This is a genomic window from Flavobacterium zhoui (assembly GCF_042787235.1).
Classification (GTDB): Bacteria; Bacteroidota; Bacteroidia; order Flavobacteriales; family Flavobacteriaceae; genus Flavobacterium; species Flavobacterium zhoui.
Genome location: NZ_JBHZPY010000005.1, coordinates 57672 through 115342 on the forward strand (window position 1 = coordinate 57672; position 57671 = coordinate 115342).

Annotated in this window: 52 protein-coding genes (2 of these 52 cut by a window edge); 34 read left to right on the top strand and 18 right to left on the bottom strand. The window is 34.2% G+C overall.

The genetic code is table 11. From position 1 onward, the window contains the following. The 6 genes from ACFX5F_RS07445 to ACFX5F_RS07470 form a co-directional block, all read left to right on the top strand. Positions 1-2425, top strand: the 3' portion of a protein-coding gene (locus ACFX5F_RS07445; RefSeq protein ID WP_379851389.1) for an endonuclease. Its footprint begins 407 nt before the window's first position; the window shows 2425 of its 2832 coding nt (coding positions 408-2832); its start codon lies beyond the left edge, outside the window; its stop codon occupies positions 2423-2425. A gap of 111 nt (positions 2426-2536) precedes the next feature. Beyond that, the gene (gene purL, locus ACFX5F_RS07450) at positions 2537-6211 is read left to right on the top strand and encodes a phosphoribosylformylglycinamidine synthase (protein WP_379851391.1); all 3675 of its coding nucleotides are present in this window, start codon (positions 2537-2539) and stop codon (positions 6209-6211) included. Between the two features lie 219 nt (positions 6212-6430). Beyond that, a complete protein-coding gene (gene lgt, locus ACFX5F_RS07455) occupies positions 6431-7273 on the top strand; it encodes a prolipoprotein diacylglyceryl transferase (protein ID WP_379851393.1) in 843 nt (280 codons plus the stop codon). Between the two features lie 167 nt (positions 7274-7440). Beyond that, positions 7441-7653: a hypothetical protein gene (locus ACFX5F_RS07460; protein WP_379851395.1), complete on the top strand. Its 213-nt coding sequence runs from the start codon at positions 7441-7443 to the stop codon at positions 7651-7653. 30 nt (positions 7654-7683) lie between these two features. Continuing rightward, the gene (locus ACFX5F_RS07465; protein WP_379851397.1) at positions 7684-7965 is read left to right on the top strand and encodes a DinB family protein; all 282 of its coding nucleotides are present in this window, start codon (positions 7684-7686) and stop codon (positions 7963-7965) included. A 117-nt stretch (positions 7966-8082) separates the two neighbouring features. After that, positions 8083-9273, top strand: coding sequence for a BaiN/RdsA family NAD(P)/FAD-dependent oxidoreductase (locus tag ACFX5F_RS07470; protein ID WP_379851399.1), 1191 nt, complete (start codon positions 8083-8085; stop codon positions 9271-9273). 321 nt (positions 9274-9594) lie between these two features. On the opposite strand, the gene ACFX5F_RS07475 is transcribed toward ACFX5F_RS07470, so the two are convergent. Beyond that, on the bottom strand, positions 9595-11343 hold the full coding sequence (locus ACFX5F_RS07475; protein ID WP_379851401.1) for an adenylate/guanylate cyclase domain-containing protein: 1749 nt from the start codon (positions 11341-11343) through the stop codon (positions 9595-9597). Between the two features lie 86 nt (positions 11344-11429). Further along, entirely contained in the window at positions 11430-11828 is a 399-nt protein-coding gene (locus ACFX5F_RS07480) for a hypothetical protein (protein ID WP_379851403.1), read from the bottom strand. A 175-nt stretch (positions 11829-12003) separates the two neighbouring features. Here ACFX5F_RS07480 and ACFX5F_RS07485 point away from each other — a divergent pair, with 175 nt between their 5' ends. The 5 genes from ACFX5F_RS07485 to ACFX5F_RS07505 all read left to right on the top strand — a co-directional run bounded on the left by ACFX5F_RS07485 (position 12004) and on the right by ACFX5F_RS07505 (position 14385). Next, positions 12004-12894, top strand: coding sequence for a YitT family protein (locus tag ACFX5F_RS07485; protein ID WP_379851405.1), 891 nt, complete (start codon positions 12004-12006; stop codon positions 12892-12894). 77 nt (positions 12895-12971) lie between these two features. After that, positions 12972-13571, top strand: a complete 600-nt coding sequence (locus ACFX5F_RS07490) for an HD domain-containing protein (protein ID WP_379851407.1) — start codon at positions 12972-12974, stop codon at positions 13569-13571. Positions 13572-13650: 79 nt separating this feature from the next. Next, on the top strand, positions 13651-13794 hold the full coding sequence (locus tag ACFX5F_RS07495; RefSeq protein WP_379851409.1) for a hypothetical protein: 144 nt from the start codon (positions 13651-13653) through the stop codon (positions 13792-13794). Positions 13795-13944: 150 nt separating this feature from the next. After that, positions 13945-14151: a hypothetical protein gene (locus ACFX5F_RS07500; RefSeq protein ID WP_379851410.1), complete on the top strand. Its 207-nt coding sequence runs from the start codon at positions 13945-13947 to the stop codon at positions 14149-14151. A gap of 24 nt (positions 14152-14175) precedes the next feature. Further along, positions 14176-14385 carry a hypothetical protein gene (locus tag ACFX5F_RS07505; RefSeq protein WP_379851412.1) on the top strand — a complete coding sequence of 70 codons (210 nt, stop codon included), beginning with the start codon at positions 14176-14178 and terminating at the stop codon, positions 14383-14385. Between the two features lie 110 nt (positions 14386-14495). Here ACFX5F_RS07505 and ACFX5F_RS07510 read toward each other — a convergent pair whose 3' ends face one another. After that, positions 14496-15431: a nuclear transport factor 2-like protein gene (locus tag ACFX5F_RS07510; protein ID WP_379851414.1), complete on the bottom strand. Its 936-nt coding sequence runs from the start codon at positions 15429-15431 to the stop codon at positions 14496-14498. A 346-nt stretch (positions 15432-15777) separates the two neighbouring features. Here ACFX5F_RS07510 and ACFX5F_RS07515 point away from each other — a divergent pair, with 346 nt between their 5' ends. Together ACFX5F_RS07515 and ACFX5F_RS07520 are read left to right on the top strand one after the other, a co-directional pair. After that, a complete protein-coding gene (locus ACFX5F_RS07515; protein WP_379851416.1) occupies positions 15778-17553 on the top strand; it encodes an AMP-dependent synthetase/ligase in 1776 nt (591 codons plus the stop codon). 23 nt (positions 17554-17576) lie between these two features. Continuing rightward, a complete protein-coding gene (locus ACFX5F_RS07520; protein ID WP_379851418.1) occupies positions 17577-18629 on the top strand; it encodes a proline iminopeptidase-family hydrolase in 1053 nt (350 codons plus the stop codon). Between the two features lie 130 nt (positions 18630-18759). On the opposite strand, the gene ACFX5F_RS07525 is transcribed toward ACFX5F_RS07520, so the two are convergent. Continuing rightward, positions 18760-19383, bottom strand: coding sequence for a putative polyvalent protein kinase domain-containing protein (locus ACFX5F_RS07525; RefSeq protein WP_379851420.1), 624 nt, complete (start codon positions 19381-19383; stop codon positions 18760-18762). A gap of 684 nt (positions 19384-20067) precedes the next feature. Here ACFX5F_RS07525 and ACFX5F_RS07530 point away from each other — a divergent pair. The 4 genes from ACFX5F_RS07530 to ACFX5F_RS07545 all read left to right on the top strand — a co-directional run bounded on the left by ACFX5F_RS07530 (position 20068) and on the right by ACFX5F_RS07545 (position 26038). Then, a complete protein-coding gene (locus tag ACFX5F_RS07530) occupies positions 20068-20559 on the top strand; it encodes a MarR family winged helix-turn-helix transcriptional regulator (protein ID WP_379851422.1) in 492 nt (163 codons plus the stop codon). Continuing rightward, positions 20556-22973, top strand: coding sequence for a 3-hydroxyacyl-CoA dehydrogenase/enoyl-CoA hydratase family protein (locus ACFX5F_RS07535; RefSeq protein WP_379851424.1), 2418 nt, complete (start codon positions 20556-20558; stop codon positions 22971-22973). Before ACFX5F_RS07530 ends, ACFX5F_RS07535 begins: the two co-directional genes overlap by 4 nt. A 4-nt stretch (positions 22974-22977) precedes the next feature. Beyond that, positions 22978-24159 carry an acetyl-CoA C-acyltransferase gene (locus ACFX5F_RS07540; protein ID WP_104000525.1) on the top strand — a complete coding sequence of 394 codons (1182 nt, stop codon included), beginning with the start codon at positions 22978-22980 and terminating at the stop codon, positions 24157-24159. Between the two features lie 73 nt (positions 24160-24232). Next, complete coding sequence (locus tag ACFX5F_RS07545) at positions 24233-26038, top strand: acyl-CoA dehydrogenase FadE (RefSeq protein ID WP_379851426.1); 1806 nt, start codon at positions 24233-24235, stop codon at positions 26036-26038. An 89-nt stretch (positions 26039-26127) separates the two neighbouring features. On the opposite strand, the gene ACFX5F_RS07550 is transcribed toward ACFX5F_RS07545, so the two are convergent. The 3 genes from ACFX5F_RS07550 to ACFX5F_RS07560 all read right to left on the bottom strand — a co-directional run bounded on the left by ACFX5F_RS07550 (position 26128) and on the right by ACFX5F_RS07560 (position 28237). Then, complete coding sequence (locus ACFX5F_RS07550; protein ID WP_379851428.1) at positions 26128-26649, bottom strand: DUF4251 domain-containing protein; 522 nt, start codon at positions 26647-26649, stop codon at positions 26128-26130. An 89-nt stretch (positions 26650-26738) separates the two neighbouring features. Next, the gene (locus tag ACFX5F_RS07555) at positions 26739-27170 is read right to left on the bottom strand and encodes an META domain-containing protein (protein ID WP_379851430.1); all 432 of its coding nucleotides are present in this window, start codon (positions 27168-27170) and stop codon (positions 26739-26741) included. Positions 27171-27322: 152 nt separating this feature from the next. Continuing rightward, on the bottom strand, positions 27323-28237 hold the full coding sequence (locus ACFX5F_RS07560; protein WP_379851432.1) for a YihY/virulence factor BrkB family protein: 915 nt from the start codon (positions 28235-28237) through the stop codon (positions 27323-27325). A gap of 298 nt (positions 28238-28535) precedes the next feature. Between ACFX5F_RS07560 and ACFX5F_RS07565 the strand changes: the two genes are divergently transcribed. The 3 genes from ACFX5F_RS07565 to ACFX5F_RS07575 all read left to right on the top strand — a co-directional run bounded on the left by ACFX5F_RS07565 (position 28536) and on the right by ACFX5F_RS07575 (position 30937). After that, a complete protein-coding gene (locus tag ACFX5F_RS07565) occupies positions 28536-29063 on the top strand; it encodes a superoxide dismutase family protein (RefSeq protein ID WP_379851434.1) in 528 nt (175 codons plus the stop codon). 16 nt (positions 29064-29079) lie between these two features. Continuing rightward, positions 29080-29649 (top strand): YdeI/OmpD-associated family protein, encoded by a 570-nt coding sequence (locus ACFX5F_RS07570; protein ID WP_379851436.1) that lies wholly within the window; start codon positions 29080-29082, stop codon positions 29647-29649. 85 nt (positions 29650-29734) lie between these two features. Next, positions 29735-30937: an LETM1-related biofilm-associated protein gene (locus ACFX5F_RS07575; RefSeq protein ID WP_379851438.1), complete on the top strand. Its 1203-nt coding sequence runs from the start codon at positions 29735-29737 to the stop codon at positions 30935-30937. A 204-nt stretch (positions 30938-31141) separates the two neighbouring features. Here ACFX5F_RS07575 and can read toward each other — a convergent pair whose 3' ends face one another. The 4 genes from can to ACFX5F_RS07595 form a co-directional block, all read right to left on the bottom strand. Then, positions 31142-31777, bottom strand: coding sequence for a carbonate dehydratase (can, locus tag ACFX5F_RS07580; RefSeq protein WP_379851440.1), 636 nt, complete (start codon positions 31775-31777; stop codon positions 31142-31144). 90 nt (positions 31778-31867) lie between these two features. Next, entirely contained in the window at positions 31868-33523 is a 1656-nt protein-coding gene (locus tag ACFX5F_RS07585) for a SulP family inorganic anion transporter (RefSeq protein ID WP_379851442.1), read from the bottom strand. 86 nt (positions 33524-33609) lie between these two features. After that, entirely contained in the window at positions 33610-33828 is a 219-nt protein-coding gene (locus ACFX5F_RS07590; RefSeq protein WP_379851444.1) for a hypothetical protein, read from the bottom strand. A gap of 189 nt (positions 33829-34017) precedes the next feature. Beyond that, a complete protein-coding gene (locus tag ACFX5F_RS07595) occupies positions 34018-34497 on the bottom strand; it encodes a Dps family protein (RefSeq protein WP_379851446.1) in 480 nt (159 codons plus the stop codon). A 96-nt stretch (positions 34498-34593) separates the two neighbouring features. Here ACFX5F_RS07595 and ACFX5F_RS07600 point away from each other — a divergent pair, with 96 nt between their 5' ends. Next, positions 34594-35535: a LysR substrate-binding domain-containing protein gene (locus ACFX5F_RS07600; RefSeq protein ID WP_379851448.1), complete on the top strand. Its 942-nt coding sequence runs from the start codon at positions 34594-34596 to the stop codon at positions 35533-35535. 31 nt (positions 35536-35566) lie between these two features. Here the strand turns inward: ACFX5F_RS07600 and ACFX5F_RS07605 are convergent, their stop codons facing one another. Then, the gene (locus ACFX5F_RS07605; protein ID WP_073208151.1) at positions 35567-35764 is read right to left on the bottom strand and encodes a hypothetical protein; all 198 of its coding nucleotides are present in this window, start codon (positions 35762-35764) and stop codon (positions 35567-35569) included. Between the two features lie 134 nt (positions 35765-35898). Then, positions 35899-36561 (bottom strand): tRNA (5-methylaminomethyl-2-thiouridine)(34)-methyltransferase MnmC2, encoded by a 663-nt coding sequence (mnmC2, locus tag ACFX5F_RS07610; protein ID WP_379851450.1) that lies wholly within the window; start codon positions 36559-36561, stop codon positions 35899-35901. 305 nt (positions 36562-36866) lie between these two features. Between mnmC2 and ACFX5F_RS07615 the strand changes: the two genes are divergently transcribed. Further along, positions 36867-37934, top strand: a complete 1068-nt coding sequence (locus ACFX5F_RS07615; RefSeq protein ID WP_379851452.1) for a branched-chain amino acid aminotransferase — start codon at positions 36867-36869, stop codon at positions 37932-37934. A 131-nt stretch (positions 37935-38065) separates the two neighbouring features. Here the strand turns inward: ACFX5F_RS07615 and ACFX5F_RS07620 are convergent, their stop codons facing one another. Both ACFX5F_RS07620 and ACFX5F_RS07625 read right to left on the bottom strand, forming a co-directional pair. After that, positions 38066-38452, bottom strand: coding sequence for a pyrophosphohydrolase domain-containing protein (locus tag ACFX5F_RS07620; protein ID WP_379851454.1), 387 nt, complete (start codon positions 38450-38452; stop codon positions 38066-38068). Between the two features lie 338 nt (positions 38453-38790). Beyond that, positions 38791-40827: a dipeptidyl-peptidase 3 family protein gene (locus ACFX5F_RS07625; protein WP_379851456.1), complete on the bottom strand. Its 2037-nt coding sequence runs from the start codon at positions 40825-40827 to the stop codon at positions 38791-38793. Between the two features lie 314 nt (positions 40828-41141). Here ACFX5F_RS07625 and ACFX5F_RS07630 point away from each other — a divergent pair, with 314 nt between their 5' ends. From ACFX5F_RS07630 to ACFX5F_RS07645, 4 genes are all read left to right on the top strand, one after another. Further along, positions 41142-42419 (top strand): SRPBCC family protein, encoded by a 1278-nt coding sequence (locus tag ACFX5F_RS07630; protein ID WP_379851458.1) that lies wholly within the window; start codon positions 41142-41144, stop codon positions 42417-42419. Positions 42420-42481: 62 nt separating this feature from the next. Next, the gene (locus ACFX5F_RS07635) at positions 42482-43024 is read left to right on the top strand and encodes an RNA polymerase sigma factor (protein WP_379851608.1); all 543 of its coding nucleotides are present in this window, start codon (positions 42482-42484) and stop codon (positions 43022-43024) included. Positions 43025-43057: 33 nt separating this feature from the next. Beyond that, positions 43058-43471 (top strand): hypothetical protein, encoded by a 414-nt coding sequence (locus ACFX5F_RS07640; protein WP_379851460.1) that lies wholly within the window; start codon positions 43058-43060, stop codon positions 43469-43471. 30 nt (positions 43472-43501) lie between these two features. Continuing rightward, entirely contained in the window at positions 43502-43963 is a 462-nt protein-coding gene (locus tag ACFX5F_RS07645) for a sensor of ECF-type sigma factor (RefSeq protein ID WP_379851463.1), read from the top strand. Between the two features lie 61 nt (positions 43964-44024). On the opposite strand, the gene ACFX5F_RS07650 is transcribed toward ACFX5F_RS07645, so the two are convergent. Further along, positions 44025-45089 carry a sialidase family protein gene (locus ACFX5F_RS07650; RefSeq protein WP_379851465.1) on the bottom strand — a complete coding sequence of 355 codons (1065 nt, stop codon included), beginning with the start codon at positions 45087-45089 and terminating at the stop codon, positions 44025-44027. A gap of 114 nt (positions 45090-45203) precedes the next feature. Here ACFX5F_RS07650 and ACFX5F_RS07655 point away from each other — a divergent pair, with 114 nt between their 5' ends. The 3 genes from ACFX5F_RS07655 to ACFX5F_RS07665 all read left to right on the top strand — a co-directional run bounded on the left by ACFX5F_RS07655 (position 45204) and on the right by ACFX5F_RS07665 (position 50025). Beyond that, positions 45204-46544 (top strand): hypothetical protein, encoded by a 1341-nt coding sequence (locus ACFX5F_RS07655; RefSeq protein WP_379851467.1) that lies wholly within the window; start codon positions 45204-45206, stop codon positions 46542-46544. Between the two features lie 124 nt (positions 46545-46668). Then, positions 46669-48630: a KUP/HAK/KT family potassium transporter gene (locus ACFX5F_RS07660; protein ID WP_379851469.1), complete on the top strand. Its 1962-nt coding sequence runs from the start codon at positions 46669-46671 to the stop codon at positions 48628-48630. Positions 48631-48771: 141 nt separating this feature from the next. Next, positions 48772-50025: an RsmB/NOP family class I SAM-dependent RNA methyltransferase gene (locus tag ACFX5F_RS07665; RefSeq protein WP_379851471.1), complete on the top strand. Its 1254-nt coding sequence runs from the start codon at positions 48772-48774 to the stop codon at positions 50023-50025. 110 nt (positions 50026-50135) lie between these two features. Here ACFX5F_RS07665 and rho read toward each other — a convergent pair whose 3' ends face one another. Continuing rightward, positions 50136-51956, bottom strand: coding sequence for a transcription termination factor Rho (gene rho, locus ACFX5F_RS07670; RefSeq protein ID WP_379851473.1), 1821 nt, complete (start codon positions 51954-51956; stop codon positions 50136-50138). Between the two features lie 181 nt (positions 51957-52137). On the opposite strand from rho, the gene ACFX5F_RS07675 reads away from it, so the two are divergent. The 3 genes from ACFX5F_RS07675 to ACFX5F_RS07685 all read left to right on the top strand — a co-directional run bounded on the left by ACFX5F_RS07675 (position 52138) and on the right by ACFX5F_RS07685 (position 55245). Continuing rightward, positions 52138-52551: a DUF4293 domain-containing protein gene (locus tag ACFX5F_RS07675; protein WP_379851475.1), complete on the top strand. Its 414-nt coding sequence runs from the start codon at positions 52138-52140 to the stop codon at positions 52549-52551. A 158-nt stretch (positions 52552-52709) separates the two neighbouring features. Then, a complete protein-coding gene (locus ACFX5F_RS07680; RefSeq protein WP_379851477.1) occupies positions 52710-53372 on the top strand; it encodes a response regulator in 663 nt (220 codons plus the stop codon). 178 nt (positions 53373-53550) lie between these two features. After that, positions 53551-55245 carry a tetratricopeptide repeat-containing sensor histidine kinase gene (locus tag ACFX5F_RS07685; protein ID WP_379851479.1) on the top strand — a complete coding sequence of 565 codons (1695 nt, stop codon included), beginning with the start codon at positions 53551-53553 and terminating at the stop codon, positions 55243-55245. Positions 55246-55251: 6 nt separating this feature from the next. Here ACFX5F_RS07685 and ACFX5F_RS07690 read toward each other — a convergent pair whose 3' ends face one another. After that, a complete protein-coding gene (locus ACFX5F_RS07690; RefSeq protein WP_379851481.1) occupies positions 55252-55749 on the bottom strand; it encodes a metallophosphoesterase family protein in 498 nt (165 codons plus the stop codon). A 221-nt stretch (positions 55750-55970) separates the two neighbouring features. On the opposite strand from ACFX5F_RS07690, the gene truA reads away from it, so the two are divergent. Further along, complete coding sequence (truA, locus tag ACFX5F_RS07695; RefSeq protein ID WP_379851483.1) at positions 55971-56705, top strand: tRNA pseudouridine(38-40) synthase TruA; 735 nt, start codon at positions 55971-55973, stop codon at positions 56703-56705. A gap of 56 nt (positions 56706-56761) precedes the next feature. Further along, positions 56762-57671, top strand: the 5' portion of a protein-coding gene (locus ACFX5F_RS07700; protein WP_379851485.1) for an ABC transporter ATP-binding protein. The gene runs 845 nt beyond the window's last position; the window shows 910 of its 1755 coding nt (coding positions 1-910); it begins with the start codon at positions 56762-56764; its stop codon lies beyond the right edge, outside the window.

Consider the following 57671-nt stretch of genomic DNA (forward strand, 5'->3'; position numbering starts at 1 on the left):
AAAAGTAAACGGTCAAAGATCTAATTATCCTCACGGAATGGTTGCATCAGCGACTTGGACTTCTTTGAATGGCAGTAAACTTGGATCAAGTGCCGTATCAGGTTATACAGGTACAGTTTTCGAACCAATTGATGAATTTAAAGGTGACATTGCCAGAATGTACTTTTATTTTGCAACACGTTATGAAACTACGGTTTCAGGTTATACTTTTCCTATGTTTAACGGAACAAGCAATCAGGTATTTACAACTGCTTTTTTAAACATGCTTTTAGCCTGGAATACGCAAGACCCAGTAAATGCGCGAGAAATTGCTCGTAACAATGCTATTTACGGTACACAAAGCAATAGAAATCCTTACATAGATCATCCTGAATATGTACAAGCGATTTGGAATCCAACAGCCGACTCTCAAGCACCAACTGCTCCGACAAGTTTAGCGGTAACGGCTTCAACATCAAATTCAGTTTCATTAAGCTGGTTAGCCGCAACCGATAACATTGGGGTAACAGGATATGATGTGTACATGAATAATGCATTAAAAGCAACTGTAACGGGATTATCTACAACAATCACTGGACTTACAGCATCAACGGCTTATTCTTTTTATGTAAAAGCCAAAGATGCTGCCGCAAATACATCTGTTGCAAGCAATACAGCTAACGCTACAACTACTGGCGCGACTGACACCGTAGCGCCAACAGCACCAACTTCATTAATAGCTTCCGGAACTACGGACACTGCAACCAATTTAAGTTGGACTGCCTCTACCGATAATACTGGTGTTACCGGGTATGACGTGTACCAAGGAGCAACCCTAAAAGCAACGGCAACAGGCACAACTTATTCCGTGACAGGTTTAACAGCTGCCACAGCTTATACTTTTTCAATAAAAGCAAAAGATGCTGCCGGAAATATATCGGCTTCAAGCAATGTAGTTAGTGTAACGACTTCAGCGGCTGCGACAACATATTGTGCTTCTTCAGGAAACAGTACTGCAGATGAAAAAATCAGTAAAGTTGTTTTTGGAACCATAAACAATTCATCTGTTGGAACGGTTGGGTATGAAAATTTCGCTTCATTAACTGCAAATACGGCACGTGGAACAGCTTATACAATCACCATTACACCTATTTGGACGAGTACGGTATATAGTGAAGGATATGCAGTTTGGATTGATTACAACCAAAACGGTCTATTTACAGATGCTGGAGAATTAGTTTGGTCTAAAGCAGCCTCTACAACGACTCCAGTCTCAGGTGCTATCACTATACCAACAACGGCAACTTTAGGAACAACCAGAATGAGAGTTTCTTTGAAATACAATGCAATTCCAACAGCTTGTGAAGCGATTCCTTATGGACAAGTAGAAGATTATTCTGTAACCATTATTGCAGCAACGACTGATACGACTGCTCCAACAGCTCCAACTTCATTAACAGCTTCTGGAACTACCGCGACCGCTACCAATTTATCTTGGACAGCTTCAACGGATAATGTGGGAGTAACTGCCTATGATGTTTACCAAGGTGCTACTTTGAAAGCTACTGTAACCGCAACTACTTATGCTGTAACGGGATTGACTGCTTCAACAGCCTATACTTTTTCTGTAAAAGCTAAAGATGCCGCCGGAAATGTTTCTGCATCAAGTAATGTAGCGAGTATTACTACAGCTGCAGGTGGTTCAACTGCGACCGATTTATTGTTTTCTGAATATATTGAGGGTTCTTCCAATAACAAAGCATTGGAAATTTCGAATGCAACAGGAACTGCCGTTAACATGTCTATTTACAGTATTAAAAAACAAACAAATGGTGCCGGAGCGTGGAGTACAGGACTAGCCCTTGCAGGAACTTTAAACAACGGAAGTAAATTCACGATTGTAAACAGTTTGATTGCTCTAGGTTGTTATTCTACAGGTTCAGCAAATCTTTCTACATCAGCTGCTGAAATGGCTTTTAATGGAAATGATGCTGTAGGTTTATTTAAAAACGGAGTACTAATCGATATCATTGGAACTTTTAATGGAGGAGCGGCAGACTTTGCAATTGATGTAACTTTAAGAAGAAAATCAACTGTAACATCTCCAACTACAACATTCAGTATCACTGCGCAATGGGATTCGTATGCCGTTGACACTTGTAGTAATTTAGGAAGTCGTATTGCTACAAAATCAACTAAAACGACAGCAATTGTAGATCTTAGCGATTTTAAAATGTATCCAAATCCGTCTAATGGGAACTTTTCAATAGACAATTCGAATAAAGCCTTTTCAATTGAAATTTTTAATGTCCTAGGTCAAAAGGTTTTTGAAATTAAGAACGCAGACGGCTCAGCCTTATCTGTAACGAACCTTAACAAAGGAGTGTATCTGGTAAAAATAACGGATGACTCAAAATCCTTGATTAAGAAACTGATTATTAACTAGTTTTTGTTAAAGAATCCATAATTAGAAAGCGGCAAAATTGCCGCTTTTTTTTGTTCCAAATTTAATCTTAATTGACTAAATTTGCACCGCAATACAACAAACTATACAACAATGATCCATTTCTTTGAAAACCAAAGCAAAACTGTTTTTGCAGTACAGACGCAAAACGAAATTTCAGCTCAAGACATTTCAAAATTAAATTGGCTTTTTGCCGACTCAAATAAAATAGAAAAATCCGTACTGACGGGTTTTTTTGTTGGTCCTCGTGCCACTATGGTTACGCCTTGGAGCACGAACGCTGTAGAAATTACCCAAAACATGGGGATTGCGGGAATCATTCGAATCGAAGAATTTCACAAAGCTACTGCCGATTTCTCTGATTTTGACCCAATGCTTTCGCAAAAATACACCGAGCTAAATCAAGATATTTTTACTATCAACGTACTTCCGGAAGCAATTTTGGACATCGATGATATTGCCGCTTACAACAAAAAAGAAGGATTGTCTTTAAGTCCTGATGAAGTAGATTATTTAGATAATTTAGCCATCAAATTAGGACGAAAACTAACGGATTCCGAAATTTTCGGTTTCTCGCAAGCCAACTCAGAACACTGTCGTCACAAGATTTTCAACGGAAAATTTATAATTGACGGCGAAGAGAAAGAGTCTTCTTTATTCAAGATGATTAAGAAAACGTCTCAGGAAAACCCTAATGATATTGTTTCGGCTTACAAAGACAATGTGGCTTTTGTAAGAGGACCGAGAGTGCAGCAGTTTGCTCCAAAAAGCGCTGACAAACCGGATTTCTACGAAACAAAAGATTTTGATTCGGTTATTTCATTAAAGGCCGAAACGCACAATTTCCCAACAACCGTAGAGCCTTTCAACGGAGCTGCAACAGGTTCAGGAGGAGAAATTCGCGACCGTTTGGCTGGTGGACAAGGTTCGTTGCCATTAGCAGGAACGGCAGTTTACATGACTTCATATTCTCGTTTGGAAGAAAACAGAGCATGGGAAAATGCAGTTTCAGAAAGAAAATGGCTGTATCAAACACCAATGGATATTTTGATTAAAGCCTCTAATGGAGCTTCTGATTTTGGAAACAAATTCGGGCAGCCTTTAATTACAGGTTCTGTACTTACTTTCGAACACCAAGAAAACGCTTCGACAGGATCAGCACAAGCTAGAAAATTAGGTTACGATAAAGTAATCATGCAAGCCGGTGGAATTGGGTACGGAAAATTAGACCAAGCGATAAAACACAAACCACAAGAAGGCGATAAAATCGTTATTTTGGGTGGTGAAAATTATAGAATCGGGATGGGTGGCGCTGCGGTTTCCTCAGCAGACACTGGCGCTTTTGGTTCAGGAATTGAATTGAACGCCATACAACGTTCGAACCCGGAAATGCAAAAACGTGCTGCCAATGCCATTCGTGGTTTGGTAGAAAGTGATAATAATCCAATTGTTTCCATTCACGATCACGGCGCTGGAGGACACTTAAACTGTCTTTCGGAATTAGTGGAAGAAACTGGAGGTTTAATTGATTTAGACAAATTGCCTGTGGGCGATCCTACGCTTTCTGCAAAAGAAATCATCGGTAACGAATCTCAGGAAAGAATGGGATTAGTTATTGGCAAAGAAAATATCGATTTACTTCAAAAAATTGCTGATCGGGAACGTTCTCCAATGTATCAGGTGGGAGAAGTGACCGGCGATCATCGTTTTACTTTCGAATCAAAAACTACCGGTGCCAAACCAATGGATTTTGCTTTGGAAGACTTTTTTGGAAGTTCTCCAAAAGTAGTGATGACCGATAAAACTATCGAATACAACTATGCCGGTTTAGAATATTCTACAAAAAATATCGCCACTTATTTAGAGCAAGTACTTCAATTAGAAGCGGTTGCCTGTAAAGACTGGTTGACGAATAAAGTCGATCGTTGTGTAGGCGGAAAAGTGGCCAAGCAACAATGTGCGGGACCCTTGCAATTGCCATTGAACAATTGTGGTGTGATGGCGTTGGATTATTTAGGAAAAGAAGGAATTGCGACTTCAATAGGCCACGCTCCTATTTCGGCTTTGATTGATCCTGTGGCAGGAAGCAGAAATGCGATTGCCGAATCATTATCGAATATTGTTTGGGCACCAATTAAAGACGGATTGAAAGGTATTTCACTTTCAGCCAACTGGATGTGGGCATGTAAAAACGAAGGTGAAGACGCTCGTTTGTATGCTGCTGTTGAAGGTTGTTCCGATTTTGCAATCGAACTAGGAATCAATATTCCAACTGGAAAAGATTCGCTTTCCATGAAGCAAAAATACCCGAATGACGAAGTGATTGCGCCGGGAACGGTAATTATTTCGGCAGGTGGAAACTGTACGGATATCAGAAAAGTAGTGGAACCTGTTTTACAAAGAGACGGCGGTTCTATTTATTATATCAATTTGTCGCAAGACGAATATAAATTAGGAGGTTCATCTTTTGCACAAGTTCTGAACAAAATTGGAACCGAAACGCCAACAATAAAAGACGCGGCTTTCTTCAAAAAAGCGTTCAATACCATTCAGGAATTAATCTTGGAAGATAACATTCTTGCAGGACACGACATTGGAAGTGGTGGCTTGATCACGACTTTATTGGAAATGTGTTTTGCTGATGTGAATTTGGGAGCAAAAATAGATTTCTCTGTTTTTGAAGAAAAAGACATCATCAAATATCTTTTTGCAGAGAACATTGGAATTGTTTTTCAAGCTAAAATCGATGCCACTTTAGAAAGCAAGTTAAACCAAAACGGAGTTAGTTTCTACAAATTAGGAACTGCAACTAGTGAAGCGACTTTAGACTTTGGTCCTTGCAAATTAGACATACCTAAATACAGAGATATTTGGTTTAAAACTTCGTTTTTATTAGACCAAAAACAATCAAAGAACGGAACAGCACAACAGCGTTTCGACAATTATAAAAATCAAGCCTTACAGTATACTTTCCCAACTCATTTTGCAGGAAAAAAACCCGTAATCGACTCTTCTCAACCACGACCAAAAGCGGCAATTATCCGTGAAAAAGGAAGTAATTCGGAACGTGAAATGGCGAATGCGATGTACTTGGCCGGTTTTGATGTCAAAGACGTTCACATGACAGATTTGATTTCAGGGCGTGAAACTTTGGAAGACATTAAGTTCATTGGTGCTGTGGGAGGATTCTCAAATTCGGATGTATTGGGTTCAGCCAAAGGTTGGGCAGGAGCATTTTTATACAACGAAAAAGCAAAAACGGCTTTAGACAATTTCTTCAAACGCGAAGATACGTTGTCAGTTGGAATTTGTAACGGTTGCCAACTGTTTATGGAACTCGAAGTGATCAATCCGGAGCATGAAGTACACGGAAAAATGTTGCATAACGAAAGTCAAAAACATGAAAGTATTTTTACTTCGGTTACGGTTCAGGAAAATAATTCAGTGATGTTATCCAGTTTGGCTGGTGCTACGTTAGGCGTTTGGGTTTCGCACGGAGAAGGAAAATTCAACTTACCAATGGGCGAAGAAAATTATAATATTGTTTCTAAATATGCCTACGAAGGCTATCCTGCTAATCCAAACGGCTCTCATTTTGATGTTGCGATGCTTTGCGATAAAACAGGCCGTCACTTAGTAATGATGCCACACATTGAACGTTCTACTTTTCAATGGAACTGGCCGCATTACCCAAAAGATAGAGACGATGAAGTTTCGCCTTGGCATGAAGCTTTTGTCAATGCCAGAAAATGGATGAATAAAAAATAACTTTTTTGATTTATTATATTGAAAGCGTTCCTGAAAAGGAGCGCTTTTTTTATGGGAGTTAATTTAAAATGATTTTGATGATTTGTAATAAAAATATTATTTCTACATTTGAGACAATTTACCCAATTATGGGTGTATAGTCGCAACTTTGTAGCGAGTATATACAAGTTAATGGCTAGTTTGCCAAAAAAACCGCAGAAAATAGAAATTAATAAAAATATGATTGCATTATACATAAATTGGGATTTTGACTCTGAAATAATTAACATTTTTGGGTTTCCATTAAAATATTACGGACTTCTATTTGGTTGTGGTTTACTTTTAAGTACTTATATTCTAAAAGGAATTTATAAAAAAGAAAACTTAAAAGATAATGCACACGAAGCGTTGTTTGTATATGGAATAATTGGAATTTTTGTTGGGGCAAGACTTGGACATTGTTTATTTTATGACTTTGAATATTATTCGGAAAATATTTTAGAAATGTTTTTACCAATAAAAATAAATCAAATTGGAGAAGTAAAATTTATTGGTTATAGCGGATTAGCAAGCCACGGAGGAACAATTGGACTATTTATTTCACTTTATTTATATTCAAAAAAATATAAAATAAAATATCTTAAAATACTTGATTTAATTGCAATCGTTGCACCACTTGGAGCAACATTTATTAGACTTGCTAATTTAATGAACTCGGAAATGATTGGTAATCCGACTACAATGCCTTGGGCGTTTATTTTTAGAAAAGTTGACAATATACCAAGACATCCAGCGCAACTTTATGAAGCAATCGCTTATTTAATAATTTTCATTATAATTTTTACAGTTTACAAAACCAAAAACATAAAGTTAGGAAATGGATTTTTGTTTGGTTTGGCAATAACTTTAATTTTTACTATGAGAATTTTAATAGAGTTTGTAAAAATAAATCAAGTGGAATTTGAAGAAGGAATGAAATTAAATATGGGACAAATTTTGAGTATTCCATTTATTATAATCGGAATATATTTTATGGGGAAAAATTTAATAAAAAACGAAACTGAATATAAAACCAGCCACTAAGCGCCGTTTGGCAATATGGCGGGTTTAGGCTTAATTTGAAGTTGGTTTTGTACTTGGAAAAGTAGTCATTAACCGAAAGTTTAGGCTTTCATAATCCGCCACATCGCCAAGCGGCCAAACGTTAGCGAAAAATTTAAAAATATTCTCAAATCAAAAAAACAGAAAATATGGAACAGATAAAATGGTTTGACAGAAATTTCAATTTTGATACGAATCAAAATATTTTCCCTTCAATTCTGGAACGACTTTTAGGAACTCCATTGCGAGTTGAAGAAAAATTTAAATCAATCCAACCAACTATACTGACGTACAAAATTAATAATACATGGTCAATAAAAGAAAATGTAGGACACCTAATTGACCTTGAACCGCTTTGGTAAGGTAGATTTGAAGATATAAAAAACGGGCAATTGGAATTACGCCCTGCTGACTTACAAAATAGTAAAACTGACTTGGCGAACCATAATGACACGCCAATTGAAGAACTCCTTGATACTTTCAGAAAAGTAAGATATCAAACTATTATGTTACTTGAAAATATTGATGAACAAACCGTTTTTAAATCCGCTCTTCATCCAAGGCTTAAAACTCCAATGCGAACAATGGACTTATTTTTATTTGTAGCGGAACATGATGATCATCATTTGGCAAAAATTTCAGAAATAGTTAAAACAAAAAACGCAAAAAAATAAACTACTGCAACAGCGGTATCACCAGATTTGAGATTTCGGGTACTGCATTTTGGTATGCAATAATTAATAAAAATCCTATAACCCGTTTAATCCTTATACATAGCGTATTTTTGCAGGGTGAAGAAATCAGTTTCAATTATTGGAGGAGGACCTGCAGCACTTTTGCTTGCCGCATTTCTCGATCCGCAGCAATTTAATGTTACCATTTACGAGAAAAACAAAACGCTTGGAAGAAAGTTTCTTGTGGCTGGAAAAGGCGGATTTAACCTTACCCATTCTGAACCAATTGCGCAATTTATAGAACGCTACACTCCATCCCATTTTTTAAAGGAATCCCTACTCAATTTTGACAACCAAGATTTTCAAAAATGGATTGATCTCATGGGAATCCCGACGTACATCGGCAGTAGTAAACGTGTATATCCGGAAAGCGGAATTAAACCTATTGCAGTGCTTAACGCTATTCTTGATGTGCTCAAAAAGCGAAGAGTCGCCATTCAATATCAATATATTTGGACGGGCTGGAATAGCAACCAAGATCTTGTTTTCAATGATAATATAGAAATCAAATCGGATTATGTCATTTTTGCCCTGGGCGGAGGCAGCTGGAAAGTAACTGGCTCCGATGGAACCTGGCTTAATTTATTCAAAAAAAAAGGAATAGATGTCGTTCCTTTTAAAGCCTCAAATTGTGCTTATGGTGTAAACTGGCGTGATGATTTCATCGATTTATATGAAGGAAATCCGCTTAAAAATATAGCCATTAGCTGTGGCGATAAAACTCAAAAAGGCGAAGTGGTGATTACGCGTTTTGGTTTAGAAGGCAATGCCATTTATGCAATCAGCCCGCAAATCCGGGAGGAGCTTAATAGTCAGCAAAAGGCTAGCATTTTCTTAGATCTAAAACCAACATTAAGTCAGGATGATTTGCATCAAAAGATCAAAAAATCAAACTTAAAAAAGACAAGTGAAAAATTACAAAAAGAGCTTAAAATGAGTCCTGCACAAATTGGGCTTTTGAAAACCTATCTTTCAAAAGAAACCTACCTGAATACGGAACTTTTGGCACAAAGAATCAAAAAGCTCCGTATTGAAATCACAGGTTCTGCCCTATTGGACGAAGCCATATCCACCACTGGAGGGATTCAGTTGAATGCCTTGGATGAAAATTTTGAATTAAAAAAGATGAAGAATAACTATTGCATTGGGGAAATGATTGATCTGGATGCACCTACTGGCGGCTATCTTCTTCAATCTTGCTTTAGTATGGGTGTTTATCTTGCACGTCACCTGAATGTTATTTCTTAATAGTTTGGTTGATTCAGGTAGCTTTATATTTCATTAATTTTGAGTCTCATAAAAATAATTCTGTTTAGAAATACGGTTTTATAAACTAATCAATGGGTATCAAACTCGTGTACCATTTCGTTGGTCATAGACGGAAGGTTGGAAAACCTCTATGTATTTGATGCCATTTCGCCAACCTATCAAACTAGTAACACTACTACTAAACAGAATTTATAATATTACAAAGATAGGTTATCTCCCGTTTTGGGCTTTTACATAGTTTTTCAATTAATTTTCAAAATTTACAGTTTTTTGAAGACTTGTAATAATAAGTAAATTATTTTAAGTTAGCTCACATCGATTTATATAATCATTTACGAAGTACATTTTCATCATTCCTCTATTTTTCACTTCAATTTCTCCTCTATAATCACAATTAAAGGTCTCTTTAATCAACTCATAGGTATTTTGAGATATATTTATTTTGCCTGGCTCTGAATTAGATTCCATGCGGGAAGCTATGTTTACTGTGTCGCCCCAAATGTCATAGGCAAATTTTTTCGTCCCAACTACTCCCGCCACTACCGGCCCGGAATTAATCCCGATGCGAATTTCAAAACGGGTATGATTTAGTGGATTATTATTTTTTGAATCCGTAACAAATTGGGCAATTTCAAAAGCGGCATGAATCATTTTAAAAGCATGATCGTCTGTTGGAAAAGGTAATCCTCCTGCACACATATAACAATCCCCGACCGTTTTTATTTTTTCTAAATCATATTTCGCCATAATTTCATCAAATTTCGAAAAATAATAGTCAACACTTTCTACCAATTTCTCTGGTGATAACTTTTCCGCATAATGTGTAAATCCTTCGAAATCAGTAAATAATACGGTAACCGATTCGAACTTTTTGGCTAGTACTTTCCCATTTTGTTTTAACTCATGCGCTGTTTCCTCAGGAAGAATATTAAGCAATAAGTGGTCTGACCGATTCTTTTCTTCTTCAATAATAACATTAGTTTTCTTTATGAATTTATAGCGTCTGTACATTCCGAAGGCCAATAAAAAAACAAGTGCAGATGAAACAGCAGATGAAATTGCCATAATCTGCCGGTTTTTCTTTCCCTGGTTTAGCAAATCGACTTCAGACTGTTTCTGGGAAACTTCATAATCCGTTCGCAAATCAGCCATTTGCTGAACAGATTTGAGATTAGTAACACTATCCCTATAAGCAATATGATTTTTATAATATTTAAAGGATTCAGTAGTATTACCGGCTTTTTGATAGAGCTCAGAAAGTTTGAGATTTGAGTTACTGATTTGATCTTTCAACCCATATCTTTGGGCTAGTTCTAGACTTCTTTGCGCATAATTGAGTGCTGTAGTCCAATCATTCTGTTTTAAATAAATATCTGACATGTAGGTCAGATAATCTGAAATTGCATAGTAATCCTTTAGTTCTTCCAGCATTTTTATGGATTGACTAATATAATTCTTTGCCAATACATCCTTTCCCTGCTCTGCGTATACCATTCCTATATTTCCCAAGTTATAAGCTGTACCACTTAAATAATCAGCCTTTTTGAAAATTTCTCCTGATTCTTTAAAATAACGTAAAGCTAAATCATATTTCTTGTTTTTTGAATATTCGTCGCCTGCGTTGAGTAAAGCTGACGCTAAACCAATTGAATTGTCTGTTTTTCTTAATAATTTGATTGCTTTGTCGTAGTATATTTGGGCATTTTTAGAATTTCCCATTACTGAATATACATCCGCGATTGAAGAATATGCGGTCCCTTGTCCTATATTGTATTTTGCTTTAGTTGCTGCCTCTTCACTTTTGAAAAAAGCATCCAGCGATTTATTTAAATCTCCCAAGAGTCTGAGTTTATTCCCTTTTTGAAAATAGCCACGATGCAGATATAAATAGTTTTTTTCTAATTTGGAAAGTGCGATAAGTTCTTCTGCGTATTTTAAGGATAATTTGAGATTATTCACTTCATTAAAAGATAAATTCCTAAGTAATTCTAATTTTTCAGAATTATCAAGATTCCCTTCCTGATAAATTTTCACTAGGCTATCTGCCACTTTTTGCTCTTGGGCTGAAATACTTAAATGAAAAAAAAATACACAAAGGGAAACTGAAAAATAATATTTAAAAAAGGGTAGTTCCATTATGGATTTATCGCTAATTTCGGATCAATGCTAAAAATACCCGGTCGTCTAATGCCATTATTGAAAACGTTAAACATTATGGTATATTTTTCTGTTTCCCCACGGGCGTTGTTTCGAACAGCGCCGGAAACTTTTTCCGGATGCTGCCCATTTCCAGATAAATTATCGTGACTAAAAACACTATTACCGCCACTATGATTTATATTGGTAATATTGACCGTATCTAGCGGTGTTACGCTGGACACACCTTGCCAGATTACGGTATCGCCAGCATTTACCCTAGTTAAAAAATCTTCATTAGTAATCCCTGGACCTTGTCCAAAATTACAAAATGGATCAACATTTTGTACGGAAATTTGACTTTTGTCAACATTTAGAGTGACGATTACATCTGCCATAATTGATATATTTAAAGGTTAATAAAATCTAATTTAGAAAACTATTAATTTAAAAATGGCTGGGGAAACCAATGAATCGAAATCGAATGTAACATGCTAATTATAAGGTAAATATAATCAATATTTATCAAAATAAAGTAGTATATTTAAAGGATTTTAATCCAAATTCATCCTTATGAATATTGAACATCAACCTATTGACTGGAAGGAAATATTTCATCCTAAAAATATTGTTTTAAATTTAGTGGGTGTCGCATTTATTACATTGGCATTAAAAGGGTTTATGATACCCAATAAATTTTTGGACGGAGGGATTATAGGTATTTCCATACTTATGCATGAAATCACCCATTTGCCTTTTGGAATTCTGGTGCTCAGCTTAAACTTACCGTTCTTGTTTTTAGGAAAACGGTTACTGGGTAAAACATTTGCCATACAAAGTTTGATCACTTTTTTATTGATAGCAGCCGCTATGACCTTTATACATATCGATGCCGTTACTACAGATCGCCTTTTAATTGCCTTGTTTGGTGGTTGCCTTATAGGTATCGGAATGGGCTTGTGTATTCGAAGTGGTTCAACCGCTGATGGTGTGGAAATTCTTGCCTTATTAACTACCCGAAAAATTGGGCTTAATGTGTCAGAAGTCATTTTTGCTATGAACACCTTATTATTTCTGGCTGCTGCGTGGTATTTTGGAATTGCGACTGCATTATATTCGATAGTTACTTATTTTTCGGCCATAAAATCACTTGATTATATCGCCCACGGTTTAGAACAATACACTTCCTTAAATATCATTTCATCCAAAAGTGACGACATCAAGGCTCTAATCGTAAAAAAATTCGGAAAAGGAATTACAGTAATTAAAGGCGAGCGCGGCTATTTACCTGATACTTTCGATATGAAAACGGACTGCGATATCATTGTCACGGTAGTGACCCGACTTGAATTACTTAGAATCAAAGATGAAATAAGAAAATTAGACCCTAAAGCTTTTATGTTTATTCAATACATTAAAGAAGCGAGTGGAGGAATTCTAAGAAATAAGCAAAAACATTCTTAAATGAAATAATTATGATAGGAGATTCAATGAAGAAAGTGAGTACTAATGCCCTATCCTAAAAAACCAATAATATTTATATGAAAAACTGGAATGCATTGTCTATGAATGTCTTGGATTGTTTAAAATCCAGATTGTCACCATTTCTAATTTATCACCATTGGAAACATACGCAACATGTGGTAAAAATAGCAGAATATATTGCTCAGCAAGAACATATAAATGAAGCTGACATACTACTACTAAAAACTGCGGCACTGTTTCATGATGCTGGATTTATCAACACTGGTACTGAGGGACATGAAGAAGAAGGTATTCGACTGGCTGAAAAAAAATTACCAGATTTTGGATACACCAAAAAAGAAATCGAAATCATTTCTGGCATGATCAGAGCCACTATAATACCTCAAAAACCAAAAACCAAACTAGAATGTATTCTTGCAGATGCCGATCTCGAATATCTTGGAACGGATAATTTTGAGCACATTGGGAACAAACTATACTTGGAATTGAAACACTACAATCCAAATCTCAGCTTGGAGGAATGGAACGAAATACAAATAAATTTTCTGCAATCGCACTTTTATCATACTGCCTACTGCATTCACAGTAGAACTGAGGGAAAAATGAAGAACCTTAATCAACTTATTAAACAAACCAAGAATTTAGAAAGATTGTAAATATTGACCTAGTTTTTAGTAAATTAAGCAATGGCTGAATTTTTATTTTTAATACATGTATAAAAGCAATTTTGAATGAATGTTACAATTGGCTGACGAAGTTTTCGCTGTCAAAAATGATCCTGAACAGCTTGATGTAAATCAGGAGGTGCTCGAGCGATTGATGCGAATACATCCCGCTACAGTTTCAGAATATGATGATGGAAATGATCCGGTGGCATGAATTTTACTAATCCCTACCACGCTGGAGTTGACAAGCGACCCAAGTAATTTCGAGCATTAAAATTGTTGTATGATATTTATAGCATATTATTTGCTCAAAAAGCTGCAATTAACTAGATTTGGCTATCAACCTTCTATCTACCCCTAACTAATGAAAGACCTTAAACTATCGTTTATTGCATTGATACTCTTTGTAACTGGCAGTTATGCCCAAAATAAAATCGATAAAATCACGACAAAAAATGGAATCCATTATATAACTACAAATGTCGATTATCCCATAACCGGAACCTATTTATTTGAAGGAGCAGCAGAACCTATCGTGCAATTAAATCCAGATGGAACCGGGATTTTTTAGCTGGATGACTTATCAAAAACAACTATGATTTGGGGTATGGAATGCTTTGAAGACGGGACGCCCAAATACCAAAAAGGTTTTAATTATGCGGTCTACACGCTTTGGTACAAAAACAAAGAAACAACTACTGGAAGTGAAACTGACGATGGATGGATACACGCGCATTTTTCTATTCACTTTGAAAAAAAGAAAATGTTTATCTTAGGAGATCGAAGTAAAGACTATGTAGAATAATTTTGCCAATTGGCGAATATATCCCCGTCACGTTGCTACAAAATCATAAAGCCGAAACAGTTTGTTTCGGCTTTATGATTTACAAAGAATGATTCTTTTATAGGCAATAATTATTTCTCCATGAGTTTCTCACTGTAGTAAGCAATTTCATCAACAATCAATCCTTTATCATTGAAAGTGTCAATAAAAAGTATTGGCATTACAATTTTTTTATTGTCTGATTTTCTGGTCATATTAAAATTCCACCAAGATTGCACCACTTTTGCATTTCCCATCTCATAGTTTAAATAGTCAGGGTAGCCAACCACATCAATACTTGTAATGTCAAATTGTGCCATTAATTTTTTATCATTATCTTTCATCTGATCCAAGGTCATGCTTTTTTCATCTGGAGCCATATTAATACTTCTAAATTTTGCTTCTTTATCGTAAAAACTATAGGATTTATCATAGTCTTTGTTTTCAAATGAATAGATCATGGCCCTAACCTTGTTAATATAGTCGTGATGATTGTATATCGTACCGTTTTTTCTTTCATCAGAACTGCTTCCAATTTCATCAAAAATACTATTGTTATTATATTTTGTAATTGATTTAATTTTATTGTTTTTATTCACCACAAATAGTTGATGCAAAGGCATATCTATTTTTACGCCAGTTTTTTTATGCATTCCTTTTACATCTTCCCATGTCTGCACCCAAACAACATCTTTTTGAGCATCATCTATATATTCTAATGCATCCGGATAAGCTCCTGTCGAACGTTTGATACTTAGATAATCAATATTATCTTTCCAATACTTCACTCTTTTTAAAAAGGAGGCCTTATCTCCTGCTTTTTCATTCATGTCAGTGCCATTGAAAGATTTGAAATCATCAGCTAAAAAACTGGCTACCTTGTCAGCATCTCCGCTAACAAAAGCTTTAGTCATCGATTCAACTACATTAATTGCAGGATGATCCACATAAATAGTACCATTCGTTTTTTTTTGTGCGTAAGTGATGCAAGTAAAAACCACCATCACAATTAGTAGTGCTTTTTTCATTTTAATATTGTTTTTAGTTAATACTACTATAAATATAGCTAATTTTATTTAAAAGCTTGACAATCAATAGTATAAAAATTAATTTTATGTAATTAAATTAGAACTAACTATAATCAGGCAAAATGATATCAGGTAATTTTAAAAAACACAGTATCACTAGCACTAAAGTTTGCATCGGAACTATTATTGGTATTTTTCTTTATAACACCCACTTCATTATTTCTATTTAAAGAAAACGATTTCGCTGAATATCAGCGTCGTTGTTTAATTTTTCCATTTAATTTTTGAAAAACAAAAAATATCGTTAATTTTTATTTAATTTGCGATAAAATTCAATTATTTTATAATGATAACTATCACTCGCCTTTTTGATTTCCCATATTATCAGCAAGAAAAATACACTAACATTCCGGATGCTTTAGTAAGTAAGCAGAACGGTGTTTGGGTAAAAACTTCTACTCAAGAATACATAGCCAAAGCTAATGCGGTTTCCAGGGCACTCTTGAGAATGGGCATTCAAAAGGACGATAAAATTGCCATAATATCCTCAAATAACAGGACAGAATGGAATATTATGGACATTGGTGCCTTGCAAACCGGAGCGCAAACGGTTCCTATTTACCCAACAATTTCTGAAGATGATTACGAATATATATTGAATCATTCGGGTGCGATTTATTGTTTTGTGTCGGATGCTGAAGTACTTAGAAAAGTAAATTTAATTAGAGATAAAGTTCCGAATCTAAAAGAAGTATACTCGTTCAATGAGATTGAAGGTTGTAAAAACTGGAACGAGTTATTGATTCTTGGTGTAGACACCGGCAATCAAAATGATGTTGAATACCGAAAAAGCAGTGTTAAAACAGAAGATTTAGCGACTATTATTTATACTTCAGGAACAACAGGAAAGCCAAAAGGCGTTATGCTTTCGCATAAAAATATTGTATCTAATGTTTTAGACAGTGCAAAAAGAATTCCTTTTGAAGCAGGGAAAAGTCGTGCTTTGAGTTTCCTTCCTATCTGTCATATTTTTGAAAGAATGATTTTATATTTATACCAATATTATGGTGTTTCGGTATATTTTGGGGAATCTATTGATAAAATCAGTGATAATCTTAAAGAAGTAAAACCAACGGTTATTACTGCTGTACCAAGACTTCTGGAGAAAGTTTATGATAAAATATATGCCAAAGGAACTGAACTAACAGGAATTAAAAAGAATCTTTTCTTTTGGGCTATTGATTTAGGCCTGAAATACGAACCATACGGAGCCAATGGTTTTTGGTATGAAATGCAACTTAAAATTGCCCGAAAATTGATTTTCAGTAAATGGAAAGAAGGTTTAGGAGGGAATTTAGATTTAATGGTATCAGGAAGCGCCGCTTTACAACCCCGATTAGCCAGAGTTTTTGCAGCTGCAGAAATCCCCGTTATGGAAGGTTACGGCTTGACCGAAACGTCTCCCGTAATATCCGTAAACGATATGAGAAACAAAGGTTTCAGAGTGGGAACTGTGGGTAAAGTAATTGATAATGTAAAAGTTATAATTGCTGAAGACGGCGAAATCCTTTGTAAAGGACCAAATGTGATGATGGGTTATTTTAAAGATGAAAAATTAACCAGCGAAGTAATCACCGACGGTTATTTCCATACTGGGGATATTGGAATTTTTGATGCGGATGGATTCTTGAAAATTACCGATCGCAAGAAAGAAATGTTTAAAACCTCAGGCGGAAAATATATAGCCCCACAACTGATCGAAAATACGATGAAACAATCTCGTTTCATTGAGCAAATCATGGTGATTGGTGACGGACAGAAAATGCCGGCAGCCTTCATTCAACCCAATTTCGAATTTGTCAAAGAATGGGCTGTTCTTCATGGAATAGATATTGGAAAAAGCAATGAAGAAATCATAGCAAACGAAAAAGTAATTGAACGAATTCAAGCTGAGATTGATACTTTGAATGAAAAATTTGGGAATTGGGAGAAAATCAAACGTTTTGAATTGACTCCAGATGTTTGGTCTATTGAAGGCGGACAATTGACTCCAACTCTAAAACTAAAACGAAAAATAGTAATGGAAAAATACATTGATTTATTCAATAAAATATACAGCTAGCCTTTTATAAAAACAATCCCGTTATGAAACTAAAAGTATTAATTTGTTCCGTTATAAGTGTATTCTTTTTTTCTAATTGTAAAGAAAAAAACGAAGAAGATTCGATTAAGGCAAATTATTTAGATTTCTCCAAACGGGACGATCAACTGACTGGCGGTATCAAAATGATTCCGATAAAAACGCCAAAAGGCACTTTTAAAGTGTGGACAAAAACCGTAGGCAATAATCCAAAAATAAAAGTATTGTTGATTCATGGCGGACCGGGATTGACACATGAACTATATGAATCCTTTGATGGGTATTTCCCTAACGAAAGTATTGAATACATTTATTACGATCAGTTGGGTTCGTATTACAGCGATCAGCCCAACGACAACAGTTTATGGACAAACGAACGCTTTGTAGAAGAAGTGGAACAGGTTCGAAAAGCATTAGGTTGTGACAATTCAAATTTTTATATTTTGGGGCAATCTTGGGGCGGAATCTTAGCGATGGAATATGCTTTGAAATACCAAAAGAACCTTAAAGGATTGATTATTTCCAATATGATGGCCAGCGCACCTGCTTATAACAAATATGCAGAAGAAGTATTAGGTCCAAAGCTTCCAAAAGCAGTTTTTGATCAAATAAAAACATTTGAAAAAAACAAAGATTATACCAACCCAAAATACACCGAACTGCTTTTTAAATACTATTATACGGAACACATTTTAAGAATGCCTGTTGATCAATGGCCAGAATCCATAAACAGAGCTTTCAAACACATCAACTCAAATGTGTATGTGTATATGCAAGGGCCAAGTGAATTTGGAATTACAGGAAATGCTTCTTTAAAGAATTGGGATGTCACTGCCAAACTTAAAACGATTAAGGTTCCCACACTGGTTATTGGTGCCAAATATGACACTATGGATCCGAAGCACATGGAATGGATGTCTAAAGAAGTTCAAAACGGACGTTTCTTGTTATGTCCTAACGGAAGCCACCTTTCGCAATACGATGACCCTACAACCTATTTTTCGGGCGTGATCAAGTTCTTGAAAGATGTGGATAACGGGACGTTTAAGAAATCTTAACAACAATATATATTACAAAAAACCACGAATTGCTGTTCGTGGTTTTTTGGTTTTTAATGAAAAATGATAAAAATACAAAGCAATAAACCTGCTATCTTGAACCAAATATAATATAATTACCAATAAATAATTATTTGTAAAATTGTTCTGTGATATAGAACACAGTGTCGATAAAATACAAATTATTTTGAAAAGTCAGTACGTTCTCGTCGTGTAAATCTTCAAGAATGATTCCTAAATCTAGATTAAAGTAATCGTTATTTCTTGTGTTTTCAAACCCATTTTCATCCAAAAAACTTTTTACATTTTCTAGTACTGTATTTTGATCTGATTTTATAAAAGGTTGCTCGACTACCGCATACAAAACTTCTTCCGATTCATAAAACCCTACTAATTGATACGCTGTGTCTGGAAAGAAATAATTATTTAACAGCAGATTATTGAAGTAATCCTCCCACGCTAAATAATAAATAGAATCATTGAGTTTAAAAACCTGAAACTCATTGTGAAGATAAACCTTTTGCTCTGCACCGCTGGAAACAAAAGTAGTAATATCAATCTCGGTGTTCCAAAAATTATTTTGGTCGCAAAATTGTCTTATGTTCTTTGCTTCTTCAGTTTTGATTTGCTTGCTCTCTTTAGCCTCGCTACTTGAGCTCTTGCTTCTTCTAAGGTAACGGGCGATTGCTTGGATAGCATTTCCATGCCTAACTTGGCTCTTTCCTGAAATGATATTTTGTAGTTCATGTTTCATGAAATTTTATACGGCAAAGATAACTAATTTTTATTACTACTGTTCAACGCACTTATTGTGCATATTAAGCTCGGTTTCCCAACCAGATACGTTTTGGAATTTCAGGATTTGCAGAGTGTTTTGCCCCAACGGAAGCCACCTTTCGCAATACGACGACCCTAAAAACTATTTCCCGGTCGTGATCAAGTTCTTGAAAGATGTTGATAGTGGGGAGTTTAAAAAGGCTTATAAAAAATATTATAAAGGAAAAACCACGAATTGCTGTTCGTGGTTTTTTGGTTTTAGCTTTATAAGTACAATCCTCCCTAAACAGTAGTAATAATACACAATCTTGTCATGCTGACGAACGAAGCATCTCATCAACCAATATTAGAATTGATCCCACCAATTATACTACAAACCGAAATTATTTCTCGTCTGCAGGATTTGCGCGAGGGATGGAAGTGGCATCCTTTTATGAAGCCTGCGGAATAAAAGATACAACGGACAGCCAGACCCGGAGTTGCGAGGAGGAACGACGAAGCATAGTGGAGGGGCTCGCCCAAAAAATACGTTAAAAAACCATTCAATTTGCTCAAATTCAGTAGTATTTATTTATATTTAGTACTTTTTAACAAAAAAATATTTTAATTTATTATGCGTGCATAGTATTTTTTATTATATTTGAAATCGATATAGTTCCCTATGAAAGACAAAACAATAGATTACATACTACGAGCTACCTGGCAAGCGGTTGCCAGAATGTATAATGAAGAAGCTTCAAAATATGATGCGAGCATGGCCACTGGTTTTGCCCTTTTGAGTATTGATAAGGAAGGGGGAACGCCCTCTACTGCTTTGGGCCCGAAAATGGGAATGGAAGCCACTAGCCTGACCAGAACCTTGAAATCTATGGAGGAAAAGGGATTGATCATAAGAAAGAAAAATCCTGAAGATGGCCGTGGTGTATTGATTTATCTGACTGATTTTGGTAAAGACAAAAGAGAATTATCTAAGAATACGGTTTTGAAATTTAATGAAACCGTGAAACAACATATCTCTGAGGAGAAGCTGCAGCATTTTATTGAAGTGGCCGAAACTATCAACGAATTAATTCTGGACAAAAACATATTTAATCACGCTAGCGTCAGTGAACTGACGGAGCAAACCGAAAAAACAAATATAAACGAAGTATGAAGCGCACAATTAAAAAAGTTGCAGTAATAGGATCCGGAATTATGGGTTCAGGAATTGCTTGTCATTTTGCTAACATTGGTGTAGAGGTTTTACTTTTGGACATCGTTCCAAGAGAACTTGCCGAAGCAGAAGCCAAAAAAGGGCTAACTTTAGAAAGCAAAATCGTTAGAAACCGATTGGTAAATGAGCATTTGGCCAATTCATTAAAATCGAAACCATCCCCTATTTACAGTCAGAAATTTGCCAGCAGAATCACAACTGGAAATACCACTGATGACATGGCAAAAATTGCTGCTGTTGATTGGATTATTGAGGTTGTAGTGGAACGCTTGGACATCAAGAAACTAGTTTTTGAACAAATTGAAAAATTCAGAAAACCGGGAACTTTGGTAACTTCAAACACGTCTGGAATTCCAATTCACTTTATGAGTGAAGGAAGAAGCGAAGATTTTCAAAAACACTTCTGCGGGACACACTTTTTTAACCCTGCGCGTTATTTAAAATTATTCGAAATCATTCCTGGTCCACAAACTTCAACAGAAGTATTGGACTTCCTTACTATATATGGAGAGAAATTCTTGGGTAAAACTTCGGTTGTTGCCAAAGATACTCCTGCATTTATTGGAAATAGAGTAGGTATTTACGGGATTCAGAGTTTGTTTCATTTGGTAAAAGAATTGGGACTTACAATTGAAGAAGTAGATAAATTGACCGGTCCGGTTATTGGTCGTCCAAAATCGGCTACTTTCAGAACGGTTGACGTAGTTGGATTGGATACTTTGGTACATGTTGCCAACGGAATCTACGAAAACTGCCCGAATGACGAGCAACACGAGTTGTTTAAACTTCCGGATTTCGTAAATAAAATGATGGAAAACAAATGGTTGGGAAGCAAAACGGGTCAAGGTTTTTATAAAAAAGTAGACAAGGATATTTTGTCTTTGGATTTAAATACTTTAGAATACCGTCCGGCTAAAAGAGCTTCTTTCGCAACTTTGGAACTGACAAAAACGATTGATAAACCAATTAACCGTTTTAAAGTTCTGGTAAAAGGAAAAGACAAAGCAGGAGAATTCTACAGAAAAAGTTTTGCAGGAATGTTTGCTTATGTTTCTAACAGAATTCCTGAAATCTCAGACGAACTATACAAGATTGACGATGCTATGAAAGCCGGCTTCGGATGGGAAAATGGTCCATTCGAAATCTGGGATGCCATTGGTGTTGCAAAAGGAATTGATATGATGAAAGCGGAAGGTCTTGAACCAGCTGCTTGGGTAAATGAAATGTTGGCTTCAGGAAGTTCTAGTTTTTATTCTATTAAAGAAGGCGCTACTTTTTCCTACAATATTCCAACAAAATCACACCCGAGCGATAGCGAACTGGCGAAGCAAACTAAAGTTCCAGGTCAGGATTCATTTATCATACTGAACAACATTCGCGAAAGCAAAAAAGTGTGGAGCAATAGCGGTGCGATTATACAAGATTTAGGAGACGGAATTTTGAATTTAGAATTCCAGTCTAAAATGAATACGATTGGTGGCGATGTTTTGGCCGCTATCAATAAAGCGATCGACTTATCTGAAAAAGAATATCAAGGTCTGGTTATTGGAAATCAAGCAGCGAATTTCTCTGTTGGAGCTAATATCGGAATGATTTTCATGATGGCGGTTGAGCAAGAATATGATGAGTTGAACATGGCCATCAAAATGTTCCAAGACACAATGATGCGCGTACGTTACTCGGGAATTCCTGTAGTGGTTGCGCCACACGGAATGACTTTTGGAGGTGGTTGCGAAATGAGTTTGCATGCCGATAAAGTAGTTGCAGCGGCGGAAACGTATATGGGATTAGTGGAGTTTGGTGTTGGCGTAATTCCAGGTGGTGGAGGTTCGAAAGAATTGGCATTGCGTGCATCCGATTTATTCCATAAAAATGACGTGGAGTTGAATGTATTGCAAGAATATTTCTTGACTATTGCTATGGCAAAAGTGTCTACTTCTGGTTACGAAGCTTTTGATACTGGACTTTTACAACAAGGGAAAGATATCATTGTAGTGAACAAAGACCGTCAAATTGCCGAAGCGAAGAAACATGCATTATTAATGGCGGAAGCCGGTTACACGCAACCGATTCGCAGAAGCGATGTGAAAGTTCTGGGAAAACAAGCTCTTGGAATGTTCTTAGTAGGAACGGACCAAATGGAAGCCGGAAAATATATCTCGGAACACGACAAAAAAATCGCTAACAAACTAGCTTATGTTATGGCTGGTGGTGATTTATCAGAACCAACTTTAGTAACCGAACAATATTTATTGGATTTGGAACGTGAAGCTTTCTTGTCATTGTGTACGGAAAGAAAAACATTGGAGAGAATCCAATTTATGTTAACCAAAGGGAAACCTCTAAGAAACTAAAAAAATGAAAACAGCCTATATAGTTAAAGCATACAGAACAGCCGTGGGGAAAGCCCCAAAAGGGGTGTTTAGATTTAAACGTCCTGATGAATTGGCAGCGGAAACCATTCAATTTATGATGAATGAGTTGCCTGATTTCGACAAGAAACGTATTGATGACGTGATGGTAGGAAATGCGATGCCGGAAGCAGAACAAGGACTAAACGTGGGACGATTGATCTCTTTGATGGGATTGAAAATAGAAGACGTTCCGGGTGTAACCGTAAACCGTTATTGTGCTTCTGGATTAGAAACAATTGGTATGGCTACAGCCAAAATCCAATCTGGAATGGCAGATTGTATCATTGCCGGTGGTGCCGAAAGCATGAGTTTTATTCCAATGGGAGGTTACAAACCTACTCCGGATTATGCTGTTGCAAAAGCTGGAAACGAAGATTACTATTGGGGAATGGGATTAACTGCGGAAGCCGTTGCCAAACAATTCAATGTATCTCGTGCGGACCAAGATGAGTTTGCCTATCAATCACATATGAAAGCCTTAAAAGCGCAAGCCGAAGGTAAATTTGACAAACAAATTGTTCCTATTACTGTAGAACAAACGTTTATCAACGAGAACGGTAAAAAAGAAACTAAATCTTATATTGTAAATAAAGATGAGGGTCCAAGAGCCGGAACTTCTGTGGAAGCTTTGGCAGGTTTAAGACCGGTTTTTGAAGCTGGCGGAAGTGTAACTGCAGGAAACTCTTCTCAAATGAGTGATGGAGCAGCTTTTGTTCTAATCATGAGTGAAGAAATGGTAAAAGAGTTAAACCTTACTCCTATCGCCCGTTTGGTAAATTTCGCTTCGGCTGGAGTGGAACCAAGAATTATGGGAATTGGACCGGTAAAAGCAATTCCAAAAGCATTAAAGCAAGCAGGATTAACCTTAAATGATATTGATTTAATTGAGTTGAACGAAGCGTTTGCCTCGCAAGCATTAGCCGTAACGAGAGAATTAAACCTAAATCCAGATATCATCAATGTCAATGGTGGAGCGATTGCATTAGGTCACCCACTGGGTTGTACCGGAGCAAAATTGTCTGTTCAATTATTCGACGAAATGAAACGCAGAGGAAGCAAATACGGAATTGTAAGTATGTGTGTAGGAACCGGACAAGGTTCAGCAGGAATTTACGAACTTTTGTAGTCATAGATTTCCATCCGTTAACTTAGGATTTAGAACATTAACAACAACATCAACATCAAAAAAATAAAAAAAAATGGCAGATACAATTGAAAAAAACGTAACCCGTGGCGGTCAGTTTTTGGTTAAAGAAACAAAGTGCGAAGATATTTTTACTCCAGAAGATTTTTCAGAAGAGCAATTAATGATGCGTGACTCTGTAAAAGAGTTTGTAGACAAAGAATTATGGGCGCACAAAGATCGTTTTGAGAAAAAAGATTACGCTTATACACAAGAAACTATGAAAAAAGCAGGAGACTTAGGACTTTTAGGAGTTGCTGTACCTGAAGCTTATGGTGGATTAGGAATGGGATTTGTATCTACAATGTTAGTTTGTGATTATATCTCGGGAGCAACGGGATCATTCTCAACTGCTTTCGGAGCACATACAGGAATTGGAACAATGCCAATCACTTTATACGGAACAGAAGAACAAAAACAAAAATACGTTCCTAAATTAGCCTCTGGCGAATGGTTTGGCGCGTATTGCCTGACAGAACCGGGCGCAGGATCTGATGCTAATTCTGGAAAAACAAAAGCAGTTTTATCTGAAGATGGAAAATATTATTCTATCACAGGACAAAAAATGTGGATTTCGAATGCAGGATTTTGCTCCGTTTTCATCGTTTTTGCCCGTATTGGTGATGATAAAAATATTACTGGTTTTATCCTTGAAAACACACCTGATAACGGAATTTCAATGGGTGAAGAAGAGCATAAATTAGGTATTCGTGCTTCTTCTACGCGTCAGGTTTTCTTCAATGAAACTAAAGTTCCAGTTGAAAACATGCTTTCTGAAAGAGGAAACGGTTTTAAAATTGCCATGAATGCTTTGAATGTGGGTCGTATTAAATTAGCAGCAGCTTGTTTAGACGCACAAAGAAGAGTGATTACAAGTTCGGTACAATATGCTAATGAAAGAATTCAGTTTAACACTCCAATTTCTCAGTTTGGTGCGATTCGTTCAAAATTAGCAGAAATGGCAACAAGTTGTTATGCTGGAGAAAGTGCTTCCTACCGTGCTGCTAAAGATATTGAAGATAGGATCGCAGCTCGTGAAGCTGAAGGTGTTTCACATCAAGAAGCAGAATTGAAAGGTGTTGAAGAATATGCTATTGAATGCTCAATCCTTAAAGTGGCTGTTTCTGAAGATATTCAAAATTGTGCTGATGAAGGAATCCAAATATTTGGTGGAATGGGATTCTCTGAAGACACTCCGATGGAAAGCGCCTGGAGAGATGCGCGTATTGCACGTATTTACGAAGGAACTAACGAAATCAACAGAATGCTTTCTGTAGGTATGTTGATTAAAAAAGCGATGAAAGGCCACGTTGATTTACTCGGACCTGCATCAAAAGTACAAGAAGAATTAATGGGAATTCCATCTTTTGATACTCCTGACTATTCTGAATTATTTGCTGAGGAAAAAGAAATGATTGGCAAATTGAAAAAAGCATTCTTAATGGTTGCTGGTGGAGCTGTTCAAAAATATGGTCCGGATTTAGATTCACACCAACAATTATTAATGGCGGCTTCTGATATATTAATCGAAATCTATATGGCTGAAAGTACTATTCTTAGAACAGAGAAATTAGCAAAAAAAGAAGGAGAAGCTAAAGTAAAAGAGCAAATTGCCATGGCAAAATTGTACTTATACAAAGCGGTAGATATCGTTACTCAAAAAGGGAAAGAAAGTGTTATTTCTTTTGCCGAAGGAGATGAGCAACGTATGATGTTAATGGGATTACGCCGTTTCACAAAATATACCAATATGCCAAATATTGTAGCATTAAGAGAAGCAATTACTGCAAAATTAGTAGAGAAAAATGAATACTGTTACTAATTAGAAAATAGTTTTTAGTTGAATTTATTTGTTTAAAAAACCGTCAAGTTGAAATAACGAGACGGTTTTTTTATGACTTAAATTTTAAATTATTTAATATCCTTCTTTTCTATTGCCCGTATTTCTCCATTATAGGAGATTGTACTGCGATTATTTGAATTAATGGAAAGTGAGGCGCTGCTATCAAAAAAAACGGAGAGATATATCGTATACACATCATATTGCCCTTTAACTACGGCTTTTATTTGATAAGCTTTCTTTTCTTTTTTAATAGTATATTCTTGTGGTTTGCCTTCAAAATTTAAACCGCCATCCCCTCGATAGGCCACACCACTATAGGCTGTGCCAAAAAAAGGCATTTCGCTTTTGATAAAATCAGGTTGAAATTTTACATAATTGGGATTAGTCGTTAAATCTATGTTTCTGAATCCCTGAGGCGAAGCATTTCTGGCTACAAAAACGAATTCTTTGGAATTTACCAAAATCTCCGTCTGTTTTTGTTTTTCAATTTTACGGGCTTCTTTTAACTGTTTTCTAGTTTTTTCCTGAGCAAAACTCATCGTAACAAAAAGTGAAAGCAACAACACTAAAAAGATATTTTTTGTTTTCATGATTTCTATTTATTTTAATTAAAATCCTTCTTTAAGCATATAATAAAAAATACGATAAATTAAAAGAGCTACAAGAGTAAATTCCCAGCTTATTTTTTCTCGAAACGCATCATGGCAGTATCCCCCATGATAAAATTCAACGTTTTTCCATCTTTGGAAATAGAATAAGAATCTATTTTTTGAAGTGCTGCCATATATACCACTTCACCTTTAATATCCATACACATCATTTTAGTCATTGCAATCGGTTCTTTGAAACTGATTTTATTTCCATCAACATTTAATTTTCCGCTATACCTGTTGCAGCTGGCATTACCCGAAATTCTGTTTTCTTTCAAATCAAAAATGATCGTTGGTTTTTTGTTTGGAAACAATCCCCCAAAAGCAATTCTTGGTTCTGTAATGTAATTCAATTCCCAAGTTCCTTCAAGCGAAGCCGTTTTAGCATTTGATGTTTTAATTGAATTGCAGGAAATAAACACTAAGCATAAAATAGTTAGCGCTAAAATTATTTTTTTCATAAGTTTGTTTTTTATTGAAATAAAATATTGAAAAATACAATCAATAATACTGCCAATGTTAAATTTTAGAAGAATATTTAGTACTAAAAAAAAGCTTCAAAAAAAGTAAATTTATAACTTCCTTACACTTAAGAAATCACAAGAACATGATTTTATTTTTTTACTTCAATCACCTCTACTTTTATTCCAACTGAGTATGCATTTGGAACAATTTTATCGCCATGTACGTTGGCATAAACTTTGGTAAATTCGGCACCAAAATACAAAATAATAGCAGAATAATATACCCATATTAAAATGATAATTACTGACCCGGCGGCTCCATAAACGGTTGCTACAGTTGAACTTCCTAAATAAAAACCGATAGCAAACTTACCAAACATAAAGAAAAATGAAGTAAAACTAGAGCCAACTAATGCGTCTTTCCAAGCGATATAGCCGTCCGGAAGTGTTTTAAAAATAATGGAGAACAATATAGTAGTCGTCGAAAATAAAATTAGAATATTAAAGACATAAAATAAATAAACGGTTAAGTCCGGAAAATATCGCAACAATTGCTCATTGATAACATCCATAACGGTATTGACCATTAAACTGACCAACAATAAAAATCCAACAGACGCAATCATTGAAAACGACATAATTCGATTCTTAATAAACTTCATGATTCCTTTATTTGGTTTCGCTTTTAATCCCCATATAAAGTTGATGGAACTTTGTATTTCTGCAAAAACACCCGAAGCACCTATTAATAACATAATACCACCAAATATAGCGGCAAAGGTATTGCTATCCGTCAGCTCTATATTTTTAATGGTTGCCTGAATTTGCAGCGCTGCCTGATTACCAACCATTCCGTTAATCTGACCAAAAAACCTCCCTGTAACAGCCTCACGTCCAAAGAAAAAACTAAAAATTGACAAAATAATAATTAATAATGGCGGCAATGAAAATATAGTGTAATAGGATAATGAAGCGCTTAATTTAATGGCATTATCATCATCAAATTCCTTATATGTTCGTTTTAACAATTCCCAACCAGATTTTGCTGCTTCTTTACGATTCATAATAAAAATATTTTGTCGTTATCAAAATAAAAAAAATCGATTATCTTTCTCAATAATTATTCTTTGGCAAATTGGATGTTGACCAACTAAGAATGGCAACAGAATAAACTGCTATCAAAACTACAAACTTTATGCATTGAAATTAAAAATTCTTTTTGCAAAATTCACAGCAGAAAGTGGCGCTATAAAGCGATAAAAAAGCAATAAGCTTAAATTGCAATTTTATGTTTTCATTCGGGTATTTTCGTTAAAAATGGAGTAACTTTACGTAATAAATTTTTTATAATAAAAACTCAATATGAAAAAAATAACACTTTCAATTGCGCTAGTTTTATCTGTTATGATTGGATGCAAAACGAGCAGTAGTTCAAATCATTCTAAAAAATTAGACCTAACCTTTGAACCAAAAAGCAATAGTACTGTTTCTGGAACAGCAACTTTTACAGAAAAAAACGGTAAAGTCACTTTCGTCGCCAAATTAGCTGGACTTACACCTGGAGCGCATGCGATACATATTCATGAAAAATCAGATTGTTCAGCTGCCGATGGAAGTTCAGCAGGAGGTCATTGGAACCCAACATTCAAAAAACATGGAAAATGGGGAGTTGGCGAACATCATAAAGGAGATATAGGGAACTTTACAGCAGATGAAAAAGGAAATGGAACGATAACTTTAACGACGGATGAATGGTGTATTGGCTGTGGAGATGTAACTAACGATATTGTAGGAAAAGGGCTTATCGTTCATCAAGGGACTGATGATTTCGTTACACAACCCACAGGAAACGCCGGAGGAAGAGTAGCATGTTCCGCTATTATTAAATAGTTTTTAAAAATTTTTATTGGAAGATAAAGAACACCATTATTTCAAAAACACAAAAGAATGGCGTGATTGGTTGAATGAAAATCATCACTCCTCTAAAGGCGTGTATCTAATTTTTTATAAAGTTGGGAGTGAATTTGAAAGTATGCGATGGGAAGAGGCAGTGCAAGTTGCCATTTGTTTCGGGTGGATCGATTCGACAGTAAGAAAAATGGACGAAGAACGGCGTAAACAGGTTTTTTCACCCAGAAAAGATAAAAGTGTTTGGAGTAAGCTCAATAAAAAATATATAGAAAAACTCATCCAAGAAAATTTGATGCACGAAAGTGGATTAGCAAAAGTTGAAATAGCTAAAAAAAATGGATCGTGGATCTCATTAGATGCTGTAGAGGATTTGATTATTCCATCCGATCTAGAAACAGCATTTAACAACAATAGTTTTGCTTTCAAAAACTATAAAAATTTTAGTCCATCCTATAGAAAAAGTTATCTCTATTGGCTCAATCAAGCCAAGAGAGAAGAAACAAGAAATAATAGAATCACTGAAATTATAAATCTCTGCTCCCAAAATAAAAAAGCCCGAGATTAATATTTCCAATAAGTAATTAAAACTTAACCTAAACTTTTCTACAAAACCATAAAAAAACATAGCTTTGTAGCTTCAAATTAAAGCAATGATTAACCCTTCGGCGTCCGGTTGGATAGATAAATTTTTTATAGAACAAAAATTTTCACTAGAGAATGCTTCTCAGACCACTGATACCTTTTACCATCAGGTTAGAGATACAGGATTTATATATGGACACATAATCTCTTTTGAAACAAAAAGTCCTATTGAAACCAAAGGCTGGTTCAAGCAAGAAATTTCTAAAGTTGCTTTATTAAATACCTTGTACGCTACTTTTTGTTCTACGGAAAAAGAAATTAGTCCGGAAAATTTCATCAAACAAACTGTTGCTTTTTACAATCAAATGAATCCTCAGGGATTTAACATCTTTAAGAAAATATTACCTAAAAATTCGCCTTCGCTTACTCTCGAAAAAATTATTGATGAACGCGTTCAAACTAATGATACAATCATCAGTAAAAACTTTTCGCATCTGGTAACAAATGCCTTATTGTTTATTGATGTACTGGCGTTTCGCCAATATTTAATTCATGCATCAATCCCTGAAAAATATCTAAAAAAAATTGAGGAAACAGTTGTTAATATTGTAACACTGGCATTGAAAGTAAAGTCCAACAAAACGCAATATGATGATTTATTGATTAAGCTTTTTGAAGCTTCGATACGTTACAGTAAATTTTCGAAGAATTCAGTTCAGAATTTAGAAACAATCCAATTGGATTATTTTACAAATGACCTTGAGAAATACTATCTTATTGATGTTGCCGGAATGGCTTTATGGAGCGATGGAAAAATTGAAAATAACGAAGCGTATTTTTTACATTCTTTAGCCAAAGTACTATCCGTTTCAGAAGAATTTGTCGATCGTAGTATTAGCAGTACCAATCTCTTTATTACAAAACATAAAAAGGATATTCCTTACTTTAATTATTCGAATCCTGTTAAGCATTTTTACGACCATACCACCCAAAGTGTTGTCACCCTAATCAGTCGCAATAAAAAGCGATTAGTCAAGGAAATAGTACAAAGCAAAGAATTAATGGTATTACTGGCCTATTCCACCCGAAGAGATTTAAACGAAAAAGAAAAGAAAAAAGTTAAGAAACAAATATTGGATATTTGTAAAACCATACCTTCATTGACTATATTTTTACTCCCTGGAGGAAGTTTACTCCTTCCTATTTTGATTAAATTTATCCCAACGCTTTTACCTTCGGCATTTAATGAAAATCTGGAAGAGATCGAATAATAAAAAAGCCGCTCGAGAGCTACCCATGGAAACAAGTTTGTAAGAGGGATGAAGTAGATTCACACTAATTTTTAAGTTGATATTAAAAAGTTAAACACGAATTTCACGAATTTACACGAATTAATTTGTGCAAATTTGTGAAATTCGTGTTTAATATCCAATCCGGTTTTGGGTCCATACCGAAGGCTTGAAAGCGGCTTATATTTAAAATTTCAATTGGTATACTTCATCCAAATCATTATTAGAACTGATATTAACCTCTAAATCAGTAACAAAACCTGAATTTAGACCATAAGCCCAACCATGTAAAGTCAACTCCTGACCATTTTTCCAAGCCGATTGTACTATCGAAGTTTTAGCCAAATTGAAAACTTGTTCTTTTACGCTGATTTCAACAAATGTGTTAAAACGTTCTGTTTCATCTTCGATGGAATCTAAATAATTGCTATGCAAACGATAAACATCTTTTATATGGCGAATCCAGTTGTCAATAATTCCAATGGAGTCATTGCCCATAGCTGCTTTTATACCACCACAACCATAATGACCACAAACTAAAACATGTTTTACTTTTAAAACATTAACCGCATAATCCAGAACACTTAACATATTCATATCAGAATGTACGACCATATTGGCAATATTTCTGTGAACAAAAACTTCACCTGGTTTAGCGCCCACTATTTCGTTAGCAGGTACTCTACTATCAGAGCAACCTATCCATAATAAAGGCGGAGTTTGTCCTTTGGCTAAATCTTGAAAGTAATTTGGATCACTTGCTAATGAAGTTTCGACCCATTTCTTATTATTGTCTAATATTTTTTTATAAAAATCGTTCATTATTTTAGTTTTTAATATTTGCAAATTTAATTAAATTCAACAGTGTAAAGTAACTGTTTTTAAACGTTGGAAAATAATTAGTTTAATTTTTTATTGTGGAAAGACTTCTGTTTGTACTTCCTTTTTTACCATTTTTCTTTTCGCAAAGTCATAATAATGTTCGATCGTAACATGGTTTTGTGTCTCTGAAGTGTTTTCTAATTGATATGCTTTTTTAAATCCCTTAAGTTTAACCTTGATATTTTGATCTACGGCCCTTGTTGTTTTAAATTCATGGATTAAATCCAAAATATCATGAGCAATATAAACGGTGTCCTTTGCATCAATAACTACCTTCGATTTTTCTGGAATATCATTTAAAGTAAGTTTTATGGCAGCTTTGTTTAAAAATGAAACTTCTTGAGCCAAGTCAATATGAATTACATCTCCATCTGCATATTCTTCTTTTCTAAAACTATAGGCTCTTTTAAGGTTTCCTTTTAAAACAAAAATAATACTAATAACAATTCCCAAAGCCACTCCTTTCAACAAATCAGTAAATACGACAGCTAATAATGTCGCGATAAAAGGAACAAATTGGTATTTTCCTTTTTCCCAAAAATGTTTAAATGTTGCAGGTTTGGCTAATTTGTATCCAACTAATAAAAGAATTGCCGCTAGAGTTGCTAATGGAATTTTATTCAAAACCAATGGAATAGCAACTACACTCATCAATAATAGACTACCATGAATTATCGTTGACATTTTTGATTTAGCACCCGAATTACTATTTGCTGAAGTACGTACAATTACGGATGTTAACGGTAAACCGCCTAAAAGAGAACTTATCATATTTCCAATTCCCTGCGCCTTTAACTCAACATTAGTATCTGTATACCGCTTTTGAACATCCATTCTGTCAGCAGCTTCAATACTCAATAAAGTTTCAATCGAAGCAACAATCGCGATAGTTAAGGCAATCACCCATACTTTAGGATTTGTTATGCCAGAGAAATTTGGCGTGACAATAATCGACTTAAATTCCTCAAAGCTACTGGGAACAGGTAGAGATACCAAATGCTCTTTTGCAATAGCTAATGAACTTCCTGCCGCAGTGAAAATTTCGTTGAGAATCACACCAGCCACTACTGCTACAAGTGCTCCTGGTATTAATTTTAACTTTTTCAAAAAAGAAACCTTATCCCAGGCAATTAATATTATTAATGATACTATCGTAATAATTATTGAGCCTAATTGTATGTAATTAAAAATGCTCAACAATGAAGATAACGTATCGCTCCCGTCAGACTGTAGAAAAGACTGATCTCCTTCAAAATCGCTATCATAACCAAAAGCATGTGGCAATTGTTTCAGAATAATAATGATTCCAATACCTGCTAACATTCCTTCAATAACATTCGTTGGAAAATAATTAGAAATACTTCCTGCTTTGATATATCCCAATGCTAATTGCATTAAACCGGCAATGAAAACTGCCGTTAAAAAAACATCAAAAGCACCTAAATCCGTAATTGCAGTCAAGACAATTGCTGTTAAACCTGCCGCGGGTCCAGAAACACTTAAATGTGATTTGCTCAAATATCCCACTACTATTCCCCCAATGATACCGGAAATAATTCCTGAAAATAAAGGAGCTCCTGAAGCCATTGCAATACCTAAACACAAAGGAAGAGCCACCAAAAAAACCACTAAACCAGATGCAAAATCGGATTTAAGGTTAGCAAAAAGATTGATTTTTTTTGTCATAATACCTTAATAAAATTGAACACAAAGACTTTCTCACATTGAAAAATGTGAAAATTTGATTTTAAAAAACTAAAATCAACATTGCATTAAACCTGATCAGGCGGGGGAATAAAAATGGACGAGGCTATTTTATCATGTTTGGATAAATTCTCGGAAAGAATAAGTGCTGAATCATAACTCAATTCAGGTAAATCTTCAAATGAAATATGGGAAATAAAAATGGCCTTAATTTCTTTATGGGCTTTTTCTTCTTCAGAAAAGCTATAAAATATAGACGTATCATTATCATCCTCGATTAAGCTCACAATTGTTGGAGTTAAAAGAAAGCTGATAAAAATGAATAATAATATGTGAGCAGTTATTTTCATTGTCGCAAAAATAGAGCAAAGTTTACGAAAACAGTGAAAGCTGAAGTGAATTTAAAAAAAAATTAACATTCAAAAAAAAACCCAAATAAATTACTTCATCTGGTTTTCTATTATAATCTAGAGGTTTTACAATCCTTCTTCCAACCAAGCTTGCATCATCCAGATTATTTTTTCTTGTTCGGCAATGAAACCACTCATCATTGAATTTGTTCCTTCGTCATTAATTTCTGATGATTTATTTAGAATTTCTCGTTCAATTTTCAATAGATGAGACAATGAATTTACAATTAGATGAATTGCTTTTTCATCAATTGAAATATTTTTACCCACAGGCAATTGGCTATTTTTTATATAATCCTCAAAAGTATGAAATGGTGAACCACCAAGAGTAAGCACTCGCTCAGCAATCATATCGATTTTTAATTGGGAATCATTGTACAATTCTTCAAACTTTACATGCAAGTCAAAGAAACGCTTTCCACGAATATTCCAATGAATTCCTCTCAGATTTTGGTAATAAACTTGAAAATTTGACAGTAATATGTTTAATTCTGTTACAATTAATTCTGATTCTTTTACCGGTAATCCTAGAATATTAGTTTTCATAATTTTTTATTTCTTACAAATTTATGGAAGTAAATAGAATTTGCACTATAAATTAAATTGATTGTTTTTATATTTACATCAGAAAATACTATAAAAATGACAATCACCCAACTAAAATATGTTTTGGCTGTAGCCGAACACAAAAATTTTACACTTGCTGCCGAAAAATGCTTTGTAACTCAACCTACTTTGAGCATGCAAATTCAGAAAATAGAAGAAGAATTAAGTATTCAGATATTTGATCGATCTAAAAAGCCAATTCAACTTACTGATATTGGACAAAAAATTGTGAATCAAGCCAAAAACATTGTCAATGAAGCGGATAGAATTCAAGATATTGTTGAACAGCAAAAAGGTTTTATAGGAGGTGAATTTAGATTAGGAATCATCCCAACTATCATGCCTACACTGTTACCTATGTTTTTGAATAATTTCATAAAAAAATATCCAAAGGTAAAACTCATAATCGAAGAGCTAAACACAGAAGAGATTATAATAAAACTCAATAACGGTCATTTGGATGCTGCAATAGCAGCAACTCCATTATTGGAAGAAAAAATTAAAGAAATTGTTTTGTATTTTGAACCCTTTGTAGCTTATATTCCTGAGAGTCATCAAAATTTTCAAAAAGAAGAAATTGAAGTATCTGACTTAAATCTGGATGAAATCTTGCTATTGCAAGACGGACACTGTTTTAGAGATGGAATTTTGAATTTATGCAAAAGCCAGGGTAAAAATGAATTTAATCATTTTCAAATTGAAAGCGGTAGTTTTGAAACATTAATAAAACTAGCCGATGAGGGTTTAGGAACGACACTACTGCCCTATCTGCACACTTTAGATTTGAAAGAATCAGACAAACTGAAGCTGCGTCATTTTAAGGAACCTAAACCTGCACGTGAAGTCAGTTTGATTTTCCCAAAAAGCGAATTAAAAATACAAATAATTGATGCACTAAGAAGCACAATTGCCGGAGTTATAAAAGGAGCAATTGTTTTTCAAAATGTTCAAATTGTAAGTCCAATTCAGAAAAAATAAAAAAAGGAACCGATTAAGGTTCCTTTTTTATTTATGAATTTACGATAAGCAAGCATTGTTTCAATTCTGGTTTTTCGATCGTGAAATTTAATAACCATTCTCGTAATTGTTCCATTTCAAACGGTAATAGGGTTTTTATGGCTTTTTCTAATTCTTTACAAAAAAGTATTGGATCAAAACTTACTCTTTCTAGTATTGATTTTGTGTAATCAAACATGATTTTTGACATATTAAAATAATATTATAGGTTAGATCTTGATTTTTAGCTACTGTAAAAATACATTTTAAATAGATAGAACATTACATATTAACATTCTTTTTGATTTTTTATTTTAGCAGTAAAAAAACATCTGTATTGATTCTCTATGTTTTTCGAGCACGAAACATCTCTCTTTTACCAGGAGGCCCTTCGAGCTTTTCAACGCTAAAACCAACTTTGATCATGCTTCGCTTCACTACTCCTCTCGCTGCATAAGTAACAAGAACACTATTTCGTTTAAGTGCATTATACATTTTTTGAAAAATTTCGGTGCTCCATAATTCTGGCTGTACTCGGTAACCAAAAGCATCGAAGTATATTAAATCAAATTTCTCAATATCTTCAATTGCTTCAAAAAATTGCTTTCTTTTTATCAATGAAAAATCTTTGCTTAAATTGATTTCTTCCCCCCAGTTACTCTCATGCATGGTTTTAAAAATGGCGCTTTCATTCGCTGCATTCAACTCCGCAACATAATTCATGGAAAGAACTTCATCTGCAGAAATTGGGTATGCTTCAACTCCAACATAGTCAATCGTCTGATTTAGTTTTTTTGCTTCTAAAAAAGTGATGAATGCATTTAATCCCGTTCCAAAACCAATTTCTAAAATAGAAACGTGTTTATTCTCAAATAAGGACAATCCATTTTTTATAAAAACGTGCTGTGCTTCTTGAATTGCTCCGTGCTTAGAGTGATAACATTCGTCCCATTCTTCTATATGAATAGTTGTAGAACCGTCAAAAGTTTGGATAATTTCTCTTTTCAAAATTAAAAATTGAGTTTATTAGTAGTTTTTATGCGCTATGACCAGATCAAATTTAGTCAAAACTAAAACGTATCATCTAAAAAAATCAATATTTTTTATCTATTTGATATAAATTAAGTCAAATTATTTCGATTTTTTAAAATATAAATAAATCACAATTAAATCCTATAATTAATAGTTTTATCACAAGGATTTCGATGATTTTTATTTAATTTTGCAAATAACAATGTTCGCTTTGTGAAAAAATCAAAGATTTTAATATTCTTGTTCATCAATTATAAAAATATAAAAAATACTATCATATTATGAGTACAACTCAAACTAGCAAAATTGAAATAATAAAAGCAGCTACTACAAAAATTAATGAAGTAGACTTTGAAAACTTAAGCTTCGGTTCTGTTTTTACAGATCATTTATTTGAATGCGATTTTAAAAACGGAGAGTGGCAAAAACCTGTCATTAAGCCTTATGCGCCCTTTTTGTTAGACCCTTCCACAAGAGTTTTTCATTATGGTCAAGCTATTTTTGAAGGAATGAAAGCTTACAAAGATGAGGATGATGCAATCTGGTTATTTAGACCTGATGAGAACTATAAACGTTTTAATAAATCAGCTGTTAGAATGGCCATGCAGGAAGTGCCAGAAGACATATTTATGAGCGGTTTGAAGGAATTACTTCAATTAGATGAGGCATGGATAAAAAGAGGTAAAGGAAATTCCATGTACATCAGACCATTTATGATTGCTACAGGAACTGGTGTAATTGCGAACCCATCTGATGATTATAAATTTATGATCATTTTATCACCGGTAAGCGCTTATTATGCAGGCGAAGTTAAGGTTCTGATCGCTGAGCATTACAGCAGAGCGGCAAATGGTGGAATTGGAGCTGCAAAAGCTGCCGGAAATTATGCTGCACAGTTTTACCCTACTAGTTTAGCTAACAAACAAGGTTTCCAACAAGTGATTTGGACCGATGATGCCACACATACCAAACTGGAAGAAGCTGGGACAATGAATGTATTTTTTAGAATAAACGATACTTTATTTACCGCTCCAGTCAGTGAAAGAATTCTTGATGGTGTGACTAGAAAGACTTTGATTGAGTTAGCCAAAAGTGAAGGTATTAATGTAGATGTGCGTCCTGTTTTAGTTTCTGAACTTGTTGAAGCCTCTAAAAATGGAACCCTGAAAGAAATTTTTGGTGCTGGAACGGCTGCAGTAGTTAGTCCTATTTCTGGATTTTCTTATCAAGATGTTTATTATGAATTACCTAAAAATGAGAATTCAATGGCATTGCAACTAAAAGATAAATTAACTAATATTCAAAACAAACTAGCTGAAGATACTTTTGGTTGGACTGTTAAAGTATAGATTTTAGATTTCAAGTATAAAAAAAGCGATTTTCATTATGAAAATCGCTTTTTTTATATTGCTGGAACTCGCGTAATCCAATTTAAATAATAAATTTCTATCGCCTAATACAAACAATATGAATCTGTTCCTTACTCTCCAAGTATCTTTAAAAAATTTGGTTTAAAATAGTTAGGACCTTTCATGACCTTGCCGTCTTCACGATAAATAGGATTTCCATCTTCTCCTAACTTACTCATATTGCTGCGTTGAATTTCGTCGAAAACGGCTTCAATTTTGTGTTGCAAACCATGTTCAATTATAGTCCCACATAGAATATACATCATATCTCCAAGGGCATCAGCAATTTCTACCAAATCATTATTTTGCACTGCTTCAAGATATTCCTCATTTTCTTCTTTCATTAAATTATAACGAAGGGTGTGTTTGCTTTCTCCCAAATCAGCTGTTGGAATTTCGCTATGTCCTATCTTAAATGCAGTATGAAATACCTTAACTGAATCAATTTGTTTTTGCATCTTTTTTATTTTTTAAATGAAAAGGCAAATTAGCAACTATTTCTAAACTATTAACTATTTTTGTTACAAATAATTTAAACTATGTTTAGTCAAGGACAATTAATATTTGCGGGCTGTTTTTTTGTTGCTTTTATTATTGCAATGGTAATTGCTTACCGAAAAGATGTAAAAATGCACAAAATATTTTACGAAGGAAATTACAAGATATTAATCGGTTTTTTAATTTTTATTGGAATTCTATTTATGATAAAAATATTTTTCAAACGTTAGAATCTTTATTTTTTGGAATAAAAAAATGCCCACTTAAAAAGGTGAGCATTTTTTTTGAAATTATTCTTCTAGTTTTCCGAAGGCAAAAAACCAAAGTTCTTAGAATATTTCAGCATTTGTTCCGCAAATGTTTTGGGTTGTTTTACTTCTATAGAAATAATATTCCCTTTTTTATCCAATTTTGGAACTAATACTGGGTTAACAAAACCACTATATGCTGCCGAAGCAAATTGTTTATTGCGTTCTAAAACTTCAACATGTAATTTCTGATCTACTTTTACACCGTAGTTTTCCACTAGTGCTTTTCCCGCATTAAAGTCACCTTCTGATTTAATTCTTTGTACTTCTCTTAATAATTGTCCGAATAAATCATGTAATTTTTCATAGTCAGTAATATTGAAATAGGTTTTCCCATTACGAGTTATTTTCTCAATAACATTGTCTTTTTTCCCTTTTTCAAAAACCCATGAACTTACCCACTGACGGTTTCTCATGTGTGCTTCCTCAATATTTGCGCCTAATTCTAAACGAACTAACTGCGTCATTAAACCATTACGGATATAACTGTCATAAGATTCCATTCCCAGTTTTTTCCAATCGTCAACTAATCCTAATTCTTGTAGTTTAGGATTGTATAAATAGTATAAACCCACTAAATCAGCTCTACCTTCCTCAAGAGTAGAAGCATAACTTTTTAATGATTCTTTTGGAGTTCCTACGCCAGGGTTTATCTGTCCTGAAGCATGACCAACCACTTCGTGTAAAGCAGTATGCATCTTATCCCCTATTTCACCATATTTTTTAGCCAAAGCAATTTCCTCCTCATCATTTGCGAATTCCTGCAATTTTCCTTTTCCTGCAGCTTTAGCATAAGAATCAATAATATTACCCAAAGAAACTGATTTCGAACCATGTTCTGCACGAATCCAATCCGCGTTTGGAAGGTTTACTCCAATAGGCGTAGCAGGAGAAGAATCTCCAGATTCACCCGCAACAATTACTGTTTTATAGGAAACACCTACAACATTTTTCTTTTTATGTTCTGGCATTAAAGGGGAATTATCTTCAAACCATTGGGCATTTTTAGAAACAACTTCCATTTTTGCCGACATATCAAAATCCTTGATCTGAACGATTCCTTCATACGAACCTCTATATCCTAATGGGTCATTATATACTTCAATAAAACCATTGATGTAATCAATATTCCCTTCAGTTGCGTGCAACCAAGCAATATTGTAATCATCCCAAGTTTTTAAACTACCTGTTTTGTAATAGTTAATAAGCAAACCTAATGCATCACCTTGCTTCTTATTTTCGGCTACACCCTTAGCTTTTTCTAACCAATAAATAATTTTATCGATAGCTGCACCATACATTCCTTTGCTTTTCCAAACTTTTTCTTCTAATTGTCCTTTTGCATTTCGAACCAATTTAGAATTCAAACCATAAGAATAGGACTTTTTAGGATCTGGACTTGTTTTTTTAGCGTAAAAATCTTCAGCTTCTTTTAATGTAATTCCTTTTTCGTAAAAATTAATTGCAGAACCTTCTAATAAACCTTTAGATTCATCAAAATTAACTCTTTTTGTATCCACATCGTTAAAAATAATTTCTGTAACAGCAGGAGATAAAGTAGTTTTAGTAGCTTTCATCAAACTGCTAAGGTATGCTGCAGAAAAACCTGGCTTAATTTTTTCACTTGAATAGTGGTGATGAATTCCATTAGAAAACCACACTCTTTTTAGATAAATTTCAAAATTTTTCCAGTCTTCTGAAATTTTATTTCCCGTATAATTTTGGTAAATATGCTCTAATGCCTTTCTGATTTTAAGGTTGTATTTATAATGTTGGTCCCACATTATATCTCGTCCTGATGTTCCAGCCTGCGTTAAATAATAAACTAACTTTTGTTCTTTTAAAGTTAGGTTTTCCCAACCCGGAATTTGATAACGCAATACTTTAATGTCAGCAAATTGCTCTACAACATAATCAAAAGGAGCTTTCTCTGTAATTTTCGCTTCGGCAGTTTTTGCTATTTGTCCGTTACAAATAACGGAAACCGTTAGAGTCACAAATAATCCAGCAATTTTAAGTAATTTCATTATTAATGATATTTAAGTGTTTAAATAAATTATTATTCAACAAATATACGCCATCTTTGAATAATAGATAAAAAGTGCAGAATATTTTCTGTTAAAGTACTATCAAAAAATAACTAGCCTTGTTCTGTTCCAAAGTGTGTTTTTGTAGCCTGTTAACTTTGAACGACTTTTAATAGCAATTATGTTGCCAATTTTAAGTTGCTATTGCGCCTAAACCAGATTCAGATTGGACTACCAATTTTATTATTATTTTATAGTTCCTTTAGTTTATTAATAAAATTTATAACTTTACGGGATATAACCCCCAATATATCATGAAGATTTTAAAATATTTATTTCTTTTAGTTTTACTTAGTTTAGTAGCATTATCAATTTTTGTTGCAACGCAAAAAGGAGATTATACAGTAGAACGAAGTAAAGTTATTAATTCGCCTAAAGCAGCTGTTTATAATTATGTAAATGATTATAAGAACTGGGCTAATTTTGGTTCTTGGATAGCTCAAGATCCCGAAATAAAAATAAATTATCCGCAAAATACTGTTGGAAAAGGAGCATCTTATTCATGGGAAGGAAAAGAGGGTAATGGAAACATGAAAACCATTTTTGTAAAAGAAAACGATAGTATAGCGCAAAAAATGAATTATGAAGAAACCTCTTCCAATGTGTTCTGGAGTTTCAAACACACTGTTGGTGGAACAAAAGTTACTTGGAAAACTACAGGTAAAATGAGTTTTCTTTTTAAGATTTACACCGCTTTTAATGGGGGCGTTGATAAAGTTATTGGGGGCATGTACGAAAAGAGTCTTGCTAACTTAGATAAAACGCTGGATTATGAAATAAACACCTATGCTGTAAAAGTTGATGGTTTGGTAAAAATGCCTGAGACCTTTTATTTACATCAAACGTTCACTAGTGAAATTTCAAAAGTTATCAAAAATTTCAGAATCGTTACTCCAAAAATAATTACTTTTTGCAAAAAAAACAACCTTCCTTTAGCCGGAAAGCCGTTTGTAATATACCATACTTATGATCTTGTAAATGGCCTCACGAAAATATCCATTTGTGTTCCAATCAAAAATCAGATATATACGAGTGCTGGAAGCGACCTCTTAACGGGAAAATTAGAAGCGTATGAAGCTATAAAAACAACTTTGACCGGTGACTATTCACACATTATAAAAGCACTTGATAAAGCCAAAGCCTATCGTAATGCAAAACAAATTGTCGCTGATCCTTCTTTATCTCATATTGAAATCTATACCATCGGTAAAACCGAAATAGAAAGCCCTTCTAAATGGGTAACCGAAATATATTACCCTACAAAACCAAAACTTGTGGCTAATAAAATTAATGTTATGACAAAAAAAGCAGAAGCTGTGCCAAATCCGACTGATGTTTTAACCCCTAAAACTGATGTTGTCCCGCCAAAAGCTAATACTGACGTTACTGCACCAAAAACTAAAACAGCAGTTGCCATACCAAAAGCTAAAACAGACGATGTTACACCAAAAGCAAAAAAAGATGCGGTTGTCCCAAAAACAAAAAAGATCGTCCCTCCCGTTAAAGAAGTAGAGATTCCTTCTGAATTTTAATTATTTTTTTGATTCGATTAAACCTATTTGATAAATTCTATTCTAAACAGATAAAAAAAACCTTGCAAGAAGAACAGGAATTCATTAAAAAGTTATTGAACCCTAAAACGCAAAATGAAGCGTTTAAAGAACTCTTGCTAGAATATCAAAGACCGTTATACAATCATATCCGAAATATTGTATTAAACCACGACGATGCAGATGATGTCTTGCAAAATACGTTTGTGAAAGTTTTTCAATATTTAAAAAATTTCAAAGGTGAAAGTAAATTATTTTCTTGGATGTATCGTATTGCCACTAATGAAGCACTGACCTTTTTAAATCAGAAATCAAAAATTAACGGAATTTCATCAGAGGAATTACAAAATAAAACTATTGATAATTTACAAGCAGATGTGTTTTTTGACGGAAATGAAATCCAACTTAAATTACAAAAAGCAATTGCTAATTTACCTCAAAAACAACAATTAGTTTTTAAAATGAAATATTTTGAAGAACTTAAATATGAAGAAATTTCAGAAATCCTGGGAACTTCAGTCGGTGCTTTAAAAGCATCTTATCACCATGCAGTAAAAAAGATAGAAGCTTTTGTAACGGTAAATTAAACCTTTTATATTTAATTAAGTCTAATGAGTATTATGAAAGAATTTAAATTAGAAAACGAACCTAAAATTGAGTCAGGATTCAAAACTCCAGACCATTATTTTGATCATTTTTCGGCTAAAGTTTTACAGCAATTACCCGAAAGTGAACCAAAAGTGATTTCGATTTTTCAAAAAAGAAAAATGGTAATCATGATGGTTGCTGCGCTTTTAGTACTCGCACTAATGATTCCAATTTATACCGGTATTTCAACAACTCCAAAAGAATTAGACCAAACGACTTTGGAAAATTATCTGACCTACCAATCTAACTTAAATCAATATGATTTAGTTAGTGAGTTAGAAACGGAAGATATTATTAAAATGCAGCCGGCACATTCGACTGAAGACCAAGTTATTGAAGACATTCTAACTACAGATACTGACATGCAACATTTACTTATCGAATAAAAATTAAAATTGAACTTGAAAAATAAAACAATGAAACTTAAAAAATTATTTCCAATCCTATTATTATTAATCTCCTCCATTTTTTATGGCCAGGGCGAAGGAATGAGAGAAAAAAAAGAACAAATTAAAGCTATGAAAATCGCTTTTTTAACAACGGAATTAAAATTAAACTCTAGTGAAGCAGAGAAATTTTGGCCTGTCTACAACACTTTTGATGATAAACAATTTGAATTAAGACATCAAAAAATGAAATCATTCATGAGGAGAATGAATGACGAAACTTTAGATAAAATGACCGAAAAAGAAGCTAGCGCTTTCTTGAATCAAATGGAAAGCACGGAAGAAGAATTATTCGTTTTGCGAAAAAATTTCATTGCAACACTGAAAGGAATTATTCCAGCTACAAAAATCATTAAACTCCGAAAATCAGAAGAGAATTTCAATAGAAAACTTTTGCAACAATACAGAGATAAAGGTCCGAGAAGAGATTAAGTTTCTTTGCTGATTTAAAAAAAAACCTAAACAAAATATTTTATTTTGTGTAGGTTTTTTTTTATTTCTTAAAAACGATGCGAACCATTTTATTTTTACCTGCTGCTATTGCGGTATAATTATCAATAAATCGAATCGTGAAAAGACTGGAATCATTAGATAATTGCTTCCATGTATTTCCGCGATCGCCGGAGTAAAAGAGCCCTGTTGCACCTACAACAACAAGTGCTTTACTTTTACTCCCCGGTACATATTGCACACAGGAAGCATACCCGAATCCCTGATTTTCAGCTCGTAAATTCCAAGTTTTTCCTCCATCTTCTGTCGATGCTTTATTTCCGAAATTTTGGTTTAGCAATTCATAATTTCCTCCGGCAATAAATCCGTTTTGAGAATCATAGAAATCGGCGGTAAAAATCCCAGTCATTGTTTTTCCTTGAATTATTGGCGTTTCAAAAACTTCCCAAGAATTCCCTTTATTTGGCGAATAAAAAACTCTTGCTTCCTTTCCTCCGGAAACAATCCATGTCCTATTTCCCTTCACAACAATATTAGTGTTACTTGCCGCAAATGCTGCTTCTCCCTCACTAAGTTGCGGCAATTTATCGCACACAATCTTAATCCATGAATTACCACCGTCTCGTGTCGTTAATATATTGAAACAATTACTTAGCGGATCTCCTATAGCAATTCCTTCTGAATCATTCCAAAATTGCATACTATCGTAAAAAACTTTCTCGTTATTTTCTTGATAAACTAATTTTGCTTTTGAACCATCTTTAGGAATCTTATACAGCAAAGCAGGATTGGAAACATTTAAAATAAAAATATTATTTGTCGTTTGAGCAATACTTCTAAACTCTGCTTTTGATTTATCATTTCCAATGGTACTTTCAGTCTTTTTATTTTTTTCCAAATCAAAAAAACCGAATCTTGAGTTATCAGCTGCGTACCAAACTATATTTTTATCGATCGCTATGGCTCTAATGCTGATTTTATCTTGAAAAAGAGTATCAATTTGGACCGATTGAAAGGTAGCATTTATACTTTTTTTATTCCCATAATTAACTGTCTTACAAGACCATAGACAGAAAAAAGCCAACACTGTTAAAAAAAAATTCTTCATTTAGATACAATTATTTAGGCTAATTTACGATATAATATGGTATTACCATATGTCTTTAAATTTATTGGCACAATAATTGGATATTGAAAAAATAATAAATTAATACCATTAATTATGAAAACGAAACTACTACTATTGAGTCTATTGACTACTGTTTTCGCAACACAAATACAAGCGCAAGGCAGGACTTCAGTAAACGCAATGAATTCAGAAATTAGCGATAACTTAGATCTAAGAGCTATTGCATCAATTTTTGGTGATTCTCGAAATCTTCAAGATTTTGAAAGACGATTGAATGATCCTAAACTTCAAATATCAAATTTAGATTTAAATAATGATGATGAAGTTGATTATTTACGGGTTATTGAATCCGTTGAAAATAGAACCCACGTTATTATTATACAATCCGTTATTGACCAAGATTTGTATCAGGATGTAGCAACTATTGATGTTGAAAAAGACAGATATAACAATGTTCATGTTCAAGTCATTGGTGATGAATTCCTATATGGTGAAAATTACATTTATGAACCTGTTTATTATACCACTCCCTTCTTTTACGCTTCTTTTTGGTCATTTAACTATCGTCCTTATTATTCTACTTGGAATTGGAATTACTACCCTAGCTATTATTACGCTTGGAATCCATACCCAATATACAGATACAGAAGCAACATTAATATTTGTTTGAACGTGAATAACAATTACAATTACGTAAGCTCTCGAAGAAGTAATGTAGCAATTAACCTATATAGTTCACGACGTTCTAATGGCTATGAAAGACAACATCCAAACTATGCCTTTTCACGAAGAAATACGCAAGTAACAAATCGTTACGAACTGGACCAAAGAAGAGGTGACAGAAATGTGGGTTCCCGAAATGAAACGGTAAATTCTAGAAACAGAACCAATCCTTCAAGAGAAGCTGGTGCACAAAGACAAGGTCAACAAAGGGATTACTCTCAAAACAGATCGAATCCTTCCAGTGAAGCTGGCGCACAAAGACAGGGCCAACAAAGGGATTACTCTCAAAACAGATCGAATCCATCTAGTGAAGCTGCTCCTCAAAGACAAGGTCAACAAAGAGATTATTCTCAAAACAGATCCAATCCTTCCAGTGAAGCTGCTGCTCAAAGACAAGGTCAACAAAGAGACTATTCTCAAAACAGATCCAATCCTTCCAGTGAAGCTGCTACTCAAAGACAAGGTCAACAAAGAGACTATTTTCAAAACAGATCCAATCCTTCCAGTGAAGCTACTCCTCAAAGACAAGGTCAACAAAGAGACTATTCTCAAAACAGATCCAATCCTTCCCGTGAAGCTGCACCGCAAAGAGCAGAATCACAGAGAGGTAATTCTGAAAACAGAAACAATTCATCTCGAGAAACTGCTCCACAAAGAACAGAATCTCAAAGAGATAATTCATCTCAAAGGAACAATAACAGAAGATCCTAAAAAATAATATTAGATTCCAAAAACACGGCTCCAAAGACCGTGTTTTTTTTTATGCCTTTTTTTAAATAAAATGCTCTAATATCTTTTAAAAGAGTAAATTTGACGAGTTTTTTAAAAAATATACATGAGCGCATCGCACAAAGACTTGCACAGTAAATTGACATTAGGCGGGTTATTAATCTCTTTAGGAATAATTTACGGTGACATTGGAACCTCACCCTTATATGTTATGAAAGCTATACTTGGCGATCATATTATAAATGCAGATATTGTTTTAGGAGGTATATCAGCCGTATTTTGGACCCTTACCCTACAAACTACAATCAAGTATGTGATTATCACCTTGAGTGCTGATAATCATGGGGAAGGTGGGATTTTTGCCTTGTATGCCCTAGTCAAAAAAACGAAAATTCAATGGCTCATTGTACCAGCAATTATTGGAGGAAGTGCCTTACTGGCCGATGGGATAATTACACCCCCAATTTCAGTATCTTCTGCTGTTGAGGGAATTAGAACGTACTACCCCCAAATGAATACAATACCAATTGTAATTGGAATTCTATTTGTATTGTTTACCATCCAACAGTTTGGAACTAAATTAGTTGGTAAATTTTTTGCGCCAATGATGATGATTTGGTTTGGAATGCTTGCTATTCTTGGAGTAATACAGATTGCGCAGCATACAGAAGTTTTCAAAGCAATAAACCCATATTACGCTTATCATTTATTGTCTATCCATCCAGACGGATTTTTTGTGTTAGGTTTTGTATTTCTATGTACCACTGGTGCTGAAGCCTTATATTCAGACATGGGTCACTGCGGTCGAAAAAACATTAGAATAAGTTGGATTTTTGTAAAAACGGCATTAGTACTAAACTATTTTGGACAAGGGGCTTATTTAATTCATCATGAAGGGCAATCATTACTTACATTAGGCGGGAAAAACGGAAATCCTTTCTATCTTATTATGCCAGATTGGTTCCAACCAATAGGGATTGTTATTGCAACACTTGCTGCCGTAATTGCCTCACAAGCATTAATTAGCGGATCATTTACATTAATAAATGAGGCTATGCGTTTGAATTTTTGGCCTAAAGTAAAAATTAAGTACCCAACTGAGTTAAAAGGTCAACTTTACATTCCTTCCATAAACTGGCTATTGTTTTTTGGATGTGTTGGTATCGTACTTCATTTTGAAGAATCCAGTAATATGGAACATGCATATGGTCTGGCTATTATATTATGTATGATAATGACTACGATTTTACTTAATTATTATCTGATAATGAAAAGAGTTAAATTGTATTTCATTATTCCAGTAATTGCAACCTACCTAATAATAGAATTCAGTTTCCTTATCGCCAATATCACAAAATTTGCAGAAGGTGGCTACGTAACACTTTTTATAGCCATAGTGCTAATTTCAATTATGACGATTTGGTATTTGGCTAAGAAAATCAACAAAAATTATACGAAAATTGTAAAAATAGAAGATTACAAAAAAGTATTGATTGAATTAAGTACCGATTTATCTATTCCTAAATACGCAACACATCTTGTTTATATGACAAATGCGGGCAGAGCGGATGAAATAGAAGAAAAAGTGATGTATTCTATTTTACAAAAAAGACCTAAACGAGCTGATATTTACTGGTTTGTACACGTCAATATCTTAACAGAGCCTTACAAAACAGAATATAGGGTAACAGAAATTGTCAAAGATGATATCTATCGTATTGACTTTAATCTGGGCTTCAGAGAACCTACAAAAATAAACTTGATGTTTAGAGAGGTAATCAGAGATATGGTAAAAAAAGGAGAAGTAGACATTACTAGTGGATATGAATCTTTGAATAAAAACAACATCATTGGTGATTTCAAATTTGTTTTATCTGAAAAATTTCTTTCTAATGATAGTGACTTGAGATGGCATGAAAAAATAGTTATGAACTCCTATTTCTTCATTAAAAAACTAAGTTTATCCGAAGAAAGAGCATTTGGTCTGGATAGTAGCTCTGTAAAAGTAGAGAAATTCCCAATGGTCCTTCATGCACCTCAAAATATAGGTTTAACTAGAATTAAATAAGTATTTTATTTACATAAAATTCATAAAAAGCACTGTATTAGAAACAGTGCTTTTTTTTATTAAAAAATTAAAAACAACATTCATTATTAAAAATATAACATTCGGTCAATTAATAGTACCTTTGCACCTCAATTATTTAAAATGAGATTACACAGAAATTTAGTTTATACTACCATCGATGCTTTAAACGCTATTTTTAATGAAGGCGAATATGCTGATAAAGTGGTAGCAAGGTCCTTAAAGAAAGACAAAAGATGGGGAAGTTCCGATAGAAAATTTGTTGCCGAAACCATCTACGAAATCGTGCGTTGGAAAAGATTATATGCAGAAATAGCAGAAGTAAAAGAACCTTTTGACAGAGATAATCTTTGGAGAATGTTTTCAGTATGGGCGGTTTTGAGAGGCTACCCTATTCCTGATTGGCGTCAGCTGGAAGGAACTCCTGAAAGAAAAATAAAAGGACGTTTTGACGAACTATCCAAAGTAAGAGCCTTAAAAGAATCTATTCCGGACTGGATGGATGAATTAGGAGTTAAAGAATTAGGCGAAAAGGTTTGGGCTACGGAAATAACGGCTCAAAATCAGCCTGCAAAGGTTATCTTAAGAGTTAATACGCTCAAGACAACTAGAGAAGCGCTTCGTGCTATTTTAATGGATTTAAACATTGAAACGGAAACCTTAAAAAATCAACCTGATGCTTTAGTGTTAAAAGAAAGAGCTAATGTTTTCTTGACCGATGCTTTCAAACAAGGTTTCTTTGAGGTACAAGATGCCAATTCACAATTAGTGGCCGCTTTCCTTGATGTAAAACCAGGTATGCGTGTCGTTGATACGTGTGCCGGTGCGGGAGGAAAAACATTGCATATTGCTTCTTTGATGGAAAACAAAGGACAATTAATCGCTATGGATTTGTATGAAAGCAAATTGAAGCAATTAAAAATCAGAGCAAAAAGAGACGGCGCCTTCAATATTGAATACCGTATCATTGACTCTACAAAAATCATCAAAAAATTACACGAAAAGGCAGACCGTGTTTTAATTGACGCACCTTGTAGTGGTTTAGGAGTTCTGAAAAGGAATCCAGACGCTAAATGGAAATTAAAACCGGAATTCATTGATAATATCCGTAAAGTACAATCGGAAGTTTTAGAGAGTTATTCTAAAATTGTAAAACCGGGTGGAAAATTAGTGTATGCAACTTGTTCTATATTACCATCAGAAAACCAAGATCAAATTGCTCGTTTCTTAACTACAGATATCGGGAAACAATTTGATTTCATAAAAGATCAAAAAATATTGGCTTCAGAATCTGGTTTTGACGGATTCTATATGGCTTTGTTAGAAAGAAAAGAAGCAGTCGAAAAACCTGAAAGACCTGAAAAAGTTAAGGTTTAAGATTTATTCCCATAAAAAAAGTCCTCGAAATCGAGGACTTTTTTTATGGGAATATTTTTCAGCTTAATGCTTATATAACCTTAAACTAAAGAAAACTTTAAACTTTTTTATTAATCATTCATCGAAATCAAAAACTCTTCATTATTTTTTGTTTTCTTGAAACGGTCATTAATAAAATCCATCGCTTCCACCGGGTTCATATCCGAAAGATATTTTCGCATAATCCACATGCGTTGCAATGTTTTTTGATCCAATAATAAATCATCGCGTCTCGTACTTGAAGAAGTTAAATCAATAGCCGGGAATATACGTTTGTTTGCAATTTTTCTGTCCAATTGCAATTCCATATTTCCTGTACCTTTAAATTCTTCAAAAATAACTTCATCCATTTTCGATCCTGTTTCAGTCAAAGCTGTTGCAATAATACTCAATGAACCTCCATTTTCAACATTACGGGCAGCTCCAAAGAAACGTTTTGGTTTTTGCAAAGCATTCGCATCCACACCTCCACTTAATACTTTTCCTGACGCTGGTTGTACTGTATTATAAGCTCTGGCTAAACGCGTAATGGAATCCAATAGAATTACTACATCGTGACCGCATTCTACCAAACGTTTCGCTTTTTCTAGAACAATATTAGCAATTTTCACATGTTCCTGTGGCTCTCTGTCAAAAGTAGAAGCAATTACTTCCCCACGAACACTGCGTTGCATATCAGTAACTTCTTCCGGGCGTTCATCTATCAATAAAACGATTAAATAAACTTCTGGATGATTCGCTGCAATTGCATTTGCGATGTCTTTAAGCAACATTGTTTTACCTGTTTTAGGTTGTGCCACGATCATACCACGTTGACCTTTACCAATTGGTGAAAACAAATCGATAATTCGCGTCGAGATGGTACTTTGCTTTTCAGCCAATTTGAATTTTTCAGATGGAAAAACAGGAGTTAAATGCTCGAATGAAACTCTATCACGAACTACTTGAGGATCGTGTCCGTTTATTTTTAAAACTCTCACAAGCGGGAAAAATTTCTCCCCCTCTTTTGGTGGACGGACCACTCCTTTTACCGTATCTCCAGTTTTAAGACCGAATAATCTAATTTGTGATGTCGATAAATAAATATCATCTGGCGAAGCCAAATAATTGTAATCGGAAGAACGCAAGAAACCATAACCGTCAGGCATCATTTCTAACACGCCTTCACTTTCAATAATCCCGTCAAATTCAAAATCAGAATCTTTAAAATTACTTTTCTTGTTTTTAAAATTCGGGTTTTGATTTCCGTTCCCATTTCCGTTAGTATTTTGGTTTGGGTTTGTATTTTGATTGGGGTTCTGCTTATGTAATTGATTTGGATTTATCTTTTTTATTGGTGCCGGAACTTCGCTATTTTCCTCAGTTGCTGAATCGGTAATTCCTTCAGTTTCTTTCACTGTTTCCTTTACTTCTTCTTTATCCTTTTTTAAAGCAATTTTCTTCTCGTAAGCTGATTTACTGAATTTAACAATTTTAGGCGCTTTATTTTCAGTTTCCGTTGGTAGACTACTTTCAGAACTATCCGTTGCCGCAACATTCGCTTCGGGAGTGCTTACTTCAACAGGCACAGTAAATTCGTTCGAAGTATCTTCCAGTTCTAAATTAGAAATTGTTGGATTTCTTTGAATAGCTACTTTTTTTACAGGAACAATTCGCACTCTTTTTGGCTTATCATCGTCAACTGTCTCTTCTTGCCTTTTATCAACAATTGAAACAACGTTGCTTTCCTTATTTTTCTCTAATGTTGTATCAACGCTAGCCGTCTGATGCTCTAAAATATGACTAATTAAAGTCTCTTTTTTTACACCGTTAAACTTTATGGTTTTAGCTGACTTAGCTATTTCTTGAAGCTCAGATAGCTTCATTTCTTTTAATGCAGAAATATCAAACATGAATGTTCTTTGAATTTAATTAATTTGGAAAATCTAAAGATAGGTAGTAAACTATTTTATTTTGAATCAACCGCAGTATGAAGTGCTTACGGTATTGTTATGCAATAATACGAATAAAATTTAATCATGCAATAGTATTTATTAAAAAGAAAAATATATTTTTGTAAAACAAATTGAAATCATGATACAAAGAATTCAGACCATCTATTTATTTATTGCTTTCGTAGTTACAGGAATACTACCTTTTTTTATTCCTCTATGGACAATGAAGGATGGCAGTGATTATTATTTTATGCAAGACCAATTTTATGTTATAATATTGGGGCTAAGTACTACGCTTTCTGTATTAAGCATTGTTTCCTATAAAAAAAGACAAAATCAATTTGTTATTGGCAGATTGAACATCATATTAAATTTGATTTTATTAGGATTGTTTGTATATCGTTCACTAAATCTATCTGGAGAAACACAAGTGGTTTCGGAGAAAGGTATTGGGATGTTTCTACCTATCTTGACTATCGTATTATTAGTTTTAGCTAATAAAGCCATCAAGAAGGATGAAGATCTTGTAAAATCTGTGGACAGATTGAGGTAAACCTATAAACTTAGTTTATTAGTGCGAAGGAAACCCGAATGTAACAATTCGGGTTTTTTTGTGTCTTATAATAAATCTTTATGTTTTAAAAATAATAAAAATCTTATTAAATGAAATGTTAATGATTTTTTTATAAATTTGATTATAGCAAAAAATATATGATGCCAAAAATAAGAATCCATCTGGCCGACGACCATCAAATACTAATACACGGTATTAGCTCGTTGCTACAAACCATTCCAAACTTTGAAGTGGTTGGGTTCTCTTTAAATGGCGCTACCCTTTTTGACGAAGTCATTCAAAATAAAACTGACGTTCTTATTCTGGACATAAACATGCCACTGAAAGACGGCATAGCCGTCATTAAAGAATTTGCCGAAAAAGGTTTCCCCTGCAAAGTAATAATTCTCTCCAGTTACGATGATTTGAAGTTAATAAAAGAAATTATGAAATTGGGTGCAAGCAGCTATCTTACTAAGCAGTGTGCAGGAGAAAATATTGTCGAAGCGATTCAGGCTGTCTATAGAGGTGAGGAATATTTCAGTGAAATCGTAAGAGAAAAAATATTCAATAATGTAACCAAAGACAATCCAAAATTAAATGATTTAATTCCTACCCTAAATTCTCTATTGACGGGACGAGAAGTAGAAATCATTACATTAATCTCATTAGAATACAGTGGTAAAGAAATCAGCGAACAATTGTATATCAGTATAAATACAGTAGAAACCCATCGCAAAAATATAATGAAAAAACTAAAACTAAAAAATACAATCAGCTTAGTAAAATACGCCCTTAAAAACAACTTGATCAAATCATGAGCTCTTATTTTACCTATTTTTTATCTTCAAAAACACCTTTCACTTCAAATAAAAAAATGTGATAATTATGGGATTTTAAGTCAGATTCGAATTATTAGAAAAAATTATTTATTTTTAATTTAAAAAAATAAGAATGTTGAACCATAATTAACATACTTGCAGATAGATATACCTTTTTATGCCACAACAAAACCGAATCATTTTTTCGTTCCTTTTATTACTGAATCTTTTCAGTACTTGCATAGAGGCTAAAGAAAAAATACCCTCTAAAGAAAAAATTACTTTTTTAGCAAAAGAGGCTTGCCAATATATGAAAGAGGACAAGTTCGAAAAATCACTGGTTAAATCCAGAATTGCGTTGCATTATGCTATTGCCATTAAAGATGATAATCTAATTGCCACGATCTACAACACTATTGGGGCAAATTTTGATGAAATGTCTGAATTTGACAAAGCTTTTTTTTACTATAATAAGGGCCTAGTGTACGCTAATAAAACCAAAAATTACCAACTAAGAAATTGGCTCTATAATAATCTGGGAAATATATATTGCTTTGACAAAAAACAGTATGAAAAAGGAATTTTTTATTATAAAAAAGCTCTTGAATACAGTACAAAAATAAAGGATTCAAGTCAAATCGTTTTTACAAAACTCAACATCACTTGGGCCTATTTTGATATTGGACGTTTTGATAATGGCTACCCCTATTTACAATTCATTAATAAACATCACAAAAAATATGGTGACGAAAGCACGATAGTAGCTTTAAATATGCTTAACGGAATGTATTACGGTCATAAAATGGAACGTGAAAAAGCAAATCTTTTTTTTAAAAATGCCATTAGACTAGGAAATAAAGGACAAGAGAAATCTGATTTGTCATTTTCACATCTTGAGTATTCTAAATTTTTATTGAAAAATGGTCAGTATCAACAAGCTTATGAAAACCTTGCTACTTACAATACCATTTCTGCTGAGCTCAATAATGAAGAAAAGCTCAAAAAAGTAAATGTAGCCGGCATAAATCTCGAATTAGATCAATATAAAAGGGAGATCGATAATATCGAAGCTAAATATCAGACAAGCCAGCAAGTATTGATTGAACGACAATACAAAAATAAACAAATAAGCGTTATAATAATAGCTTCTTTAATCTTGATAATCATTCTATTTTACTTTTTCTTTCAAAATACGAGACTAAAACAAAACAATAAACTTAAAGATATTCAAAGTAAAATTCAGGAAAATATCATCAACGCCTCTATTAACGGCCAAGAAACGGAGCGAAAAAAAATCGCCTCCTTTCTACATGATAATATTAGCGCTTTATTGTCTTCCGCAGGATTGCACTTGACTGTTTTCACTTCACAAAACCAAACACCAGCTCAAGAAATAGTAAAAACTAAAGTACTATTAAAAGAAGCACATGATAAAGTACGTGATTTATCTCACGAGCTTATGCCGACACTTTTGGCACGATTTGGTTTATTTTATGCACTCGAGGATTTATGCGAAAAAAATTCAAACTCTGCAATAGATTTTATTTATACCAGTACACTACCCACAAAAATTAGGTACAATGAAGATTTCGAAATGAAAATGTATTTTATTGTTTCTGAACTCTTAAACAATATAACTAAACACAGTCAGGCAAAAAAAGGTACGGTGACTATTCGCGAACATAATGAGTCAATCCACATTCACATCCATGACAACGGAAAAGGTTTCGACACCGATAAGTTCGAAATTATTGAAGGTTTTGGACTTAACCAAACCAGGTCACGGATTAATAATTTACAAGGAAACTTGACCATTAATTCAAAACTAAATTCTGGCACATCAATTTCTATTTTAGTTCCCGTCGTACATTAAAATGGATTACGGCTTTTTTTCGATTTCAATAATCTCTAAATCTTTTATTTTATCGCCTTCAATCACAAAACGCAACATGGTACGCACTTGGTGATAGCCACTTTTTCCTGCTGCTCCTGGATTCATGTGTAAGAGATTGTTTTTTTTATCGAATATTACTTTAAGAATATGTGAGTGTCCGCAAATAAATAATTTTGGAGGATTTGCAACCATCTCCGCTTTAATATTGGGACTGTATTTCCCCGGATAACCGCCAATATGGGTAATCCACACGTCAACTCCTTCGCACATAAAACGGTTGTGCAACGGAAATTCTAACCGCGCTTTGGCATCATCAATATTGCCATAAACACATCGCAACGGTTTTAGTTTTTTTATTGTGTCAGTCACAGCCAAATCGCCAATATCTCCCGCATGCCAAACTTCGTCAGACTGCGCCACATATTTCAAAATCGTATCGTCAATATAACTGTGCGTATCGGAAAGCAAGAGGATTTTTTTCAAACTAGTTTTATTTGGAGCTATTTCCTGCTATACGTTACAATCTTTTCTATTTTCAAGGAAAAACAGAAAAGGATTTTCACTGCTATCAGGGCTAAGATTTTGTGGTAAAATTAAACATTCCAATTTCAAATAAAAAATAAGTTTCAAACCAAAAAACATTACTCCTTTGCCTCTTCGAGAGAAAAATTTATAAGTATCTTTGTAACTACAAAAAAATTGACTTGAGGTATTTTATAAAGTTAGCATACAACGGAACCCATTATCATGGCTGGCAATACCAACCTAATGCTTCGTCAGTGCAGGAAACGATGAACAAAGCCGTCTCTACCATATTGAACACCGAGATTAATCTCATGGGAGCCGGACGAACGGATACTGGCGTTCATGCCAAAGAAATGTATGCCCATTTTGATTTTGAACCCTCCTTTGACATTCCCACTCTAATACACAAACTCAACTCCTACTTGCCAAAGGACATTGCTGTTTATGATATTATTCCAGTTCACGAGGAAGCGCATACTCGTTTTGATGCTACAAAAAGAACGTACGAATACCACATCAACACTTTTAAAGATCCTTTTTCGCAAGAACAAAGTTGGTATTTTCATCAGCCGTTAGATGTAGATTTGATGAATGAAGCTGCTGAGTTATTATTTAACTACACCGACTTCCAATGTTTCTCTAAAGTAAATACGGATGTGAACACATTTGATTGCACGATTTTTGAAGCCAATTGGAAACAAGAAAACGGAATACTGATTTTTACCATTTCGGCGAATCGTTTCTTGCGAAATATGGTTCGCGCCATTGTGGGAACATTAATAAACATTGGTTTGCACAAGATTACATTAGCTGATTTTAACGCTATTATAAAAAGCAAAAACAGAGATAAAGCTGGTTTTTCGGTTCCGGCGCATGGTTTGTATTTAACCAAAATAGAATACGATTATTTATAGCTTTAGGCTTTAAGCATTATGCCTAAAGCCTAAAGCATAAGGCTTAAAGAAAAAATATGAAAGCAAAAGCATTTGATACCCGATTATTCAAACGAATATTACAATACACCAAACCTTACCAATGGCGTTTTAATGGCGTGATTATTTTTGCCATATCGCTTTCGGTATTTGCGGCATTGCGTCCTTATTTATTAAAGCAAACCGTCGATGGCTACATAAAAACGCAAGATCAGCACGGATTATTACTTTATGTAATCTTGATGGGAATTGTGCTTTTGATGGAAGTATTTTCGCAATTTTTCTTTGTGTACTGGGCCAACTGGCTTGGGCAGGACATTGTAAAAGACATTAGAACCAAGCTATTTCGTCATATTCTAAGTTTCAGAATGAAATATTTTGATCTTGTTCCTGTGGGACAATTGGTAACACGTTCGGTCTCGGATATTGAATCGATTGCACGAATTTTCAGTCAGGGATTATTTATGATTATCAGTGACTTGATGAAAATGCTCGTAGTTCTTATTTTTATGTTTTACATGAACTGGACCTTGACCTGGATTGTGATTGTTGCCATGCCAATTCTGGTTTTCATCACCCGAATTTTCCAAAAGAAAATGCAGGTCGCTTTTGAGGAAGTGCGCACCCAAATTGCTAATATGAACTCCTTTGTTCAAGAACGAGTGACGGGAATGAAAATCGTCCAACTCTTTAACAGGGAAGATATTGAGATCGAAAAATTTAAAGAAATTAATGAAAAACACAATAGAGCATGGATAAAAACGATTCTTTATAACTCCATTTTCTTTCCAATTGCTGATATTATTTCGTCATTAACGTTAGGCTTTATCGTTTTATACGGCGGAATGAAAATCTTAAACGGTGATCATTTTACCACTTTTGGAGATTTATTTTCTTATACGATGTTCATAGGAATGCTTTTTAATCCATTGCGCCAAATCGCAGATA

Excerpts from the sequence above, each read along its gene's own strand:
- purL (WP_379851391.1), top strand. The coding sequence starts at position 2,537 with ATGATCCATTTCTTTGAAAACCAAAGCAAAACTGTTTTTGCAGTACAG.
- lgt (WP_379851393.1), top strand. The coding sequence starts at position 6,431 with ATGATTGCATTATACATAAATTGGGATTTTGACTCTGAAATAATTAAC.
- ACFX5F_RS07460 (WP_379851395.1), top strand. The coding sequence starts at position 7,441 with ATGGAACAGATAAAATGGTTTGACAGAAATTTCAATTTTGATACGAAT.
- ACFX5F_RS07480 (WP_379851403.1), bottom strand. The coding sequence starts at position 11,828 with ATGGCAGATGTAATCGTCACTCTAAATGTTGACAAAAGTCAAATTTCC.
- ACFX5F_RS07485 (WP_379851405.1), top strand. The coding sequence starts at position 12,004 with ATGAATATTGAACATCAACCTATTGACTGGAAGGAAATATTTCATCCT.
- ACFX5F_RS07490 (WP_379851407.1), top strand. The coding sequence starts at position 12,972 with ATGAAAAACTGGAATGCATTGTCTATGAATGTCTTGGATTGTTTAAAA.
- ACFX5F_RS07495 (WP_379851409.1), top strand. The coding sequence starts at position 13,651 with ATGTTACAATTGGCTGACGAAGTTTTCGCTGTCAAAAATGATCCTGAA.
- ACFX5F_RS07500 (WP_379851410.1), top strand. The coding sequence starts at position 13,945 with ATGAAAGACCTTAAACTATCGTTTATTGCATTGATACTCTTTGTAACT.
- ACFX5F_RS07505 (WP_379851412.1), top strand. The coding sequence starts at position 14,176 with ATGATTTGGGGTATGGAATGCTTTGAAGACGGGACGCCCAAATACCAA.
- ACFX5F_RS07510 (WP_379851414.1), bottom strand. The coding sequence starts at position 15,431 with ATGAAAAAAGCACTACTAATTGTGATGGTGGTTTTTACTTGCATCACT.
- ACFX5F_RS07515 (WP_379851416.1), top strand. The coding sequence starts at position 15,778 with ATGATAACTATCACTCGCCTTTTTGATTTCCCATATTATCAGCAAGAA.
- ACFX5F_RS07520 (WP_379851418.1), top strand. The coding sequence starts at position 17,577 with ATGAAACTAAAAGTATTAATTTGTTCCGTTATAAGTGTATTCTTTTTT.
- ACFX5F_RS07525 (WP_379851420.1), bottom strand. The coding sequence starts at position 19,383 with ATGAAACATGAACTACAAAATATCATTTCAGGAAAGAGCCAAGTTAGG.
- ACFX5F_RS07530 (WP_379851422.1), top strand. The coding sequence starts at position 20,068 with ATGAAAGACAAAACAATAGATTACATACTACGAGCTACCTGGCAAGCG.
- ACFX5F_RS07535 (WP_379851424.1), top strand. The coding sequence starts at position 20,556 with ATGAAGCGCACAATTAAAAAAGTTGCAGTAATAGGATCCGGAATTATG.
- ACFX5F_RS07540 (WP_104000525.1), top strand. The coding sequence starts at position 22,978 with ATGAAAACAGCCTATATAGTTAAAGCATACAGAACAGCCGTGGGGAAA.
- ACFX5F_RS07545 (WP_379851426.1), top strand. The coding sequence starts at position 24,233 with ATGGCAGATACAATTGAAAAAAACGTAACCCGTGGCGGTCAGTTTTTG.
- ACFX5F_RS07550 (WP_379851428.1), bottom strand. The coding sequence starts at position 26,649 with ATGAAAACAAAAAATATCTTTTTAGTGTTGTTGCTTTCACTTTTTGTT.
- ACFX5F_RS07555 (WP_379851430.1), bottom strand. The coding sequence starts at position 27,170 with ATGAAAAAAATAATTTTAGCGCTAACTATTTTATGCTTAGTGTTTATT.
- ACFX5F_RS07560 (WP_379851432.1), bottom strand. The coding sequence starts at position 28,237 with ATGAATCGTAAAGAAGCAGCAAAATCTGGTTGGGAATTGTTAAAACGA.
- ACFX5F_RS07565 (WP_379851434.1), top strand. The coding sequence starts at position 28,536 with ATGAAAAAAATAACACTTTCAATTGCGCTAGTTTTATCTGTTATGATT.
- ACFX5F_RS07575 (WP_379851438.1), top strand. The coding sequence starts at position 29,735 with ATGATTAACCCTTCGGCGTCCGGTTGGATAGATAAATTTTTTATAGAA.
- can (WP_379851440.1), bottom strand. The coding sequence starts at position 31,777 with ATGAACGATTTTTATAAAAAAATATTAGACAATAATAAGAAATGGGTC.
- ACFX5F_RS07585 (WP_379851442.1), bottom strand. The coding sequence starts at position 33,523 with ATGACAAAAAAAATCAATCTTTTTGCTAACCTTAAATCCGATTTTGCA.
- ACFX5F_RS07595 (WP_379851446.1), bottom strand. The coding sequence starts at position 34,497 with ATGAAAACTAATATTCTAGGATTACCGGTAAAAGAATCAGAATTAATT.
- ACFX5F_RS07600 (WP_379851448.1), top strand. The coding sequence starts at position 34,594 with ATGACAATCACCCAACTAAAATATGTTTTGGCTGTAGCCGAACACAAA.
- ACFX5F_RS07605 (WP_073208151.1), bottom strand. The coding sequence starts at position 35,764 with ATGTCAAAAATCATGTTTGATTACACAAAATCAATACTAGAAAGAGTA.
- ACFX5F_RS07615 (WP_379851452.1), top strand. The coding sequence starts at position 36,867 with ATGAGTACAACTCAAACTAGCAAAATTGAAATAATAAAAGCAGCTACT.
- ACFX5F_RS07620 (WP_379851454.1), bottom strand. The coding sequence starts at position 38,452 with ATGCAAAAACAAATTGATTCAGTTAAGGTATTTCATACTGCATTTAAG.
- ACFX5F_RS07625 (WP_379851456.1), bottom strand. The coding sequence starts at position 40,827 with ATGAAATTACTTAAAATTGCTGGATTATTTGTGACTCTAACGGTTTCC.
- ACFX5F_RS07630 (WP_379851458.1), top strand. The coding sequence starts at position 41,142 with ATGAAGATTTTAAAATATTTATTTCTTTTAGTTTTACTTAGTTTAGTA.
- ACFX5F_RS07640 (WP_379851460.1), top strand. The coding sequence starts at position 43,058 with ATGAAAGAATTTAAATTAGAAAACGAACCTAAAATTGAGTCAGGATTC.
- ACFX5F_RS07645 (WP_379851463.1), top strand. The coding sequence starts at position 43,502 with ATGAAACTTAAAAAATTATTTCCAATCCTATTATTATTAATCTCCTCC.
- ACFX5F_RS07650 (WP_379851465.1), bottom strand. The coding sequence starts at position 45,089 with ATGAAGAATTTTTTTTTAACAGTGTTGGCTTTTTTCTGTCTATGGTCT.
- ACFX5F_RS07655 (WP_379851467.1), top strand. The coding sequence starts at position 45,204 with ATGAAAACGAAACTACTACTATTGAGTCTATTGACTACTGTTTTCGCA.
- ACFX5F_RS07660 (WP_379851469.1), top strand. The coding sequence starts at position 46,669 with ATGAGCGCATCGCACAAAGACTTGCACAGTAAATTGACATTAGGCGGG.
- ACFX5F_RS07665 (WP_379851471.1), top strand. The coding sequence starts at position 48,772 with ATGAGATTACACAGAAATTTAGTTTATACTACCATCGATGCTTTAAAC.
- rho (WP_379851473.1), bottom strand. The coding sequence starts at position 51,956 with ATGTTTGATATTTCTGCATTAAAAGAAATGAAGCTATCTGAGCTTCAA.
- ACFX5F_RS07675 (WP_379851475.1), top strand. The coding sequence starts at position 52,138 with ATGATACAAAGAATTCAGACCATCTATTTATTTATTGCTTTCGTAGTT.
- ACFX5F_RS07680 (WP_379851477.1), top strand. The coding sequence starts at position 52,710 with ATGATGCCAAAAATAAGAATCCATCTGGCCGACGACCATCAAATACTA.
- ACFX5F_RS07685 (WP_379851479.1), top strand. The coding sequence starts at position 53,551 with ATGCCACAACAAAACCGAATCATTTTTTCGTTCCTTTTATTACTGAAT.